Consider the following 57671-nt stretch of genomic DNA (forward strand, 5'->3'; position numbering starts at 1 on the left):
ATTTAGATAAATAATGACAGCTATTTAGAGTGATTCGTACTTAACTAAGTTTAAAGTGCGAATTATTTTAAATAGCTATTTTTATTCTATATAATTAAAAGTGGTAACTATTAAGCACTTTTTTAATCGTATAACATATATTTAGTTCGTATAAAAATTATAAATTTTCAAAAGTTACAAATCAGTTAAATTTTCATTTTATAATTTTAATAATTGATAATTTTTTTAAGAACTTATGAAACTAAAGGGGAATTTCTTGACAATTCTACTGGTTTATAAGATGTTATATGTATGTAGTGTATAAGGAGGCAAACAAGATGACTGAAGAATTCAATGAATCAATGATTAATGATATTAAAGAAGGTGACAAAGTCACTGGTGAGGTTCAACAAGTTGAAGACAAACAAGTCGTAGTTCATATTAATGGTGGCAAATTCAATGGAATCATTCCAATTAGCCAACTTTCAACTCATCATATTGAGAACCCAAGTGAGGTAGTTAAACAAGGTGATGAAATTGAAGCATATGTTACTAAAATCGAAGTTGATGAAGAAAATGACTCAGGTGCGTATATTCTTTCAAAACGTCAACTTGAAACTGAAAAATCATATGAATATTTACAAGAAAAACTTGATAATGACGAAATAATTGAGGCTAAAGTTACAGAAGTAGTTAAAGGTGGCCTGGTTGTAGATGTAGGTCAACGCGGTTTTGTACCAGCTTCACTAATTTCAACTGATTTCATTGAAGATTTCTCTGTATTCGATGGACAAACTATTCGCATTAAAGTAGAAGAATTAGATCCTGAAAATAATAGAGTCATTTTAAGCCGTAAAGCAGTAGAGCAAGCTGAAAATGATGTGAAAAAAGCTTCTTTATTAGAATCACTTAATACTGGTGATGTTATTAAAGGTAAAGTCGCTCGTCTAACTAACTTTGGTGCTTTTGTTGATATCGGTGGCGTAGATGGCTTAGTCCACGTTTCTGAATTATCTCATGAACATGTTGATTCTACAGAAGATGTAGTTTCTGTAGGTCAAGAGGTAGATGTAAAAGTTAAGTCTGTAGAAAAAGATGTTGAACGTATTTCACTTTCTATCAAAGATACGTTACCTACACCATTTGAAAGCATTAAAGGACAATTTCATGAAGATGATGTTATTGAAGGTAAAGTTGTGCGTTTAGCTAACTTCGGTGCTTTCGTTGAAATTGCTCCAGGTGTTCAAGGTTTAGTGCATATTTCAGAAATTGCTCATGAACATATTGGCACACCAGGTGAAAAACTTGAGCCAGGACAACAAGTTAATGTTAAAATTTTAGGTATAGATGAAGAAAATGAACGTATCTCACTTTCAATTAAAGCTACATTACCTAAAGAAGACGTTGTTGAGAGCGATGATGCTACAACTCAATCATACTTAAGTAATGATTCAAATGAAGACAACCCAACATTAGGTGATGTCTTTGGCGATAAATTTAAAGACTTAAAATTTTAATCTCAAGTTATCATACAAACTCATTCCCAATTAAAGTTTAAGACTTTAATTGGGAATTTTCATTTTCTCACAATTTAATGGATCATAATGGTAATTAAATTATGAAATGTAGCGAGATTTATTGTTTTAAAAACCATATTTTTGCTTAACTTGCATACTTTGTTTGAAATAAGTAGGTCATATGATAAAATTATAGAGATTTTAGAAAGAGAGGAAGTTAGCTTATGACGAAACCTATTGTAGCTATTGTAGGTAGGCCTAATGTAGGGAAATCTACAATATTTAATAGAGTAGTAGGTGAACGTGTTTCAATTGTCGAAGACACACCTGGTGTTACACGTGATAGAATTTATTCATCAGGCGAATGGTTAACACATGAATTTAATATTATTGATACTGGTGGAATAGAAATAGGAGATGCTCCATTTCAAACCCAAATAAGAGCACAAGCTGAAATCGCAATTGATGAAGCAGATGTCATTATCTTTATGGTGAATGTTCGAGAAGGTTTAACCCAAAGTGATGAAATGGTTGCACAGATGCTATATAAATCTAAAAAGCCTGTTGTATTGGCCGTTAATAAAGTAGATAACCCTGAAATGAGAAATGACATTTTTGACTTTTACTCATTAGGTTTTGGAGATCCATATCCAATATCAGGATCACACGGCTTAGGTTTAGGGGATTTATTAGATGAGGTAGTTAAACACTTTAATGATGAAACTGAAGATCCATATGATGAAGATACTATAAGACTATCGATAATCGGTCGTCCTAATGTAGGAAAATCTAGTTTAGTAAATGCAATTCTTGGTGAAGAACGCGTTATTGTATCAAACGTTGCAGGAACTACTAGAGATGCTGTTGATAGTGAATACAGTTATGATGGACAAGATTATGTTTTAATAGATACAGCAGGTATGCGTAAAAAAGGGAAAGTGTATGAATCAACTGAAAAATATTCAGTACTACGTGCACTTAAAGCAATTGAACGTTCTAATGTAGTCTTGATTGTAATCGATGCTGAGGAAGGTATAATCGAGCAAGATAAACGTGTTGCAGGATATGCTCACGAAGAAGGTAAAGCAGTTGTCATTGTAGTGAATAAATGGGACACAGTTGACAAAGATAGTAACACAATGAAGAAATTTGCTGATGATGTCAGAAATCAGTTCCAATTTTTAGATTATGCTCAAATTGCTTTTGTTTCTGCTAAGGAAGGCACTCGTTTACGCACGTTATTCCCATATATTAATGAAGCAAGCGAAAACCATAAAAAACGTGTTCAAAGTTCTACTTTAAATGAAGTTGTCACTGACGCCATATCTATGAATCCTACGCCAACAGATAAAGGCCGTCGTTTAAATGTATTCTATACTACACAAGTAGCTATCGAGCCTCCAACATTTGTTGTATTCGTTAATGATGTCGAACTAATGCATTTTTCTTACAAACGTTACCTTGAAAATCAAATCCGTCATGCATTTGGTTTTGAAGGAACACCTATTCACATCATTCCAAGAAGAAGAAACTAAGAAGGAGATAAAACTATGACTAAAATTACTGTTTTTGGTATGGGAAGTTTTGGTACTGCATTAGCTAATGTATTAGCTGAAAATGGACATACTGTTTTAATGTGGGGAAAAAATGAAGATAGTGTGAAAGAATTAAATGATCACCATCAAAATAAACGCTATCTAAAAGATGTCGTTTTAAATAGTAGTATTAAAGCAACCAGTGATATTAAAGAAGCCGTGAATTTTACTGATATATATTTAATGGCTCTACCAACTAAAGCAATGCGCGAAGTTACAAGTGAAATTGATAATTTAATTGATACTAAGAAAACTTTTATACATGTTGCAAAAGGAATAGAAAATGATACATTCAAACGTGTTTCAGAAATGATTGAAGATTCAATTTCAGAAGAACACAATGGTGGTATCGGTGTTTTATCAGGTCCTAGTCACGCAGAAGAAGTAGTGATTAAACAACCAACTACAGTCGCCGCATCATCAAAAGATGAAAAAGTTAGCAAACTGATTCAAGATTTATTTATGAATGATTATTTACGTGTATACACTAATAATGATTTAGTCGGTGTTGAACTAGGAGGAGCATTAAAAAATATCATTGCAGTTGCGAGTGGTATTGTAGCCGGCATGGGCTATGGTGATAATGCTAAAGCTGCTTTAATGACACGAGGTTTAGCTGAAATAAGCAGATTAGGTGAAAAATTAGGTGCTGATCCAATGACATTTTTAGGTCTTGGTGGTATTGGAGATCTAATTGTTACTTGTACATCAACGCATTCACGTAATTACACTTTAGGATTTAAATTAGGACAAGGCCAAACGATGGATGAAGCTTTAAATGAAATGAATATGGTAGTAGAAGGAATTTATACTACTAATTCTGTATACCATTTAGCTAAACAACAAAATGTTGATATGCCTATAACTAATGCACTTTACAAGGTTTTATTCGAAGATAATCCGGTTAAAGACAGTGTTAAAGATTTAATGGGAAGAGATAAAAAATCTGAATAAAGTGTAATATTACTCATTATCAAAAATTTTTCGCAGATTTGTACATAAAATACTGATATTTCAGTGTTTTAAGTGCATAAATTATTGCGGTAACATTAATTGTTGTGTTAAAGTCATAGCATAATGATATAAAGATATCATTATCATTCATCTGGAGGTGAACTCGTAATGAATAAAACTGATTTAATTAATGCAGTTGCAGAACAAGCTGATTTAACTAAAAAAGAAGCTGGTTCAGCTGTAGATGCTGTTTTCGAATCAATCCAACAATCACTTTCTAAAGGTGAAAAAGTTCAATTAATTGGTTTCGGAAACTTTGAGGTTCGTGAACGTGCTGCACGTAAAGGACGTAACCCTCAAACAGGTAAAGAAATTGAAATTCCTGCAAGTAAAGTTCCAGCATTTAAAGCTGGTAAAGCATTAAAAGATGCTGTTAAATAATTTACTTAAAAGCCCTATAAAGGGCTTTTTTTTATACATAAATCATTATAGAGAATTAATGCATATAATTTATTACTATATTATGAAAGTTGTTATTCCTTAATAGCTTTTCAATTCAATAAATAAAGTAATTGTAACGTTAAGTCACTATATTTTATTTTTATTCATATAATGTTAAGATGTATAGTGATAATAACGTGAGGTGTGAACATGGAAAGAACTATAAGCAAATTAAATAGACAAATTAATCAAAAGCTTAAGGGAATTCATGACTATGAAGCTATTAACATAAACTCTAGATTGGGTGAATTATTAGATTGTTATGATATTCCTGAGAATGCTAAACTTGCTTGCCTCACTATCGATACTTCAATGAAACACCTTGATGAAATTACTCAAAATCAAAAGTCAAAGAAATCTATTTTGATTGGTGATTTGCTAAGTGCTCATTTTTATACGTTGTTAGCTGAAATAAATGATCCAACTTTTCAATTAGCAATGAGTAAAGCAATCGTTAAATCTAATGAATTAAAATCATCATTACATCATCAAGTAATAGAAACTGAAGATATCTATGATGCAATTATTGAAATAGAAACAATCTTCCCTAATATAACTTTGTCTCATTTCAGTAAAGAACAAGTAACCCCTTTAAATTTGTATCAAAAATTAATTCCTGAGGTTGATGATTACTATCCACCTTACCTTAAAATGTATCAAGCCGCTGATGTACATCAGTTTTTAAAAGATATCAATCAAAGTTATATAGAGAAAAGTAGAGGTAATATTAATGACTGAAAATAATGCAAAAAAAGAACAAGTTCATACAGTCTTTCAAAATATTTCAAGTAAATATGATTGTTTAAATAACATAATTAGTTTCGAACAACACAAAGTATGGCGTAAACATGTAATGAAAGATATGCACGTTAAAGTTGGTAGTAAAGCACTTGATGTTTGTTGTGGTACCGCTGATTGGACAATAGCCTTAAGTAAAGCAGTTGGTGCTCATGGTGAGGTGACAGGTTTAGACTTTAGTGAAAACATGTTAGAAGTTGGTAAAGAAAAAACTAAACACATGAACAATATTCATTTAGTACATGGCGATGCAATGAATTTACCGTTTGAAGATAATTCATTTGATTATGTAACTATTGGTTTCGGTCTACGTAACGTACCTGATTATTTAGTTGCATTAAAAGAAATGAACAGAGTCTTAAAGCCAGGTGGAATGATTGTTTGTCTGGAAACAAGTCAACCAACAATGCCTGTGTTTAAACAAGTTTATAAATTGTACTTTAAATTTGTAATGCCAGTATTTGGTAAATTATTTGCCAAATCAAAAGAAGAATATGAATGGTTACAACAATCTACGTTCGATTTTCCAGATAAGGATAAGTTAAAACAATTGTTTGAACAAGCTGGCTTTAATAAAATTAAAATCCGTAGCTTTACAGGTGGCGTTGCTGCAATGCATCTAGGCTATAAACAAAAAAGTTCGACTAAATAAAAGGTGATTAACGTGGCAAAGTTAAACATGAATAGCGAGATAAAAAATGTAGAAAAACGCCTTCAAAAAGCTATTGAAAGCAATGATCCAATATTACGTGAAGCCTCATCACACTTGCTTTCTTCAGGAGGCAAAAGAGTTAGACCTGCATTTGTTATATTAAGTAGTCAATTCGGTCCACAAAAGAAAACAGAAGACACGTATCGCGTCGCAGTTGCATTAGAGTTAATTCATATGGCAACGCTCGTTCATGATGATGTTATAGATAAGAGTGACAAACGACGTGGACGATTAACCATAGTAAAAAAATGGGATGTTACTACTGCAATACTAACTGGAAACTTTCTACTAGCATTAGGACTGGAACATTTATCTGAAATTCGTGGCAATCGAATTCATCACATAATTTCAAATTCAATTGTAAATGTAGGACTTGGTGAGTTATTCCAATTTCAAGATCAATTTAATAGCGAACAAAGTATTACTAACTATCTGAGACGTATCAATAGAAAAACAGCATTATTAATTCAGCTAGCAACTGAAGTAGGAGCAATTACTTCAGAAGCTAATGATGAAACCATTCGAAAACTTAAAATGATAGGTCATTATATTGGTATGAGTTTCCAAATAGTAGATGATATTTTGGATTTCACTAGCACTGAAAAAAAACTTGGCAAACCAGTTGGTAGTGATTTAATGAATGGACATATAACGTTACCAGTTTTACTTGAAATGAAAAAAGATACGTCATTTAAGAAAAAAATTGCTGCACTAAATCATCAATCTGAATCTCAAGAGTTTAAACCTCTAATTGAACAGATTAGAAATTCTTATAGTATCAAAGAATCAAAAGCAATTAGTGATAAATATTTAGCTAAGGCGCTTAAGTTAATTGATGAACTTGATGAACCCAATGCTCAAAGTCTTTTTATTAAATTAATAAAGAAAATGGGATCACGTAGTGTTTAGAATGAATAAATATTGAAAGCGCTTTAACAACCTGTTACTATTGAATAGTAGCAGGTTGTTTGTTACACAAAATTACTATACATAAATAAACATTTATATTTTAAGTCTTAAATTAATCAGACTTAATTCACAGGGGGATCAATTACGATGGAAAGAACTTTCTTAATGATTAAACCAGATGCAGTACAACGTAATTTAGTGGGAGAAATTATTTCACGTATTGAAAGAAAAGGGTTAAAACTTGTCGGTGCTAAATTAATGACAGTTCCTCAATCTCTAGCTGAAGAACACTATTCTGAACATACTGACAAGCCATTCTATGGTAAATTAATTTCATTTATTACTTCAGCACCTGTTTTTGCGATGGTTGTCGAAGGTGAAGACGCTGTAGATGTATCAAGACATATTATAGGTAAAACAAATCCTTCTGAAGCTACGCCAGGTTCTATAAGAGGAGATTTAGGTTTAACAGTAGGAAGAAACGTAATTCATGGTTCTGATTCAGTTGAATCAGCACAAAGAGAGATTAATTTATGGTTCAAAGAAGAGGAATTAAGTAGCTACGAAGCACCTAGAGATACTTGGTTATACGAATAGTAAATTCAAATATTTAATAAGAGCTTACAATTCAAATTAGCTTTAGTTGATTGAAATAAGTAATTTCTCAAATTTAGCATATATCTTTTTAGTCAACATTTTAAAGGTAGGACAATGAATTCAAAATGAATTCTGTCCTACCTTCTTTTTTTAATTTGAATATATAATCACTAATCTATCGTTTGATAATTATTAAAATATTCTAATAAATTAAAAAATAACTGTAGCACACTAGTTATGTTATAAGGTTGAATGTGATATGATAACACATATCACAATTTAACGTAGTAAAGGGAAAGGAGCGTATTCTCATGAGATATTTAACATCTGGAGAATCACATGGTCCTCAATTAACAGTAATTATTGAAGGTGTGCCTGCTAATTTAGAAATTAAAGCGGAAGATATAAATAAAGAAATGTTTAAACGTCAAGGTGGCTACGGTAGAGGACGTCGTATGCAAATTGAAAAAGATGCAGTAGAGATTGTATCAGGAGTCAGAAATGGATATACACTTGGTAGTCCAATTACGATTGTTGTCACAAATGATGATTTCACACATTGGAGAAATATTATGGGAATTGAGCCTATTTCTGATGAAGAAAGAGATAATATGAAACGTACGATTACAAAACCCCGTCCTGGACACGCAGATTTAATCGGTGGTATGAAATATAATCATAGAGATTTAAGAAATGTTTTAGAACGTTCATCGGCTCGAGAGACAGCAGCACGTGTTGCAGTAGGTGCAGTATCTAAAATTCTTCTAGAACAATTAGACATTCACATTTATAGTCGTGTTGTTGAAATTGGTGGTATTAAAGATGAAGGTTTATATGATACTGAAACATTCAAACAAAATATTGATAAGAATGACGTACGTGTAATTGATGAAACGATCGCTCAAAAAATGAGAGATAAAATTGATGCTGCTAAAAAAGATGGCGATTCCATTGGTGGTGTTGTTCAAGTTATGGTTGAAAATATGCCTGTTGCAGTCGGTAGTTATGTGCAATATGATCGTAAATTAGATGGTCGTATAGCACAAGGTGTTGTAAGTATTAACGCATTTAAAGGAGTAAGCTTCGGTGAAGGATTCAAAGCTGCTGAAAAACCAGGTAGCGAAATTCAAGACGAAATTTTATATGATAATGAAATTGGATTCTATAGAGGCTCCAATCATTTAGGTGGCTTTGAAGGTGGAATGACAAATGGTATGCCGATTATTGTTAATGGTGTTATGAAGCCAATTCCTACTTTATATAAACCACTTAATTCCGTTGATATTAATACTAAAGAAGACTTTAAAGCCACGATTGAACGTTCTGACAGTTGTGCAGTACCTGCAGCAAGTGTTGTTTGTGAACATGTTGTTGCTTTTGAGATTGCTAAAGCCATTACAGAAGAGTTTCAATCCAATCATATCGATCAGCTAAAAGCCCAAATTGATGAACGAAGACGCCTTAATATTGAATTTTAATAAAATATTAGGTAAGGAACGAGGTATTTCATATGCAATTACAAACAACCTATCCAAATAATAATTATCCAATTATAGTTGAACATAATGCTTTCGAGGAGTTATCTGAATATATACAAGACTATGATAAAGTGTTTCTTATCATTGATGAGTACGTCGATTTTAACTTTAAAACTAAGTTTACACCGTTACTTGAATCAACACATATATATAAGATTATAGTTCCAGCTGGTGAGAAGATGAAGACGTTTGAACATTATCAACAAACGCTAGAACACCTTCTTGAATACAATTTAACACGTAATACTTGTTTAGTTGCGATAGGTGGCGGTGCTACTGGAGATTTCACTGGATTTCTTGCTTCATCTTTATTAAGAGGTGTTGATTTCATACAAGTACCTACAACAATACTTGCCCATGACTCTAGCGTGGGAGGTAAAGTAGGGATTAATTCCATTCACGGTAAAAATTTAGTTGGCGCATTTTATAGACCAAAAGCTGTGATATACGATTTAAATTTCTTAGCAACATTGCCTTATGACGAAATACTAAGTGGGTATGCTGAAGTTTACAAGCATGCACTATTAACAGGTCAAGTTGCAGTAGATGACATTGAAAAACACTTCTCCACAAAAGAAAAACTACAATCTTTGAATGATATAGATCAGTTTATCTTCAAAGGAATCAAAGCTAAACTAAACGTCATCATTAAAGATGAAAAAGAGCACAATAAGCGAAAGTATTTAAATTTAGGACATACATTCGGTCATGCCGTTGAGTACAAGACTAAAATACCACATGGACATGCTGTTATGATTGGAATTATTTACCAATTTATAGTTGCTAATACTTTACTCGATACACAATTCGACATCTCATATTATGCTAACTATTTAAAGAAACTTCATTATCCAGTTCAAATTGTTCAGCAATTAAACTTTGATGATATGTATCACTATATGTTAACTGATAAGAAAAATAATGGTGAAGGTATTCAAATGGTATTACTAGAAGAACTTGGAAAATCACGAGTATGTCACGTTGAAAAAACTATACTAATAAAAGCATTTAACGATTTACAACTAGTATTAAAGTAGGTGGATTACAGTATGTCAAATGAGCAAATGATAGATATAAAAGGGCCTTTAATTGGAGAAATTGAAGTGCCCGGAGACAAGTCAATGACCCATCGAGCGATTATGTTAGCGTCTTTAGCAACTGGTCAATCGACTATATATAAGCCTCTTTTGGGCGAAGATTGTTTACGCACAATAGAAATATTTAAATTATTAGGTGTTAACATACAGCTTGCTGAAGAAAAGATTATAGTTGATTCACCTGGTTATAATAAATTTAAAACACCACATCAAACACTATATACTGGAAATTCTGGTACTACAACACGATTATTAGCTGGTTTACTAAGTGGGCTCAATCTAAATTGCGTTTTGTCCGGTGATGCTTCTATAGGTAAGCGACCTATGGATAGAATAATGAAGCCACTCAGATTAATGGGGGCAAATATTACTGGCATCGATGATAATTTTACACCATTAATTATTAAACCCGCTTCAATTAATGGTATTACCTATAAAATGGAGGTAGCCAGTGCACAAGTCAAAAGTGCATTATTGTTTGCAAGTCTATTTACTAATGACAGTTCTAAAATTACTGAGTTAGATGTAAGTCGAAATCATACTGAAACAATGTTTGAACATTTTAATATTCCGATTAGCATTTCTGGTAAAGAAATTACAACTCAACCAAATGCTATCGAACATATAAAAGCTAAAGATTTTTATGTGCCTGGTGATATCTCTTCAGCAGCATTCTTTATAGTGGCAGCACTTATTACTCCTGGTAGTGATATTACAATTCATAATGTTGGCATTAATCCGACTCGTTCAGGTATTATAGATATCGTTAAACAAATGGAAGGAAATATTGAATGTTTAAATATCACAGATACATCAGAACCTACTGCATCAATCCGTGTTAAATACACACCAAACTTAAAACCTGTTCTTATTGAAGGCGATATAGTTCCAAAAGCTATTGACGAGTTACCAATTATTGCACTATTGTGTACACAAGCAAGTGGTACTAGTATTATTAAAGATGCAGAAGAATTAAAAGTGAAAGAAACTAATCGAATTGATACGACTGCAGACATGCTCGGTTTATTGGGGTTTGAATTGCAGCCCACTGATGACGGACTTATTATTCATCCTTCAGAATTTAAAAAAACAGCAACCGTAGATAGTTTAACAGATCACCGAATAGGGATGATGTTAGCTATTGCATCATTATTAAGTGATGAACCGCTGAATATCCGTCAGTTTGATGCAGTAAATGTATCGTTCCCAGGTTTCCTTCCTAAATTAATGCTTTTAGAAAATGAGGGATAAAACAGTATGGAAGATATCTATAAATTAATAGACGATATCAATCTTCAAAAATTAGATAATTTAGATTCTCGTGTAAATGATGCTTTAACTTCTAATAATGACGATGCCTTATTTATTCTTGGTGAAACCCTATATAATTTTGGTTTAACACCTCAAGGTCTAGAGGTATTTAGAACTTTATATCATAAATATCCAGATGAAAGTGAATTACTTATATATTTTATTGAAGGTCTAATGTCAGAGAATCAAACTGATGAAGCATTAGAATATTTAAGTCAAGTTGCAATATCAACAGAAAAATTAATGTTAGAGGCTGATTTATATCAGCAAATTAATATGACAGAAGTTGCCATTGATAAGTTAATTGAAGCTAGGGAATTAGAGCCAAATGATCCAATCATCCATTTCGCATTAGCTGAGATGCTATATTTTGATGGTCAATATTTGCGTGCTACACGTGAATATGAAGTCGTATTAGATACGGGTGAATATGAAGTGAATGGTATTAATTTATTTGCTCGTATGGCAGATTGTGCATTACAAAGCGGTAACTATAGTGATGCGATTAATCTATATGATGAGATTAATGAAGATGAAATGACTTCTGAAGATTTCTTCAAAAAAGCAATCGCGTATGAAAAAAATGATATCACTCATGAAGCCATTAAAATTACTAAGAACCTTCTATCGAAAGATCCGGATTTTATTCAAGGATATTTCTATTTACAATCACTTTATGAAAATGAAAAAAATTATCCTGATGCCATTGAGACCGGCAAAGAGGGGTTACGTTTAAATCAATTTTATAAAGAATTGATGGTTTCAACAGGAAGTTTAGAAATTGAACATGGTGATGCAAATGAAGGTGTTGAATTACTAAAACAAGCACTTGAAGTGGACAATGCTTATCATGAACCTTTATTAATTTTGAGTGATTTGTTCCGAAATGAAGAAGATTATGAAGCAATCATCGCATTGCTATCATATGTGGATGAAGATGATTTGGACCCTGTATTCATGTGGCATTTAGCTCATGCATTTGGCCAAGAAGAACGTGATAAAGAAGCACAACATTTCTTTGAACTAGCTTATCCAACAATGAAAACTCAAAGCGCTTTCTTAAGTGACTATTACTATTATTTAATCGAAATAGGTTATAAAGAAAAAGCGAAAACAATATTACAACAATTATTAGAAATGGACCCTAGTAATGAGACATGGCAAGAAGAAGCCAATCGTCTTGACTATTAATGTAGGTGATTCTTTTGACTCAAACACTTACACAAATGAAACAAAGTTATATTGAATATGCTTTGTTTCATTATCATTTTAAATCAAGAATTAGCGTGTGGATTTTAAATTATATTAAATCTCATACCGAGTTACTTGAACATGTACATTTTGTAAATCAAAGAATATTTAACCATAAAACGTTAGAACTTGCATTAACAAATACAGATGCACCTGCAATTAGATTAGTTAAAAATAATCACTTACTTATCAATACAAATGAGATATTCGAATACGTAACAACTCACCATAACGACTTCGATATTCTTATTCATTTTTCAGACCAACACTCGATAGATTTTAGATTCAATGATTTAATTATTCATCAATTAATGTACTCTCCTCAGTACACGGCTTATCTAAACACAATTTACAATTTATCTCTCGATTCTACAAAAGTGCATTCGCTAGTAGAGCACTTACGACATAATATAGATTTAAGCTTACAACTTAATGATCGAGAACAATTTTACCAATTAACACAGATTTTAGAAGTCTTTGAAAACCGATAAAGTCACAAAGGAATTTAATCACATGCTTACATTAAAACAGATGTGGGAGTTAACCTTATATCGCCACTCTTGCTTAATCTTTTTACTTATTTGCAACATACTCGGTACCTTATATGGATTTATTTGGTATGGTGATAAATTAGTTAAAACACCTTGGTATTTCTTGCCATTTATACCAGATAGCCCAATCGCTTCACTTTTTTTGTGTATTGTTATTATTTGTCTCATTTTTAATAAGCATATCCCATTTGTAGAGGCGCTTGCATTCGTAACCTTACTTAAATATGGACTTTGGGCAGTAATAATGAATATTCTCATGATTAATCTAGACCATAACTTAACCATAATGAATGTTTTTTTGATTATGAGTCATGGTATTATGGCGATTCAAGCTATTTATTTCTATCCTCGTTTGAAAATTAGGATTAGTGCGCTATTAGTGGCAATGATCTGGGTTTTTAACAATGACTATATGGATTATGTTTTAAATAAGTATCCTTACTATGATTTTATTGAACAGCACAAAGAGATGGTAGGCTATATTGCATTCTGGCTAAGTGTTTTTGCACTAAGTTTATATTATAATTTACTAAAAATCTTATCGGTTAAATTATTTGATTAAATACAAGATAGTCAGTAGAATATGATTAAAGGAGAGTGGAATTATTGTCTATAATGTCTTATATAATATATATTGTCATTATTATGCTCATTCCTATGTGGGCACAACACAAAGTAAAATCTAACTATGAAAAATATGCACAAGTAAGATCAACAAGTGGTAAAACTGGTCGCGAGGTAGCAGAAGAAATACTTCATGCAAATGGTATTTATGATGTTGACGTAGTAAAGGGTGAAGGTTTCTTAACAGACCACTATGATCCTAAAAAGAAAGTTGTTTGTTTATCTCCTGCAAACTTCGATAGACCTTCAGTAGCTGGTACAGCTATTGCTGCACACGAAGTTGGACATGCGATTCAACATCAACAAGGGTATGCATTTTTAAGATTTAGAAGTGCACTAGTACCACTAGCTAATTTAGGTAGTTCATTAAGTTACATGATTATCATGTTAGGTATCATCTTAACAGCTATGGGTAGTGCGTTTGGCTCAACAGCCTTATGGATTGGTGCTGGTTTAATGTCACTTGCAGTCTTATTCTCAATCGTAACTTTACCTGTTGAATTTGACGCAAGTTCAAGAGCAATGAAACAAATAACTGCATTAAACATTGTAAATGAAAAAGAATATAAACATGCTAAAAAGGTTCTTTCAGCCGCTGCAATGACTTATGTTGCTGCTACTGCGACAGCTGTTGCAGAACTAGTAAGAATTATACTAATCGCTAGAGCAAGTGATAATTAATAAAGTTAGGATTATAGGTATAAAAAACAATGATATAAAAACTACTTTAAATTTTTAGTAGTTATTTAAAACTTTGAATGTTCAAGTACCAAAGTTTTTAACTTTAGATATCCTTATAAGAGAGTAGAACAATGAATTCAAGATGAATTTTGTTCTGCTCCTTTTTTATTTTCTAAATATAGCAGTATGATTTAAAATATAGTCTGTTCTTTTTATATTCATAAAATGCATGATTTTTTAATATGATATATACTTAATAAGAGTCAATAATAAAGGAGAAAGTGATCATAATGAAATCTATGAAAGAAATGCAAAATGAAGTGGATGCGTACATTGGACAATTCAAAGCTGGTTATTTTTCTCCACTGGCAAATTTAGCACGTTTAACAGAAGAAGTTGGAGAACTTGCTAGAGAGATAAACCACTATCATGGTGAAAAGAAAAAGAAAGAAACTGAAGAAGATAATTCAATTAAAGCTGAATTAGGAGACAATTTATTTGTTTTACTTTGTATAGCTAATTCATTAGATATTGATATGACTGAAAGTTTTAATGAAACAATGGAAAAGTTCAACACTAGAGATAAAAATCGTTTTGAACGCAAATAAATATAAGCAAGAGGAGGATAGATTTTCATGAAAATAGGTATCACATGTTATCCATCTATGGGCGGTTCTGGTATTATTGCTACTGAGTTAGGAATAAAAATGGCAGAAAGAGGCCATGAAGTACATTTTATAACTTCCAATATTCCTTTTAGAATACGTAAACCTTTACCTAATATTACTTTTCATCAAGTTGAAGTAAATCAATATGCCGTCTTTCAATATCCTCCATATGATATTACTTTGAGTACTAAAATATCAGAAGTTATAAAGGAATATGATTTAGATGTATTACACATGCACTATGCAGTACCTCATGCAGTTTGTGGGATTTTAGCACGTCAAATGTCTGGAAAAGATATTAAAATAATGACCACGTTACACGGTACTGATATCACAGTGCTAGGTTACGAACACTCACTCAAAGGCGCTATTAAATTTGGTATTGAACAAAGTGATATTGTTACCAGTGTGAGTCACTCTTTAGCACATCAAACTAAATCAATCATTGAAACCGAGAAAGAAATTGTTCCTATTTATAATTTTGTGCGTGAAAATGAATTTCCAACGCGTCATGATGAAACGCTTAAAGAAGTGTATGGTATTAAACCTGATGAAAAGGTACTTATACATGTATCTAATTTTAGAAAAGTGAAGCGCATAGATACTATATTAGAGACATTTGCTAAAGTTCATAAAAACATACCTAGTAAATTAATCTTGTTAGGAGACGGTCCTGAATTATTAGACATGAGAAAGTTAGCGCGTCACTTAGGTATCGATAGTGATGTACTATTCTTAGGCAAGCAAGACCAAGTTAGTGAATTTTACCAAATGTCTGATTTAGTACTTCTATTAAGTGAAAAAGAAAGCTTTGGATTAACTTTGCTTGAGGCAATGAAAACAGGAGTAGTGCCGATAGGTTCTAATGCTGGTGGTATTAAAGAGGTTATTAAACATGATGAGACTGGTTTCATTGTGGATATAGGAGATAGCACTAGTGCAAGTGAGTATGCGTTACAACTGCTTTCAAATAAAGAAATATATAATAAAATGCAAACTGCTATGTTAAAGGATATTGATGAACGATTTGGTTCAGAATTAATAACTGATCAATATGAACACTACTATAGAAAAATGTTAAATCAAAAAGAGGATTAGTATGGGAACAGAACTATTTAATCAAGCAAAACCCATTTTAGAAAAAATTGAACAACATGGATTCGAAGCATATTTCGTTGGTGGATCGGTGAGAGATTACTTAATGAACAGACCCATTCACGACATTGATATTACTACTAGTGCTATACCAGATGAAATAGAATCAATATTTGACAAGACTATCCCAATAGGGAGAGAGCATGGCACTATAAATGTCGTGTATCAAGGAACAAATTATGAAGTAACAACCTTCAGAGCTGAAGCAGAGTATGTTGATCATCGTAGACCTAGTGAAGTCTATTTCGTGCGTGATTTAAAAGAAGATTTACAACGTCGTGACTTTACAATTAATGCAATTGCTATGGATAAAAATTTTAATATTTATGACTATTTTGACGGTGATGTAGCATTGAATCAACATATTATTAAAACTGTTGGTGATGCTAAAGAACGGTTTAAAGAGGATGCATTACGCATTTTAAGAGGCTTACGCTTTCAATCCCAATTGAATTTTACTATAGATGATGATACTTTTGAGGCGATGAAACATCATATCGCAGATGTAGAACATTTATCTATAGAACGCATTGTCGTGGAATTAAAAAAATTAATTAAAGGTCAAAATGTAAGCCAAAGCTACTCAAACCTAATAGATTTGAATTTCTTTAATTATGTACCTTTCTTTAGAAGTCTTGATATGAAGCAAACTAAAGTTAATTCACCAATAAGCTTTGAATTATGGTTAGCAATATTAATGACTGTTGAACAAACAAACACTTCACTTTCTGACTTAAATATAAGCAACAATGAGAAAACTAAAATCAATCAATATCATAAAATAATGCTAGAGATGCCTCATGTTTCATCAAAAGATCAATTAAAATTATTCGTTTATGACTATGGTATGAATACTATTTTAGATATCATTGCTATTAATTCAATACTTGAAGACAATAACATTAAAGTAGCCTCTCCATTAATATTTAATCTTCAATCAATAAAAGAAATTGATCATCATTTACCTATAAGAAGTCGTAGAGAACTAAATATTAATGGTGGAGATATACTTAGAATTACGTCTAAAAAAAGTGGCCCTTGGCTGAAAGAAGTTCTTAGACAAATAGAAATTGATGTGTTAACAAATAAAGTTCCAAATTTAAAAGATGAATTATTGAAGTGGGTGAAAGAGAATGTCAAAATATAGTCAAGATGTTATACGTATGCTATATATGCATCAATCTGAATATATTTCGGGACAATATATTGCTGATCAGCTAAATATCTCTAGAGCAGCTGTTAAAAAAGTCATTGATCAATTAAAAAAAGATGGTTGCAAAATCGAATCTATCAATCATAAAGGCCACCAATTAAATGAACTCCCAGATAGTTGGTATAATGGTATCGTATCTTATATTTTAAAAAATTCACAACTAGCTTCAGAGATAAAAGTATTTGAAAGTGTTGAATCAACTCAGATTATTGCTAAGCAAGAATTGGTGGATAATAATAAGTCTATGATTATATTAAGTGACGAACAAACAAAAGGAAGAGGTCGATTTAATCGTAATTGGGCTTCTTCAAAAGGAAAAGGCTTATGGATGTCTCTAGTATTGCGTCCAAATGTACCTTTTTCAATGATTCCAAAATTTAACTTGTTTGTTGCTTTAGGAATTAGGGATGCAATACAATCTTTCACGAATGATAAAGTAGAAATTAAATGGCCGAACGATATCTATATTGCTGATAAAAAAGTATGTGGTTTTTTAACTGAAATGATAGCAAATTACGATTCAATTGACGCTATTATTTGTGGTATAGGTATTAATTTAAACCACAGTGACAGTGATTTCTCTGATGATATTAAACAGAGAGCAACAAGCATTCGTTTACATAGTAATAATAAAATTAATCGCTACTCATTTTTAGAAAAGCTCATTTCATCAATCGAAAAACGATATTCACAATTTTTAACAAAGCCTTTTACAGAAATTCGAAATGAGTATATTGAAGCCTCAAATATATGGCAACGCCAATTGCGTTTCACTGAAAACGACAAACAATTTACAGGTGAAGCTATCGATATTGATGACGATGGTTTCTTAATAGTTAGAGACGAAAATAATGAAGTTAGACGCCTTATTAGTGCGGATATAGATATATAATGCGAATGACATGAAGATAAGGAGAGTTAGTTATGGGACACACAAGTTATGCAGTTGTAGATCTAGAGACAACTGGCAATCAACTTGATTATGATGAAATTATACAAATTGGTATTACTTTTGTAAGTAACAATAAAATATCTGGGACTTATCATTCTATGATTCGTACTGATTTGGAAATTCCTCCATTCATCCAAGCATTGACTTCTATTGAAGATACCATGTTAGAGCAAGCCCCTTATTTTCATGAAATTGCACAAGAAATTTACAAACAATTGAAAGATTGTGTGTTCGTTGCTCATAATGTTGATTTTGACTTAAATTTTATAAAAAAAGCCTTTCAAAACTGTAATATAGATTTTGAACCAAAAAAGGTGCTGGATACGTTAGAATTATTTAAAATTGCTTATCCTACAGATAAGAGTTATCAACTTAGTGAATTAGCAGAGGCACACGACATACCCTTAGACAACGCACATAGGGCTGATGAAGACGCTACTACTACTGCATTACTAATGATTAAAGCCATTCAAAAGTTCGAACAACTACCAATAGATACATTAAAACAACTCTATTATTTAAGTAAAAATTTAAAATATGACTTATTTAATGTCTTGTTTGAAATGGTACGTCAACATGAAAATTCACCTTTAGATAATCAATACGGTCAATTCGAACAAATAATTTATAAAAAGCAAATTGATTTAAAAGCGCCTAAAACAACATTTAATGGATCACTTAAAGATTTGTATAGTGAAGTTGTTAGTTCACTTAATCTAACATATCGTCCAAAACAACTATATTTATCTGAAATCATCCTAGAGCAACTCATGCACAATGATAAAGCTATGATTGAAGCACCTTTAGGTAGTGGAAAGTCATTGGCATATCTTTTGGCAGCTTTGATGTATAACATTGAAACTGGACGTCATGTCATGATTTCGACTAATACTAAACTGTTGCAAAATCAACTTTTGCTAAAAGATATTCCGAGTATCAATCAAGCACTAAACTTTAAAATTAATGCCACGCTTATAAAAAATAAATCTGAATACATTTCACTTGGCTTAATTAGTCAGATTTTGAAAGATGAAACTACCAACTATGAAGTTAATATTTTAAAAATGCAATTATTGACCTGGATTATCGAAACAGAAACTGGGGATATTCAAGATTTAAATCTTAAAGGTGGTCAGAAAATGTATTTTGACCAAAAGATTGAAACTTATGTACCAGTTAGACATGATATACATTATTACAATTACATCAAACGAAATGCACATCATATTCAAATCGGAATCACTAATCATGCACATCTCATACACTCAGACCAAGAGAATTCAATTTATCAACTTTTCGATGATTGTATAATTGATGAGGCACATCGTTTACCTGACTATGCATTAAACCAAGTCACTAATGAACTCGATTATTCAGATTTAAAATACCAACTTGGTTTAATAGGAAAAAATGAAAATGAAAAATTATTAAAAGCGATTGATAAACTAGAACAACAACGAATTTTAGAACGTTTAGATATTGCGCCGATTGATGTATTTGGCTTAAAAATGAATATATCAGAAATACATGATTTAAATGAGCGTCTATTTAATCATATATTCGAAATCATTCAAAACTCTGACGTTCATGATGATGATATACATCGATACCATTATGTATTTGAATTTGATTCAACTCAGATACTTAAAGATTTGCATTTGATTGTTGATAAGATAAATAAGACATTAGAAATTTTTAATGGTATGACGCACAAAACGATTAAGACTTTACGCAAACAACTTTTATATATTAATGATACTTATCGAAGTATAGAGCAGAGTTTAAAAGATAAACATACTGCGTACTTATCCATTAAGAATCTAACTCAAAAGTCAACTATTAAATTGATTGTTAAAGATTATGCAGTTCGTGATATTTTAACGACTCGCGTTTTAGATAAATTTAATTCATTAACATTTATTTCTGGAACATTGACGTTTAATCATAAGTTTGATGCCTTTAAAAATTGGTTTAAGGAAGATGTGCATTTTAACACGTATCAAGTTCCATCGACACTATCTAATCGCACGAATACGAACGTGTTTATTCCTAGTGATGTTAGTTCTTATAACTTCAAAAATATCGATGATTACGTAGCATCTATAGTGGATTATATTCAAGAGTATGTAACAATCACTGATTCGAAATGTTTAGTGTTATTTACAAGCTACCGTATGATGCACATGGTACAAGAGTTATTAAATGAATTACCCACTTTTGAAGACTATGTAGTACTTACACAACAACAAAATCAAAACTATAAAATTGTTCAACAATTTAATAATTTTGATAAGACAATTTTGCTTGGCACATCAACGTTTTTCGAAGGTTTTGATTATCAAGCTAAAGGTATTAAATGTGTTATGATAGCTAAACTTCCATTTATGAATAAATACAATACGAAACATTGGCTTATGGATTCTGAATTTGATTCTACCTTTAAGGACTATGTTTTACCCGACGCAGTTACTCGTTTTAGACAAGGTTTAGGTCGTTTAATTCGCAATGAAGATGATCAAGGGTTGATTGTCTCTTTTGATGATCGACTTGTAAGCAGTAACTATAAAAACTTTTTTGCTCAAACTTTAGAAAATTATAAGCAAAAAAAGGGCGACATTAAACAATTCAGCAAACTTGTTAACAAAATCCAACATAATATTGATGCCAATAAATGATTCAAACTGTTATACAATGAGATAGCGTGTTCACATGCTAGAACTTCACAATTTATTTTGTTAAAATAAATAAGTATTGATTACAAAGAATGACAATTAGGAGATTGGTTATGAAAACAACGATTAAACAAGCTAAACAACATCTTAACCAAGAAGTGACTATTGGTGCTTGGTTAACAAATAAACGTTCAAGTGGCAAGATTGCCTTTTTACAATTACGTGATGGTAGTGGCTTTATGCAAGGTGTAGTGGTTAAATCAGAGGTTTCTGAAGAAACATTCCAACTAGCTAAAGAAATTACACAAGAATCATCACTTTATGTGACTGGTGTTATAACAGAAGATAACCGTTCAGATTTAGGTTACGAAATGCAAGTGAAATCAATTGAAGTTATTCATGAAGCACATGATTATCCAATTACACCTAAAAATCACGGAACTGAATTTTTAATGGATCATAGACATTTATGGTTGCGTTCAAAAAAACAACATGCTGTTATGAAAATCAGAAATGAAATTATTAGAGCAACATACGAATTCTTTAATGAAAATGGATTCACTAAAATTGATCCTCCAATCTTAACAGCAAGTGCTCCAGAAGGAACAAGTGAATTGTTCCATACAAAGTACTTTGATGAAGATGCTTTCCTTTCTCAAAGTGGTCAATTATATATGGAAGCTGCTGCAATGGCTCATGGTCGTGTATTCTCATTTGGACCAACTTTCAGAGCTGAAAAATCTAAAACTCGACGCCATTTGATTGAATTCTGGATGATTGAACCAGAAATGGCATTTACAAATCATGTGGAAAGTTTAGAAGTCCAAGAACAGTATGTATCACATGTCGTTAAATCTGTACTTAATAATTGTCAATTAGAACTTAAAGCACTAGATCGAGATACGAGCAAACTTGAAAAGGTATCAGCACCTTTCCCAAGAATTTCTTATGATGATGCAATTAAGTTCTTAAAAGAAGAAGGTTTCGACGATATTGAGTGGGGCGAGGACTTCGGTGCACCACATGAAACTGCTATTGCAAATCATTATGATTTACCGGTATTTATTACAAATTATCCAACTAAAATTAAACCATTCTATATGCAACCAAATCCAGAGAATGAAGAAACTGTTTTATGTGCAGATTTAATTGCACCAGAAGGTTATGGTGAAATCATTGGTGGTTCTGAACGTATTAATGATTTAGAATTATTAGAACAACGTATAGATGAACATCAATTAGACGCTGAAAGTTATAACTATTATTTAGACTTACGTCGTTATGGTAGTGTGCCACATAGCGGATTTGGATTAGGGTTAGAAAGAACTGTTGCTTGGATTTCTGGTGTGGAACACGTAAGAGAAACTGCTCCATTCCCACGACTATTAAGTCGTTTATATCCATAAGTTCTAATCCCACATACCATACTAATTTACTCGTCCAGTCAGCATGTTGACTGGACGCTTTTTCAACTTTAAAGAGGAGGAATATCAATTTGAATAAAATTCAACTCAAAACACGTCCTGTCGTCGTTAGAAGAGAATTATTTGACCATTATAGTGAATTAGGACTGACAGAAAAAGATTTAATTATTTTAATTAAATTGATTTATGCCTCTGAAACATCAAATAAGCAACCATCCATCGATGAATTGAAATTAGGCTCAGATATGGAACCACGTGAAATAACTAGCATCATTCAACATTTAATTCAAAGGGATTTATTACAACTTCAAGTAAAAAAGGACGAAGAAGGTAAATTTACGGAATATATGAATTTAGATGGTTTCTATGAAAAATTGAGCAATATTTTATCTCAAGATCATTCAAAACAATTAACAAATCAAGCTCAACAAAATTTTAAAGATCTTTTCCAATATATAGAATCCTTGTTTGCTAGACCTATTTCACCATATGAGATTGAAACACTTAATCAATGGATTGACGTAGACAAGCATGACTTTACTTTAATTAGAGCAGCGTTAGATGAAGCATATAGTCATGATAAACTTAGTTTCAAGTACGTAGATCGTATATTGTTAAATTGGAAAAAGAATAATGTCACAACTACTGAAGAATCTAAGAAAATAAGAGAACAATTTAACAAGCCATCTATGACACATACGGTTAATCATATACCAAAATTTGATTGGTTAAATGGGGAGAAGTTAGATGATAAGTAAGAAGAAAGCACTAGAAATGATAGATGTCATAGCTGATATGTTTCCAAATGCAGAATGCGAGCTCAAACATGATAATGCTTTCGAATTAACAATTGCAGTCCTTTTATCAGCTCAATGTACCGATAATTTAGTAAATAAAGTTACACGTACGCTTTTTCAAAAGTATAAAACACCTCAAGACTATTTGAATGTGGATATCGAAGAACTGCAAAATGATATACGTTCGATTGGCTTATATCGTAACAAAGCGAAAAATATACAAAAGCTTTGTCAGTCACTACTCGAACAATTCAATGGTCAAATTCCTAGTACTCATAAAGAATTAGAAAGTTTAGCTGGAGTCGGTCGTAAAACAGCAAATGTAGTTATGAGTGTAGCTTTCGATGAGCCATCATTAGCAGTTGATACGCATGTTGAACGTGTTTCTAAGCGACTAGGAATTAATAGATGGAAAGATAATGTGACACAAGTAGAGGATAGATTATGTAGTATTATTCCAAAGGAAAGATGGAGTAGAAGTCATCATCAACTTATCTTCTTTGGTCGCTACCATTGTTTAGCTAGAAAGCCTAAGTGTGACATATGTCCCTTACTAGATGATTGTAGAGAAGGGCAAAAACGTATGAAAGCACAATTAAAGGAAGCCTGATTAAATGATTAATAAACAAGAATTTGAAGAAATTGAAGAGTTACTTGATGAATACGCTAAACAAAGATCATTAAATTCATCAAACGCAAAGCCAGCAATTGATAAGTACTTTGACTTAATAATTCAATTTTTTAAAGAAATTAATGAAATTGAAACTATTGATTTCAAATTGTTAGATCAATACCCAGTAGTTCCAATGAACTTTGAAGAACGCTATCGATATATGTTAGCTAGAAAATATCACTTTATGGGTTATAGTCAAATGAAGACTTTAAAAAGTGAGTTAATTAAAATGAATGCGTCTTACCAAATTAGAAGAAAACGACAAAGTTAATACTAACATTAATTAGCCAGTAAAATGAGTTATTTAATTCATTTACTGGCTATATTTATATTCAAATATTTAAGTTTGAATCAATGGGTATAAGAAAGGCAATTTCTATTTAATGTAATAGAAATTGCCTTCTTTTAATTATTTAACATTTCAAAAACACTATGAGGACTTTTTAAAATCGAAAATACTATTTAAATTAAAGATGTTTGAAAGTGTACTTCCGACAGTATTAGTACCTTGTGTTGTTGAATTATTGTTAGTAGTTCCTGAATTAGTATTGCCACTATTATTAGTGTTACTACTATTAGAATTACTTGAGTTATTTGAACTATTTGATGAACTTGAGCCACTGCTACCATTTACTTCACGATTAGTCGTGTTGTTATCTGGGTGACCACTTACTGATAAATTATCAGCGCTTGAGCCGTTAACTGAATCTGGTTTCTTAAAGTCACCATCATCACTTGAAGTAATATCAGACATAACATCCTCATATAAATATTGTGGATATTCTTGTTCTGAGTGACCTAAGAATGAGTTAACGCCACCTTCTTTAATTTCACTGAAGCCCATCCAAATAGACATTGTGTATTTAGGTGTGAAACCATTAATCCAAACGTCTTTTGCAGCGTTATCAGGTAGGTTATATTGTTGGTTAATTTCTGTACCGTAAGTACTTGTACCAGTTTTAGCACCCATAGTAACGCCTGATACGCCATGTCCATAGGCTGAACCATAGGCTTTAAATGTACCTGTAAGCATTTCAGCTAACATATAAGAAGTGTAGTCTTTCATAGCTTTATGACTTGTATGGTCAAACTCAATTGTGTCATCATCAGCTGTTACAACTTTTTGGATAGAATGTGCGTTATTGTAAGTACCACCGTTAGCAATTGCTGCGAAAGCAGATGCTAATTGAGTAGGTGAGAACTCAGAAGCACCACCACCAAGTACATCAGAAGGACCAATGTCACTTTGATAATCTAATCCAACTTTTGATGCGAATTTCTTAACTGCATTATCTCCAGCTTGTGAATTAACTAGTTGCCAAGTTTTAAGCGCTGGAATGTTGAAACTTTGTCTTAACGCATCATATGCAGTTACAGTACCATGTCCATTTCCATCATAGTTACGGAATGTACCACCATCAATAGAATAGCTTGATTCATCTTGAATTGCATGATTCGTAGCCCATTGCATGTTTTCAATAGCTGGACCATAAGCTAAGAACGGTTTCAATGATGAACCAGTTAAATGCGCATCAGTTGCAGCGTTATTGTCAACAACGTCTTTGAAGTTACGACCTCCAGAAATTGCGACTAAGCCACCAGTCTTACTATCAAGAATTGTAGAACCAACACGTTGGTCTTCATTTTTATAGTAATTACCGTTGTCTATACGATCTTGTAATGTTTTTTGAACATCTTTGTCCATATTTGTGTAAATCTTAATTCCACTTTGAAGAACATCACTCAAGTTTTTATTCTTGAATTCTTTATTGTTCATCAATTCAGATTTAACAAAGTTTACATATGAATCGTATTCTGAATCAGAGTTATCAGTGCCAATTTGACGTTCCTTAGCTGTACGATCTACTAAATTAGCTTTTAAGTTAATTTTCTTAGCAGCATTATACTCTTTATCAGAAATTCTGTTGTGATAATGCATTAAGTAGAGTACAGTGTTTTTACGATTTTCCGCTTGTTTAGGGTTGTCGTAAATATTATAAAGGTTAGGCACCTGTGGTAAACCTGCTAAATATGCTTCTTCCGCAAGATTTAAATCTTTCAAATCTTTATTGAAGTAATATTTAGCTGCAGCTTTAACGCCATAAACACCATCTGAATAATAAATTTTATTTAAGTACATTTGGAAGATTTCATCTTTACTGTACTCTTGTTCTAGACGGTAGGATAGGTAAGCTTCTTGTGCTTTACGTCCGATAGATTTCTCTTCACTTAAGAATGCTCGTTTAACTACTTGTTGTGTTAAAGTAGATGCACCTTGTGAACCAAATCCACCAGTCAAGTTTTTACCAATGGCACCAAATAAACGTTTATAGTCAATTGCACCGTGGTCATAGAATCGGTTATCTTCAGTTGCTAACACAGCATTTCTCATATTTTTAGGAACATCTTTTAACTCAACATGTTCTCTTCTTGCGCCGTTATCTAATTTTTTTACTAAGTCACCATTTCTGTCGTAAATTTCTGCCGGTTTAGGATCTTGTAATTTAGATTCGGTAAATGCAGGAGCTTTCCATGCATAATACGCAAATAATAAAATGCCTAATAGAACTAAAACGATAAAGGCAATTAATAAAAAGCCAATAATCTTGATAATCGTTCTTTTCACATTCTTATTCTTTTTTGCTTTGGACTTCCCATTTTTACCATTTTTAGGTTGAGAAGATCCTTTATTTTCCGTCATACGCGGTCCTCACTTTCATCTAATATCAACTTATCAACTGCATTGAGGTAATTTAATCTTGGTTGATACTGATAAGGAATATAGTAACTATTTTTTCTTATTTCTTCAACTGTTATTGATTTTTTTATTTCATTTTTATATCTATCCCAATATTTTTGGAATTTGGAAAATGGCAATAAATATACTTCATCAAGTAATTTAAATCTTATAATTAAAAATACAATTCCTTTTTGAAGAAATGCATTTTTCATATGTTCTACTTGATGATCATGAATATTATTCAAAGGAAAAGATGTTTTATTTTTAGTTTCCTTTGCTTCAAAATCAATATAATGGCCATTATAAACGCCATTATAATCTGTAGTTGAAGGTGTACGAAAGTAAGCCTCATTTATAACTGCTTTACTTCGCTTGGGATAATGAACATTAACGATTTGAACAGGTGTTGGCTTTTTATGAATAACCGCTTTACCATGTTTTAAATAATAATCATTAGAAAGTTCAATATCCTTTTCAAGAGTCATACCACGGCCACCATATTCTATATTACTAGAATTCGATTTACCATTTCTTCCGACCATAGTCGTATTTCCCTTAAAAGGTTTACCATTAGGGTAATTCATTTAATTCACCACACAAGTTTGAATTCATATAATAGTGGTTATGTAAAACTTACACTAATTAATACTATTAATAATCATTTACGAATAATGATTATATGTTCAAACTATGATAGATAATAATAGAAATAGACAAATAAGTATTTAATCTTATCTATGAATTTCATTATTAATCTACTTTATTTTAACGTTAATTAACTAGTAAAACAATATTTCAATGTATTTATCCTGTTTATATAGATAGCAATTTGAATGACGGTTAGATTAAATTATGATAAATTAAATTGAATATAAGGGGGGCGTCTTCGTGGATACTATGTTGATAAATGATTTAATCAATGAATTACATACTATAGAAGATCGCTATAATATTGTTAAAAATTCCGAGACGAACTATGATTTTTATGAAGTAGTTTACCCTTATTCGCAACTGATAGACACTAAGCTAGAAAATCTCATTAAATTAAAACCACAGATTATTCAATTAAGTTATATGAATGCTAATAAGTTTGATTTACTAATTAAGTCATATAAAGAATTATCAGTAGATTGTCACTTTTATAGAACAAGCAAAAAGCTTTTTAATGAGAAGTTAAAAGCTGTTAACTACGATTTAAATTATATTTATCAAACTATTGAAGGGTGTTGTTGAGCATTTGAAATCTGTGTATGTAACAGGGTATAAATCTTTTGAACTAAATATTTTCAAAGATGACGCACCTGAAGTGTATTATTTAAAAGCTTTTATCAAACATAAATTATTACAATATATTGATGAGGGGCTTGAGTGGGTACTTATTCAAGGACAACTTGGTATTGAATTATGGACTGCTGAAGTAGTTATTGATTTGCGAGTTGAGTATCCCGATTTAAAATTAGGAATTATAACACCTTTTTATGGGCATACTTCTAAGTGGAATGAACAGAATCAAATGAAGTATAATAAAATTGCTCAAGAAGCTGATTTTATGGAAAGTGTTCATCATACCGAATATGAAGGACCATATCAATTTAAACAAACAGATCAGTTTATGTTAGATCATACAGATATGACTATACTTATATATGATGAAGAGCAAGAAGGAAGCCCAAAATTCTTTAAAAGGATGTTAGTTGATTTTATAAATAAAACAAACTATACTTGTGATATTGTGGCATTTGATGAACTCACTGATTTTATAAATGATATGCAGTGGGAGCAAGATCAAAGTTTCGAATGAGGTGGAAAAAATGGCAGACGTTTCTTTAAAGCTTTCAGCAAAAGATATCTATGAAAAAGATTTCGAAAAAACTATGGCCCGTGGTTATCGTCGTGAGGAAGTAGATGCTTTTTTAGATGATATCATTACAGATTATCAAAAAATGGCTGATATGAATAATGAAGTTGTAAAATTGTCTGAAGAAAATAACAAATTAAAAAAAGAAGTTGAAGAATTAAGACTTAGAGTGGCAACATCGAGACCTTCTGACAATAAATCGTTTTCTTCAAACAACTCAAGTTCATCAAACAATAATGTTGATATTTTGAAACGAATTTCAAACTTAGAAAAAGCTGTTTTTGGAAAGTAATTTAACTTAGCATAATTAATGAATGTTATCAATTGGATATTTATTGCTAATACTAAGTATTCAATTAACAACAGATATACTATAAAAATATCTGTTATAGTATAAAAAATTATGATATAATCGCAAAAGTGATATTTTGGGTAATCGCTATAGAAATATAGAGGAAAGTCCATGCTCACACAGTCTGAGATGATTGTAGTGTTCGTGCTTGATGAAACAATAAATCAAGGCATTAATTTGACGGCAACGAAATAACCTAAGTCTTATGATATGGTTAAATTAGTTTGAAAGTGCCACAGTGACGTAGCTTTCATAGAAATATGAAGGGTGGAACGCGGTAAACCCCTCGAGTGAGCAATCCAAATTTGGTAGGAGCACTTGTTTAGCGGAATTCAACGTATAAACGAGACATCTTTATTCGGAATATAAAGATTTGTAGACAGATGGTTACCACCGACGTACCAGTACAACTAGTGTACGTTATGAGTACAACGGTACAGAACATGGCTTACAGAAATATCATGAACTAGTTTAGCTCTCCCACTGATTGGAGAGCTTTTTATTTTTTACTCATACATAATAAATTTTGTTAACATATAAATATATCTATAAAAAAGGAGAAAACGTAATGTTCCAATTATTAGCAGTTTGTCCAATGGGATTAGAAGCTGTTGTAGCTAAAGAAATCCAAGAACTCGGTTATGAAACACAGGTTGAAAATGGACGTATCTTTTTTGAAGGTGATGCTAAAGCTATTGTGCAATGCAATTTATGGTTACGCACAGCTGATCGTATTAAAATTGTTGTAGGTCGTTTCAACGCTACAACATTTGATGAACTTTTTGAAAAAACAAAATCGCTACCTTGGGAAAACATTATTGATAAAGAAGGGCAATTCCCAGTTCAAGGTAGAAGTGTTAAATCAACACTATATAGTGTACCAGACTGTCAAGCTATTACTAAAAAAGCAATTGTTGAACGTTTAAAGAAAGCTTATGAGGAAAAAGGCTGGTTAAATGAAAGTGGTGCTAAATACCCTGTTGAGGTAGCTATTCTAAAAGATAATGTATTATTGACTATCGATACCTCAGGTTCAGGTTTGAACCGTCGTGGATATCGTATTGCTCAGGGGGAAGCTCCTATTAAAGAAACGTTGGCAGCGAGTCTAGTACGACTTGCCAATTGGAAGGGAGATACGCCTTTTATAGATCCTTTCTGTGGTTCAGGTACTATTGCCATAGAAGCATGTTTAATCGCTCAAAATATTGCACCAGGGTTCAATCGAGATTTTGTTTCTGAAGAATGGAATATTATGCCTCCCAATATTTATGATGATATGCGAGATGAAGCAGATCAACAAGCAAATTACGATAAAGACATTCAAGTATTTGCATCAGATATAGATCCTGAAATGGTTGAAATTGCTAAACATAATGCTGAAGAAGTCGGTTTGGCAGATATAATCCAATTTAGTGTTAAAGATGTGAATACATTATCAATTGACACCGATGAACCAGTAGCTTTAGTTGGAAACCCTCCATATGGTGAACGAATTGGAGATAGGGAAGAAGTCGAAGAAATGTATCGTTATATTGGTAAATTAATGAATCAACATTCACATTTATCAACTTACATCTTGACTAGTAACAAGGAATTTGAATTTTTAGTTAATCGAAAAGCTACTAAAAGAAGAAAATTATTTAACGGCTATATTGAATGTACTTATTACCAATATTGGGGTAAAAAGCCAACTACTATATAATTTTTATTAAATTTGTAAATTTTTCTTAATGTATCTAATAATATTTAATTAATTTAATCAATTCATTAGCACTCTTATTATTACTGATGTAAAGTGATAGTAAGAGTGTTAAATATAGATACAAATACATAATTTTATATACATCTTAGTTAGGAGAGAAATAATATGCAAACAGTATTAATAATAGGCGCAAATGGTAAGGTCTCTATCGAGGCTACTAAAATATTTTTAGAGGATTCTAATTTTAATGTTGATTTATTTTTAAGAAATGCGCATCGAATTCCTGATTACGCATCAAATCGAGTAACAGTTTATGAAGGTGATGCAAAAAACTCAAAAGATTTAGAGCAAGCACTTGATAAAGTTGATGTTGTATTTGCTAGTCTATCTGGATCATTAGATATCGAAGCACAAGCTATTGTATATGCTATGTCTAAAAAAGATGTTAAACGATTAATCTTTGTAGCTGCCCCTGGTATTTACGATGAATTACCAGCTAAATTTAATGAATTTAATAAATCTCAATTTGGAGAGAAATTGATAAAATATCGTAAAGCTGCAGATATTATTGAAGCATCAACATTAGATTATACTATTATTCGTCCAGCATGGCTTACATTTAAAAATGAGACAGATTACGAAGTTACATCGAAGGATATTCAATTTAGAGGAACAGAAGTTTCAAGACGTAGTATTGCAAGTTTAGCTGTACGTATAGCGAAAAATCCAGAATTATATTCTAAAGAAAATATAGGTGTCAATAAACCAAACACTGATGGAGATAAACCAGCTTGGTTCAATTAACTATTCTTTATATTTGTTTCAAACTATTGTTGTGATAAAATTTAATAAATAGGTAGCGAGTCAGAAATAATAATTAAAGTTTTTACTTTAGTAAATATAATTTTTGTTGAGTAAACTTAAACAGTATATTTAATTTTAAATCTGCCTACCGGATTAAGAATAGCCTGTTACATTAAGTATGTCTCAGACTATTACTTTTTTATTTGAATGTTTGAAACAAAGGGGACTTAGCATGGCTAATAATGAACAATTAGATATTTTATATAAATTAAAAAAAGAAGTTGAAAAATCAAAAAATTCAACTTTAATACATACTATTAATCAAGTAATAAAAAAGGTATATTTAAACCAATATACCGCTTCTTTTGTTGGTCACTTTTCAGCGGGGAAATCAACATTAATTAATTTATTATTAGAACAAGATATTCTTCCAAGTTCACCAGTACCTACCACAAGTAATACTGCAATTGTATCTGTTGCAGATAAACAAGAAATTATAGCTAATTTAGAAAATCAACAATATACTAAATTAAAAACATATGACGAAGTCAAAAAAATGAATCGTTTAAATGTAGATGTAGAGTCTGTTGAAATTAATTTTCCTTCTTCAAAATTCAAAAATGGTTTTACGCTTCAAGATACACCTGGCGTAGACTCAAACGTAGCTACACATCAGTCTACAACTGAACAATTCATGTATACAAGCAACATTTTGTTCTATACAGTAGATTACAATCATGTACAATCTGCATTAAATTTTCAATTTATTAAAAGAATGAATGATGTAGGTATACCAGTCATTTTTATCATTAATCAAATCGACAAACATAATGATGATGAAATTACTTTTGAAACTTTCAAACAAAGAGTCAATAAATCAATAGAAGATTGGGATATTAAACTTACAGATATTTTCTATGTGACAAAATTCGATCATCCCGAAAATGAACTTTCACGTCTTTCTCAATATTTAGTACAGAAAGATAATTCTAGAGAACCAATTGAGGATTATGTAAATCGTACAGTTAAGTTTATTACAGAGGCTCAATTAGGATATATTCAAAATGAACTACAAGATATTCTAGAACAGCTAAATATAAATGAAGATGAATTTGAACAAGCCTATGCTAAATTTCAACAAAATCAAGCCGTTAGTGAAGAAGCTCGACTCTTAAATAATCCTGATCAATTATTAAGTTTTTTAAAACAAAAGCGAAAAGATATATTAGATAATGCATACATTATGACACATGACATGCGTGAAGATATTAGACATTATCTTGAAAGTATGAGTGATGATTTTAAAATTGGCGGCCTTTTAAATAAAAAGAAGAAAAAGCAAGAGGAACAAGAAGCACGTTTACAGAATGTTGTTTCTAAACTTCAAGACAAAGTTAATCAACAAATTCGACAACCCTTACGAGAGGACATGACATTTTTAACGCGTTTTATTAATAACTCTGAAGTTAATCATGATGTATTAAATCAACATTACGAAATAGATTCAAGTTTAATTTCCAATTTATATCAACCTCAAACGAGTATTAGTAATACTTATGTACTTACTTTTAGTGATGACGTGCTTAAAGCAATTACTAATTTTGTAGAAAAACAATCCAATCCGTTATTTAATCAAGCGATTGATCATACACAAGCGCAAGGTTTAACTGAAGAAACTAATGATGATCTACAGATATATGAACATTATATTGAATTACAAAATTTAAAAGAATCTCTAACAACTAAAAATTATCAACATTATTATATTCATATGGATGACTCTTTAGATAAATTAATAGGTAGAACTGAAGCAAACTATATTCTAGAAAGCAATGATCAAGTTTTAGAAAAAGAAGAGCAAGCGTCTGATGAAAATTTAAATGAGCGTAATACTAAAAAGGTTAACATTCAAGAAGCATTAAACATTATTGAACCTGTACCATTATTTGATAGAACAAAAATTGATATTAAAGATACGTTAGAACGATTAGAAAATAAACTTGTCAAAATTGGTGTATTTGGTACATTCAGTGCAGGAAAAAGTAGTTTAATTAATGCCTTATTAGGTGGGCAATACTTAGTCAGTTCACCAAATCCTACAACTGCAGCTACGACAGAATTATCTTACGGTGAGGATAGTCAAATCACACTTAAAACTGAAGAACAACTATTAAATGAACTTAATCAACTCATTGAATACCATAATGTTTCTTTCGAATCACTCGAAGCATTTGTCCAATCTGATGTACAACAATTAAAAAACAAATTAGAAAAGAACCAACTTGCTTTTGTAAGTGCAGTTCACAAACATTTTTCTATGTATAAAGATATGTTGGATGAAGGTGTGAAACATACGATTTCTCAAGAGGAAATAAAAAAATGGAGTGCTGAAGATGAGTTTGCTACTTTTGTTAAAACCGTGCATATCAATTTACCATTAGAATGGTTGAAAGGAAAAATAATCGTTGATTCACTAGGCTTACATTCAAACAATCAACGTCATACAAACGAAACTGAACAAATTTTAACTTCATCCGATTTAATTTTATATGTGAGTTATTTTAATCATTCATTTACAGATAATGATAAAAACTTCATCGAACATATGAAAGAGATGAATCAACTTAATGAAAATCAAGCATTCAAAATGGTTATCAATGCAGTAGACCTTGCAGAAAACAGTGATGATTTAGCTGCGGTAAAACATTACGTTAAAGATGCATTAACTCAAGTAAACTTGAAGTCAGATATCTTTGGTGTTTCAAGTAGACAAGCATTGAGCGGGAACGATGAAGGTATTAATCAGCTGCGTCATAGCATTGACCAATTTGTAGAAGTTGATTCAAATATAATTTTAGAGCAACAAATGGTTAAACAGCTTGAACAAATCAATATTTCTTTCGAAGAGATGATTCATGATTATAAAACTAACCAATCTCATATTGAACAACGTAAGCAACAATTGAAGAAATATCAAAATGAACAAAGGTTACCAAATCAATTGCTATTTACTACCGAACAACATACTAATAATGAAGTTGAAGATCAGATTTATCATTTAAATGGTAGATTAAAATTACAATTATTGGATGATGTTAAAAGTATATATAATAGTCAGATGACTCAAAATAGTGATTTTAATAATGAAAAAAAAGTTTCTTCTAAAGCATTTTTAGATCAAATACATCAACGACTATATTTAGAACAAAGTTTATTAATTGAACGAATCAAGAAATATTATAACCGTCAACTTAGCGAACAAGTCGCACCGACAATCCAAAAATTAAATCAATTACATGTATTTATTAATTCTGATTTTTCAATTATGCCTAATTTTACTGAAAAGGCATTCTTGCGTGTTGATTTAAATGACATGATTAATGCTTTACCTAAACAATTAACGAAACGTCGAATTTTGAATCCAAATACTCAACGAGAGTTACAAGAACAAATCAGTTCACATACGTTAGAGTTATTGCAAAATCAAATTAGTGAATTTAGACAGGCATTGATTCAGTATGTTGCTTCAATGAATAAAGAAGCTGAAGAGAAATTTGCGCAAATTGAGGATGCGATTCAAGATCAAATCGATGAATTATTATCATTTGATTTAGATAATACATTAATCGACCAATTACATATTGCGAATCAAAAATTAAACGCACTATTAAAATAGAAGGAAGGCACAAAATATGGAAAATCGTGTCCTATTAGTAGATGGAATGGCTTTATTATTTAGACATTTTTATGCTACAAGTTTACACAATCAATTTATGTATAATTCAAAAGGTATACCAACTAACGGAATTCAAGGTTTCGTTAGACATATCTTCACAGCAATAAATGAAATCAATCCTAGTCATGTAGCCGTATGTTGGGATATGGGACAATCCACTTTTAGAAATGATATGTATACTGACTATAAACAAAATCGTCCATCACCACCAGAAGAGCTTATTCCACAGTTTGACTACGTCAAAGAAATTTCAGACCAATTTGGCTTTATAAATGTTGGAATGACTAATTATGAAGCTGATGATGTGATAGGAACTTTGGCAAAAACATTTTCTGATAATAACGAGGTCCACATCATCACTGGAGATAAAGACTTATTACAATGCATTAATAATAATGTAGAAGTTTGGTTAATAAAGAAAGGATTTAATATTTATAATCGTTATACTTTAACTCGTTTTAATGAAGAATATCAGTTAAATCCACAACAATTAATTGATATTAAAGCGTTTATGGGTGATTCTGCAGACGGATATCCTGGTGTTAAAGGTATAGGTGAAAAAACAGCTCTTAAATTGATTCAAACTTATGGAAGTGTTGAGAATGTATTATCCAATATTGAACAATTGACTCCTGGACAACGTAAGAAAATTGAAGCAGATAAGTATAATTTAACTTTGTCAAAAAAGTTAGCCGAAATATATACTGATGTGCCACTAAATAGCATGGAAATTTATAGAGATATGGCTTATGCACATTCACTTAACCACATACTTTCAATTTGCAATGAACATGAACTTTATGTTTCTGGAAAATATATATCAACAAAATTATAATTTAGTACAAAGACTCAAGACCTATAATGTGTTTTGAGTCTCTTTTTCGACTAATTTATAACGCTCCTCAACATTTATACTTTTTTATTTTATTAAAATAAAATCTATTTCACACTCAATTAAATTAATGATACAATTAAATAGAACAACTATTGAATTGTTCATTTCATAATGATAATTGAAATTAATACCCGAGAGGAGTTGTGAAACTTTTGTCGAGTAATTTTTTATGTTCTAATGACTGACAAAAATTAAGACAATAAATACGGTAACTTAATTATCAATCCATTTGATATTGAGCTATGTGTTATCGGAATTACTTTTTTCAAAACTACTCATAACATCAACATCAAGAATATACAACATAGAATAGGAGAGAAGCGCATCAATGAATCATCGAGATAAACTACAGAAGTTCAGTATTCGAAAGTATGCAGTGGGAACTTTCTCAACATTAATCGCCACGTTAGTATTTTTAGGAACGCATACCGATCAAGCCCATGCGAATGAAAATATCAATACGACAGTTGAAAAAGCACAGCAAAATACTGAACCACAAGAATCCCGAGACAATAATAGTAATCCAAATGATGCAATAACAATTCAAAATGATCAAACTTCTGATCAAGCTGCAGAAATCAATAAGCAGTCAAAAGAAAATGACAACATAACTACAGAAAAAAATACTATAGAAACTCAAACAAGCGAAAAAGAAATTACTAATTCGACATCAACATCTATTAAAGAAAAGATGGAAGAAAAATCGCCAGTCACAAAAGATGAAAAAACAAATGAACTGAAAGAAAAATCTTCATCGATCGTAGGGACGCAATCTTCGAATCAAAGTAAACAACAAGTTGAATACTCTAGCTTAAACCCATCTAAACAAATTGATGATAAGCTAAACACAACTAAAGCATCTAAGTCGGATAATGAACAGAAGATTGAGGGCAAAAACGTTTCTAAACTGACTGTTCTTACTCAAGAAATTCAAAGTAAATTACCAGAAGTTGAAACTTTAGAACCTTCAAATCCTCACATTGAAGAAGCGAAAAAAATAATTGTAGAAAGTAATCATTTCACACAATCTAGTAATGTTTCGCAACAATCACTTTTAGATTTTATTACAAGATTAGAGCAAACACGTAATTCATTAGCAAATGTGATTACTCGTTCTCAATCAGGTAAACGCGATCCAAGAAACGGTCAACAAATGGAAAAAGGTACGAATTTTAGATTTACTACATTGAATGGCCGTTGGAATGCTGGAAAAAACGTCATTGTATATCAAAGTAACTATGCTTCATTACCTGATGGAAGAGCGCTTGGTACTGGTCAACAAAAAAACGGTGTAGAAAGTATAACTTCTAGAAAGACCGTCATGCGTGCTTATTATAAACATGAAGGTAATTCAAAATACTTAGTTTATGATGTATTCTTTAATAATGACGGCGTTAATTTTATATCACCTGGATCACAACAACGTTTAGGTATGGCTTTGCTGTTACCATATAAAGTAATGAAATTGAATTCAGATGATTCGTTCGCTAGCGATTCAGTTAGAAATCTATCTTATGCAGCTTACGAAAAAAGAAGTGGTAGAAATAGTCTATTAAGTGAATCACCTAGCGATTTTATTATCGATCCAGATAATAGTACGCAAATGATTGATATGCTAAGAAGTAATCAGCGTGATTTTGGTCATACAACATTTTATCTTAGTTTCGGTGTTCGTCCAGGTAGAAGTTTTAATTCTGATGCGAACGAATATTTCCACTCAAATAGAAATAATCCTGATTTGAGAAAAGCAGTCGAAGATCAACGAGGCATTTTCAGTGGATGGAACTATGGTATTGGTATTCAAGTAGATCCTAACCATCCTGAAGGTGCAAATCGTGCGTATCATATGCACCTTGAAGTTAAATTAAGAGATAATGTAACTACTGCCGAGCTAGAAAATGCTTGGTCATATGCCAATACAGCTGCTATGGGTGGTGTAAGTAAATCTGCTTATACAGTTTTATCAGGTCGTATATTACCTGAAGATAGTACACTGCCATCTATCGAGAATCAACCACCAGTGAAACCAACAATTAACTCTGATTTAGTAGGTAAAGCAACAACGACAACAGTTATTGATGTATCTACAGATCCAAATACTAAAGTCGAAATATTTGATAAAAATGGTAACAAAATTGGTACAGGTACAACTGGTTCTAATGGACATGCTTACATTACGCCAACTCGTCCTATACCTGAAGGTAACGTCACTGCTAAAGCTTATAATCACAGTGATGAAACAAAAGTTTCAACATCTGATCCTAAATTTGCAACTGACACAATTCCACCTACTACACCTGTAATTAACACACGATTAGTTTACAAAGCTGGTACATTAACACCAATTGATGTTTCTACTGATCCAAATACACATGTTGCATTAATAGATAAAAATGGACGTATTTTTGGAGCAGGTACAACGGATGCTAGTGGTCATGTGATTATTACGCCAGATCGAGTTATTCCTGAGGGAAATGTGACTGCGAAAGCTACAGATAATGCTTTACATCCGAATAGTTCTGTTTCGATTCCTGTTCAAGCGACAACGCTGATACCTGTAATGAAACCAGTCATTAATACAGATGTTGCAGGTAAAGCTTTCTCTACACCAGTTATCGACATTACATCTACACCAAATACACGAGTAGAACTATTAGATAAAAATAATAATGTCATCGGTCGTGGAATTACTGGTTCTAATGGGCATGTTAATATCACCCCAGATCATTATCTTTTCGAAGGTAATATCACTGCGAAAGCATATGATCAAACTGATGCAACTAATAATGCAACATCTGATCCAAGACATGTTACTGATACAACACCACCTAGAAAACCAGTAATTAATACTAATTTAGTTAATAAAGTAGGTACAAGAACGCCTATTGATGTTTCTACAGATGTATTGACTAGAGTAGAAATTTTTGACGAAAATGGTAAAAGTTATGGTGTAGTTCTTACTGGAATGGACGGTCACGGTATAATTACGCCAAGAGAGCCACTACCTTTAAGAAAAATCTATGCACGTGCTACAGATGGTGCAGAGACACCTAACTCAATCGATTCAGATCATGTACCTGTTACGGATACAATTCCACCTACAGTTCCAACTGTAGATACAGATTTAACAGGTAAAGCGACGACTTTAACTCCAATTACCGTTACAACTGATCCAAATACGAGAGTAGATTTAATCGATAAAAATGGTCATATTATAGGTACTGGCACAACTGACGGAAATGGTCATGTAATCATTACTCCTACAACTCCTATTGTTGAAGGTAATGTGATTGCCAAAGCTTATGATCCTGCTAACAACGTTTCAACGTCTGCACCTAGAAAAGCGACGGATACTACGCCACCAACTAAACCTAGAGTTACTTCACCTCTAGGAGGAAAAGCAGGTACGACTGATCCTGTTACAGTTACAACTGATCCGAATACGAATGTTCAATTATTAGATAAAAATGGGCAAATCATAGGTACCGGAACAACAGATAGTTCAGGTCGAGTGTCAATTACACCTACAAGACCTATTCCGGAAGGTAATGTTACGGCTAAAGCAATTGATAATGCGGAACATCCGAATAGTTCTACATCTGATCCTGTGAAAGCAACGGATACTACGCCTCCAACTAAACCTAGAGTTTCAACACCACTAGGTGGAAAGGCGACAACTTCAACACCAATTGAAGTTATTACGGATTCGAATACAAGCGTGCAACTTTTAGACAAAGATGGTCGTGTGATTGGTTCGGGTACGACTGGTGCTAATGGACGTGTTACAATCACGCCAACTCGTCCTATTCCTGAAGGTAATGTCACTGCCAAGGCGACTGATAATGCAGAACATCCGAATAGTTCTACATCTCAACCGAAAAAAGCGACTGACTTAACACCGCCGGTGAAACCTTCAGTTGTTGGAACTCTAGATGGAAAAGCGGGAACAAAAGATCCTGTTGAAGTAGTGACCGATCCAAATACGAAAGTGGAGTTACTGGATAAAGATGGTAATGTTATCGGTTCGGGTACGACTGATAACACGGGTCATGCGACAATTACACCAACGGTGCCTATTCCTGAAGGTAACGTCACTGTGAAAGCCACTGATAATGCGGAACATCCAAATAGTTCTACGTCTGATCCGGTTAAAGCAACTGATACTACGCCACCAACGGTTCCAACACTTGATACTGACTTAGTTGGCAAAGCTGGTACTCAAACACCGATTACAGTGACAACGGATCCAAATACTCATGTTGATTTACTTGATAAAGATGGTAATATCATTGGTTCAGGCACGACGGATAGTAATGGTCATGTCACAATTACACCGACAAGACCTATTCCTGAAGGTAACGTCACTGCCAAGGCGACGGATAATGCGGAACATCCGAATAGTTCTACATCTCAACCGAAAAAAGCAACTGACTTAACACCGCCGGTGAAACCTTCAGTTGTTGGAACTCTGGATGGAAAAGCGGGAACAAAAGATCCTGTTGAAGTAGTGACAGATCCAAATACTCATGTTGATTTACTTGATAAAGACGGCAATATTATTGGTTCGGGTACGACAGATGATACAGGTCATGTCACAATTACACCGATAAAACCTATTCCTGAAGGTAATGTCACTGCCAAGGCAACTGATAATGCTGAACATCCAAATAGTTCTACGTCTGATCCGGTTAAAGCAACTGATACTACGCCACCAACGGTTCCAACACTTGATACAGATTTAGGTGGTAAAGCTGGTACTCAAACACCGATTACAGTGACAACTGATCCGAATACTCATGTTGATTTACTTGATAAAGATGGCAATATCATTGGTTCAGGTACAACAGATAATACAGGTCACGTCACAATCACACCGACAAAACCTATTCCTGAAGGTAATGTCACTGCCAAGGCGACGGATAATGCAGAACATCCGAATAGTTCTACATCTCAACCGAAAAAAGCAACTGACTTAACACCGCCGGTGAAACCTTCAGTTGTTGGAACTCTGGATGGAAAAGCGGGAACAAAAGTTCCTGTTGAAGTAGTGACAGATCCAAATACTCATGTTGATTTACTTGATAAAGACGGCAATATTATTGGTTCGGGTACGACAGATGATACAGGTCATGTCACAATTACACCGATAAAACCTATTCCTGAAGGTAATGTCACTGCCAAGGCAACTGATAATGCTGAACATCCAAATAGTTCTACGTCTGATCCTGTTAAAGCAACTGATACTACGCCACCAACGGTTCCAACACTTGATACTGATTTAGTTGGTAAAGCTGGTACTCAAACACCGATTACAGTGACAACTGATCCGAATACTCATGTTGATTTACTTGATAAAGATGGCAATATCATTGGTTCAGGTACAACAGATAATACAGGTCACGTCACAATTACACCGACAAAACCTATTCCTGAAGGTAATGTCACTGCCAAGGCAACTGATAATGCTGAACACCCGAATAGTTCTGTATCTAAGCCAGTAAAAGCTACTAAACCTATTGTAAAATCAGGTAAAAAAGCTAAACACTATAAAACAAAAATATCTAAGAACCACAATTCAAAAGAGTATAGAAACCATAATTCAAATAAACCTAAAAATACAATACGTGGTGAAAAGAAAAATATAACTAATATAGGCGGTATTTCTAAAAATAAAGTAAAAGATTTACCAAATACTGGTATAAAAGAAACATCAAATAATTCTTTACCTTATTTAGTTACACTACTAGGTAGCTTTGTTTTACTAATTGGTAGAAGAAAAGATAACAACAGAAATAAGTAATTCTAATATAACTGCTAATTAGAAAATCCACTGAGATCTTAAATGATTTCAGTGGATTTTTGATTTCAAAAATTCATATTTTAATATTAATTTAACATTAAAGTATCTATTGAAATTATAATCATATCAATATAATTTGACGAAATATTTCAGAGACATCTATTAAAAACTTTACCCCGTTTATCAATAAATTAAAATGAGACGACTATTTTTAAATATCACAACATTTATTATTAAATGAATGATATAATAATATTATATAAATTAAATTTGATTTCTATATCTAGTATGATATTAAATTAATAGTTATGTGAAATGCGTTAAATTAAAATGTCATAAACAATAACTTTTATTAATTTTTACTAAAATAGTAAAGGAGAATATCGCACCATGAATCAACATAATCAATTACAAAAATTTAGCATTCGTAAATATGCAATCGGTACCTTTTCAACATTAGTAGCGACATTCGTATTTTTAGGGGTAAACAACGATGCACAAGCTAGCGAACATTTAAATCCCACTCAACAACTTACGAATAACAATCAAGAAAGTACAATTAACGAAAGTACAAATACGTCAATTCAACATTTAGCCAATAATCACACAGGTCAAGTACAATCAAATCAAGTCAATAACACTAATAATGAAGTTAAATTAAATAAACAAACTAATAATGATTCAAGTGTATCAAATCATCCACAAAACATTCACACTAGAAAAAAAAGAGCTTCTAATTCAGATGAAACTGATTTCACTAGAGTAGTTACAGGAACAGTCGAAGATTCTTCTAATCCTGCAACAAACCCTTCATCACCAACTACAAATGATCAGCAAGCACCGCTTATTAAACCAACTTTTGTTACAAGTGTGGGCTATGCAGCTAATACGAAAAGGCCAATTGAAATATTGACTTCACCTAATACTGAAGTAGCACTATTGGATAAAGATGGTGCAACAATGGGTACTGGTAGAACAAATGAAACGGGTCATGTCACTATTACTCCACAGCAGTGGATTCCCAAAGGTAATGTTTCAGCAAGAGCCACTCGTGGTAGGGAAAGTGTTACATCAGATCCTGTGGAAGCGTTGAATACAGACCCTCAACATAGACCATTTGTAATCGAAGTTACAACTGATCCTTTTACAAGAATTGAATTAAGGGATAAATACAATAAACCTTTAGGGGCTTCAAGAACAAATGATAAAGGTCATGCTTACATTGTACCAACTAGACCTATTCCAGAAGGTAATGTAACAGCTGTAGCTACTGACGATAGTGGAAATTCATCTACTTCAGATCCTAAGAAAGCTACCGACACTACACCGCCTGATAAACCAATTATTCATACAAATTTAGTAGATAAAGTAGGTACAGTAACACCAATTGAAATTACTACTGACCCTGCTACTAAAGTTGAATTATTTGATAAAGATAATAATTTATTAGGTAGTGGAATGACTGATCATACTGGACATATTACAATTACTCCAAATAGACCATTGGTTGAAGGACCATTAACGGCAAAAGCAACAGATGATGCTGAAACACCAAATAGCAGTTACTCAGACCCAGTAAATGTAACAGATTTAACACCACCAACATCACCTAATCTAGAAACTGACCTAACTAGTAAAGCTGGTACTCAAACACCGATTACAGTTACAACAGATCCTGACACAGTTGTTGAATTGTTTGATAAAGATGGTAATAGTCTGGGATCAGGAACAACTGATTCTACTGGACACGTAACAATTAAACCTAATCGTCCGATTCCGGAAGGTGATGTAACCGCTAAAGCAACTGATAACGCAGAACATCCAAATAGTTCTACTTCTAAGCCAAAAAAAGCAACGGACACAACGCCACCAATCATTCCAATTTTCAATACAGAGATAGGTGGCAAAGCTGGTACTCAAACGCCAATCACTGTTACGACTGATCCTAACACAACTGTTGAATTGTTTGATAAAGATGGTAATAGTTTAGGTTCTGGTGAAACAAATGGTTCTGGACAAGTGACAATCATACCGAATAAAGCAATTCCTGAAGGCAATATAACTGCTAAGGCGACTGACCATGCAGAACACCCTAATAGTTCTATCTCTGAACCAGTAAAAGCGACTGATACAACACCACCTACAAAACCATCTGTTGTGGGTAACTTGGATGGTAAAGCTGGTAGTACTGATCCTGTAGAAGTAACTACTGATCCAAATACTAAAGTTGAACTTTTAGATAAAGATGGTAATGTGATTGGTTCTGGCATGACTGATAGTACTGGACGTGCGTTTATTACACCAACTAAACCTATTCCTGAAGGTAATGTTTCAGTTAGAGCAACAGATAATGCGGAAGTACCTAATAGTTCAATTTCTGATCCAGTAAAAGCGACTGATACGACGCCACCAAATATACCAACATTTAATACGGATGTTTCTGATAAAGGTGGAACTCTAACACCAATTTCAATTACGACTGACCCCAATACTCATGTTGATATTATTGATAAGGATGGTAATATCATTGGTTCTGGCACTACAGACGGTCAAGGTCACGTAACAATAACGCCAAATGTTCCAATCCCTGAAGGAAATATTTACGCAAAAGCGACTGACAATGCAGCACAACCAAATAGTACGACTTCACAACCTTTTAACGTTATCGATATAACACCGCCAATAAAACCAACAGTTCCTGGCGGATTAACAGGTAAAGCCAATACACAGGATCCTATTGAAGTTGTAACAGATCCAAATACGCATATAGAAATATTTGATAAAGATGGACAACTCATTGGTACAGGTGACACGGACCAAAATGGTCATGCTTTTATTACACCTACAAAACCAATTCCTGAAGGTAATGTAACGATTAAAGCTACAGATCATGCTGAACATCCAAATAGCTCAACATCCGATCCAATCGAAGCTACAGACACAACGCCACCTTCAGTACCTAAAGTGAATACAGGTCTTAACGGAAAAGCAAATACTTATACACCGGTTTCAGTATCAACTGACCCTAACACTAAAGTGGAATTGTTAGACAAAGATTTCCATGTTATTGGCTCTGGCGTTACTGATGAAAAAGGTAATGCGATAATTACACCAACAAAGCCAATTCCTGAAGGCAATGTTTATGTGAAAGCAACTGACAATGCAGCACAACCAAATAGTTCGGTTTCTAAACCTGTTAAAGCAACTGATACAACACCACCACCTAAACCAGTAGTAAAAGGTAGTATGAATGGTAAAGCAGGTACTAAAGATCCAATTGAAATTATCACTGAACCGTACATTAAAGTAGAAATACTTGATAAAGATGGACATGTCATTGGCTCTGGAAAAACTGATAAAAACGGTCATGTAATAATTAAATCAAACAAACCATATCCTGAAGGTACAATTATTATTAAAGCTACAGATCATGCTCAGCCACCGAACAGTTCATTCTCAGATCCAATTAAAGTAACTGATACAACGGCACCAACTGAACCAAAAATTCATACAACACTGATTCATAAAGCAAATACTAAGACGCCAGTGAAAGTTACAACCGATCCTTATACACTTGTTGAATTATTGGACAAACATGGACATGTCATTGGTAAAGCTACGACTGATGGTAACGGAAATGCTACTATAAAACCAACAACACCAATACCAGAAGGTGACGTAACAGTAAGAGCTACTGATAATGCTCAACATCCTAATAGTTCTTTATCTAAACCAGTTAAAGCAACATTAGCTCATAATGATAAAGCACATAAAGATGGTCGTAATACTCATAATCCAAATCAAAAAGATTCAAAACACAATAGTGGAAATACAGATGATCAAGGTGATAATTTGAGAGGCTATAATCAAAATGATAGCAATCAAAATACTGTAGGCTCTTTACCTAACACTGGTTACAACAATAGTGAATCATCAACTGCATTCTTAATGACTTCACTATTGAGTGGGATCGCATTATTATCAAGAAGATTTAAAAAAGAAGAGAAGTAATGGCTTTTTTAAACGACTAAAAAACACCCCTCTATTTAATTTCAAATTAAATAGAGGGGTGTTATGTATTTAACTAATGTTAATTTTTCTTTTTAGTTAGTTTAAACAATGCTTGTTGCGCCATTTGATTTGCTTCTTTATTTTGTTCTCTAGGTACCCATTTTACAAACACCAATTCAAAACTTTTTTCGAGTATTTCCAAATTCTCATAATATGGTTTAAATCGTGCGTTTTTTACAAATCCTTGATTAACACTATCTTCAATTAATTTTGAATCAGTATATAATAAAGCATTAACAACATTAAGTTCACGAGCATGTTCAAGTGCATGAATAAGGGCAGCCCATTCCGCACTGTGATTATCTAGTTCGCCTAAGTCGTGCGTATATACATACTTTTCATCATTCTCTTTGATAACTATTCCGCATGCACTTCGCCCAGGATTACCTCTAGTAGCTGCATCAAAGTAAATTTTTGCCATATGAATTTAACACCTTTTAATTTTAATAATTTCACTATTCTTATCGTATTACAAAATAAGAAAATAGGGAATGGCATAGATTTCATTAAGAAATCATTTCCATTCCCATAATATTCTTTAATATCCCTTATCTAGTTTATGAATTTGACCTTTACGATACATAGACTTAGCTATATAACCGAATGGTACATTAAATATAGTAGAAATAAGTTTTAATAAATAAGTTGTAATGAATATTTCGAATACAACCATGTTTGGTAAAGTTCCTGCAAACGCAATTGTGACAAACAGTGCTGTGTCAATAATTGAACTTAACATGGTACTACCATAAGCACGAATGATAAATGTTTTATCTGAGCTAAATACTTTTTTAATTGCAGAGAAAATAAATACATCAACGTGTTGTCCAATAATATACGCAATAATTGAACCTAATGCAATTCTTGGTACTAAATCAAATATTGTTGATAAAGATTTTTGAGCCATATCCTCAGGTGCAGGTATAAAATGTAGTGACATTTGCATAACAATAATCATAACCAATGTAGAAGAAAATCCTAACCATACAGCTCTTTTCGCAACTTTGCGACCATAAATGTCATTAAGTATATCTGTAGCTAAATAAATAGACGCAAACATGACATTACCCAAAGTAGCAGAAATACCAAAAATATGAACTGTTTTGATTACTTGAATATTAGCAATAATTGTACCAATTGTTACCCAAGCAATTAAGCCTTGTTTGCCAAAACAATGAAACATTACAACCATTAATATAAATGTAACAAGAAATGTTGCTACACCGAAAATTTCATTATACATAAATATCCTCCTAAATTTTGATGATGCGGGTGTTTAGAAACCGCAAAAACAACTTAATTATTTTATAGTAATTACTACATAAATGCAATACGACTTACCATTTTCATCAACACTTATTATTTATTAAATCGATTATTTCAAAATAAATACAAATTAAGTTATACTTATTCCATGCTTATATTAAGACAATACTGTACTTAAGGAGTGACTGTTATACTTACACATTCCGAACAAAAAGCAATTAATAAAATTGATGAGTTAATGAATACTTATTGTGAAAAATGTTTACTAAAAACACATATCAGAAAAACAGAAGGTAAGACACAAGCACACCATTTTTGTATATCTGAGTGTTCAATAGGTAAACAAATCAAACAATTAGGTAATGAACTACAATAGGAGGTAAGGACTATGCAAATTGTTTCAATTGAAGAAACACCAAATCATAACACTATGAAAATTAACCTAAGTGAAAAAAGAGAAGATAATAAATCTAATACATTTACTTCTGCTCAAGAAGGACAACCTGATTTTATAAATAAACTGTTCGATATTGATGGTGTAAAATCAATATTCTATGTTATGGATTTTATTTCTGTCGATAAAGAAGATAATGCAGATTGGAATAGTATTCTTCCTCAAATTCAATCTACTTTTGAATAAATATTTACAAGGGGACATGCACTTATGGAAATATTAAGAGTAGAGCCGACACCAAGCCCTAATACTATGAAAATCGTATTATCTAACAAAAGAGAAGACAATAAATCTAATACATTCACATACGTAGAAGAACAACAACCACAATTTATTAATGATTTATTAACAATTGACGGTGTCAAATCTATATTTTATGTGATGGACTTCTTAGCTATTGACAAAGAGCCTAAATCCGATTGGGAAGTGGTCTTACCTCAAATCACTTCAACTTTAAATAATGAGTCATTTTTAGATTCATCAAAAAAGCCCGATGAACACTATGGAGAGATTAAAGCTGAAGCACTTATGTTTAAAGGTATTCCATATCAAATTAAACTCACTACGACTTCAGATGAAAGTCGTAAACAGTTGCCGGACTATTTTGTTGAGAGTATGTTAAAAGCTCAAAAAGATGGAGACAATGTTGTGTTTTTACGTAAATGGCAAGATTTAGGAGTTAGATACGGTGATTTAGAAGAAGTTATGAATGAAGTGTACGAAGAAATCATTGCTTTATATCCATCTGAAAAGTTAGCATCTCTAGTTCAAACTGCATTAGAAACTGATATTGTTATTCCACAGCAACAATATCATCATGTAACTTTAAATGAATATAAAGAGGCAACTGATTGGAAAGATAAATTAAGAATGTTAAAAGAATTTCCAACACCTACACTTCAAGATATTGACCTATTAGATGAAGCTTTACAAGAAGATAAAGCACCCTTAAGACGACAAGCCATAGTATTAATAGGCATGATTGAAGATAAAGAAATTCTTCCATACTTATATAAAGGCTTGCATGATAAGAGTCCAGCTGTTAGACGCACTGCTGGAGATTGCTTAAGTGATTTAGGTTATAAAGAGGCTCTGCCTGAAATGGAAAAAGCCTTAAATGATTCACAGAAAATTGTACGTTGGAGAGCTGCTATGTTTCTATTTGATGAAGGCGGACCAGAACAATTATCTAGTCTAAAGTCACACGCTAATGATCCTGCTTATGAGGTCAAACTTCAAATTGAGATGGCAATTTCTAGAATCGAAAATGGTGATGAGGCTTTAGGTTCTGTATGGAAACAAATAGCTAATCGAAATAAATAATTATGTTAAAGTAAAACTAAATTAGGAGTGAAAATTATGAATCCTTATGAACAATATATGCAAGAATTAGCACAACAAATGAGAGCTGAACTCACTGAAAATGGTTTTGAAAGTTTAGAAACAAGTGAAGATGTATCAAATTATATGAAAAATGTTAACGAAGAAGATACAACATTTGTAGTAATTAATTCTACATGTGGTTGTGCTGCTGGCTTAGCCAGACCTGCAGCTGTTGCCGTAGCAGAGCAAAATGACAAAAAACCAACAAATAAAATCACTGTATTTGCTGGACAAGATAAAGAAGCAACTCAAACGATGCGAGAGTACATCCAACAAGTTCCATCAAGTCCATCATACGCTTTATTTAAAGGAACAGAATTAAAACATTTTATCCCTAGAGAACATATCGAAGGTCGTGACATTCAAGATATCTGTATGGATATTAAAGATGCATTTGACGAAAACTGCTAAGCAGTATAATTTTAAATAATTTGAGTCATCCATATTAAAGTATTCACTCAGAGTTAATACTATCATCCTAAATTGATGGTATAAACTTGAATTGAGTAAATGAGGATCCACTTTTCAATCCCAAATATAAAATTAAAAACTAATTTTATATTTGGGATTTTTTTATTTTAATTTTATAAATACGCATTATCTAGTATAATATTCAGTAATATAAATAATTCTAGGAGATGAGCAAAATGTTAAATTCCTTTGATTCAGCCTATCATGCTCTATGCGAAGAAATATTAGAAATTGGTAATCAACGGGATGATCGTACTCATACCGGTACTATTTCTAAATTTGGTCATCAGTTACGATTTGATTTATCTAAGGGTTTCCCATTACTTACAACAAAAAAAGTATCTTTCAAACTTATCGCTACAGAATTATTATGGTTTATTAAAGGCGATACAAATATACAATACTTACTAAAATATAATAATAATATTTGGAATGAATGGGCCTTCGAGAAATATGTGCAATCTAATGATTATCATGGTCCTGATATGACCAATTTTGGTCATAGAGCACTACAAGACGATGAATTTAATGAACTGTATAAAGAAGAAATGTCTAAATTCAAACAACACATTTTAAATGATGACTCATTTGCAAAAAAATACGGAGATTTAGGTAATGTATATGGTAAACAATGGAGAGATTGGGTAGATAAAGAAGGTAACCACTTTGATCAACTTAAAACAGTTATTGAACAAATTAAAAGTAGTCCAAATTCTCGCCGACATATTGTCTCAGCATGGAATCCAACAGAAATAGATAGCATGGCTTTGCCACCATGTCATACTATGTTCCAATTTTATGTTCAAGATGGCAAATTAAGTTGTCAATTGTATCAACGAAGTGCAGATATTTTCTTAGGTGTACCATTTAATATTGCTAGCTATGCATTATTAACTCATTTAATAGCAAAAGAGTGTAATCTTGAAGTTGGAGAATTTGTGCACACTTTTGGTGACGCACATATTTACTCTAATCATATTGAAGCAATAAAAACACAATTGTCTAGAAACAGTTTTGATCCGCCAACTTTAAAAATTAATTCAAATGCATCCATTTTCGATATCAATTACGAAGATTTAGAATTAATTGGATATAACTCACACCCAGCAATTAAGGCACCTATTGCTGTATAATAGGCTGAAATTTTGCGATTATTAATATAAACAATTTTTTCATACGGAGGGGAAGGGAAATATGACTTTATCAATTTTAGTAGCACATGATGAACAACGCGTTATTGGATATAATAATGATTTACCATGGAATTTACCTAATGATTTGAAACACGTAAAAAAATTATCAACTGGAAACACACTAGTGATGGGGCGAAGAACATTTGAGTCAATTGGTAAGCCGCTTCCTAATAGAAGAAATGTAGTGTTAACGAGTGACACAACGTTTAACGTTGATGGTGTAGATGTGATTCATTCTATAGATGATATTTACAAATTAGAAGGTCATATTTTCATCTTTGGTGGTCAGTCATTATTTGAAGAAATGATTGATAAAGTAGATGATATGTACATTACTGTTGTTGATGGTAAACACCAGGGCGATACATTTTTCCCACCTTATACTTTTGAAGAATGGGAAGTAGAGTCATCGGTAGACGGAGAGTTAGATGAGAAAAATACAATTCCACATACGTTTTTACATTTAGTACGTAAACATTAAATTAAATTGATAAACCGGAGGCACTTATGACTAAACAAATTATCGTGACTGATTCTACATCAGATTTATCACATGAATATCTAAAACAACATAATATACACGTAGTACCTTTAAGCTTAACGATTGACGGAAAATCGTTTGTTGATCAAATAGATATTACATCTGAGGCTTATATTCAACGAATTGAGGAAGATGCCGACGTAAAAACAAGCCAACCACCAATCGGGAAATTTATTGAACTATACGAAGAACTTGGTAAAGAGGATGTTGAAATCTTTAGTATCCATATGTCATCAGGTCTAAGTGGTACATACCAAACTGCTTTGCAAGCCAGTGATATGGTTGACACTAAAGTAACCGTAATTGATTCCAAATCTATTTCATTTGGACTCGGCTATCAAATCCAACGACTTGTTGAATTAATTAATACGAATCTTTCGTCTAATCAAATCGTAGACAAACTCAAAGAATTACAAAAGAACATTAAACTCTTTGTTGTAATCGGACAATTAAATCAATTAATTAAAGGTGGACGCATAAGTAAGACAAAAGGTTTTATTGGTAATATAATGAAAATAAAACCCGTCGGCACTTTAGAAGATGGATATTTAGAAATCGTACATAATGCACGTACACAAAATTCTAGTATACAATATCTAAAAAAAGAAATTTCAGAATTTATCGATAAACATAAAATTAAATCGATTGGTGTTGCTCACGCAAACGTTCTTGACTTTGTTGACAAGCTCAAGTTGCAATTTGATGAGGCATTCGGCCAACAGAAATATGATGTTAATGTAACGACACCAGTTATTTCAACTCATACTGGTCAAGGAGCAATCGGCTTGGTTGTTGTTCGTGAATCAAATTAATCTCATTGCTTACTTCCTATTGTTCTTTTAATAAAATTCATCATTGTGAGTAGATTACTTTAAATAATAGTATTTATATCGTAAATTTAAATAATGACAGAGGAGGTAATAATATGGCATATGCAACTTTAGCTGGAGGATGTTTCTGGTGTATGGTTAAGCCTTTTACATCATATCCCGGTATTGAAGAGGTAGTATCTGGATATAGTGGAGGTCATGTTGAAAATCCAACGTATGAACAAGTTTGTACTAATCAAACTGGACATAGGGAAGCTGTTCAAATTCAGTTCAACTCAGACATTACGTCCTTTGAAAATATCTTAGATGTATATTTTAAAACTTTTGACCCTACAGACGGCGGTGGTCAATTCTTCGATAGAGGAGAAAGCTATGAACCGGCTATCTTTTATCATGATGAAGAGCAAAAGAAAGCAGCTGAACTCAAAATACAACAATTAAATGAAGAAGGTATTTTTAAAAAACCTGTTATAACGCCGATTCTTCCATACAAAAACTTTTATCCTGCGGAAGACTATCATCAAGATTATTACAAGAAAAACCCTGCTCATTATGAGCAATATCAACGTGGATCAGGAAGAAAATCATTTATCGAAACACATTGGGGGTCTCAAAATGATTAAAAAAGATAAAAATGAATTAAATGAAATGGAATATTTAGTTACTCAAGAAAATGGTACTGAACCTCCATTTCAAAATGAATATTGGAATCATTTTGATAAGGGTATTTATGTAGATAAAATTTCAGGCAAGCCATTGTTTACTTCTGAGGAAAAGTTTGAATCTAATTGTGGTTGGCCAAGTTTCTCTAAATCAATTGATGATAATGAAATCATTGAACTCGTAGATAAAACATTTGGTATGATTAGAACAGAGGTTAGATCGGAAGATGCAAACAGTCATTTAGGTCATGTATTCAACGATGGTCCGAAAGAAAGCGGTGGACTACGTTATTGTATTAATTCTGCAGCGATTCAATTTATCCCTTATGATAAGTTAGAAGAACTTGGATATGGAGATTTAATTCCGCATTTTGAAAAATAGGAGTGACTAATTATGTTTAAAAAATTATTTGGTAAAGGTAAAGAAGTTAATAGAGAAATTGAAATCTATGCACCATTAACTGGCGAATATATTAATATTGAGGATATTCCAGATCCAGTATTTGCACAAAAAATGATGGGCGAAGGCTTTGGTATTAACCCAACTGAAGGAGAAGTTGTTTCTCCAATTGAAGGTAAAGTTGACAATGTATTTCCAACTAAACACGCAATAGGACTTAAAGCAGATAATGGTTTAGAAATATTAGTTCATATAGGTTTAGACACTGTTCAACTAGATGGTCAAGGTTTCGAAATCTTAGTAAGTAGTGGCGACACTGTTCAAGTTGGTGATCCATTACTTAAATTTGATCTAGAATATATTAGAAATAATGCGAAAGATGTTATTTCACCAATTATTATTACAAATTCAGATCAAACTGAATCAATCCACGTCAATGATGTTAAAGCAGTCATCAAAGGTGAAACTAAAGTTGTTGATGTGACAATGAGCTAATGAAAGAACATTCATTCTATCAATTTGCTCTAACGGTTAGAGGCCGTAAAGATAGCAAGGGAGACTTAGCTGAAGAAATATTTAATGATCTGTCTTTTCCAAAACATGAAAAAGATTTCAATCAATTGTCTGACTATATTGAAATGCAAAGCGACATATCAGTATCCATGTCAGTGTTTGATGATTTATATGAAGAGTATACAGAATGGTTAAAATTCTAACTTACTCAGTAATGTGGTAAGCACATGTATCATATTAAAATTGCATTAAAAATTTCATAACAGCTGGCTAAATGAGAAGTATATCAAGCCTTTCTCAATTCTAGTCATCTTTTAGGGGGTGGAACGAATTCATTATGGATTCTGTCCCACTCCTTTTGTGCTTTTTATTCAACTTATTTCTTAAAAGTTGCGTTTGTGTCTAAATAACGACATACTTATATTATCTTTTTAGATGAAATTATAAATACATAAGATGTTATATGAGGAAGTGGTTTTATGAGTCATCATTCTGAGGAAAAACAAAGTAGTATAGACTCCAAACATAAAAATGAAACATCTTCTAATAAAAGAATTAATTTTAAAACTTGGCAATTTATAGTACTTTTATTAGGAATTATCATTATTACAGCTGGTATTACAGTTGCTGCTACAATTGGTATCAGTCACAAAATAAGCGGATTAACTAAAGATGAACGTCAAGAAATTAAAAAAATTGAATATGCTTATAAGACACTTAATAATGATTACTATAAAAAACAAAATGCTAGTAAATTATCTGAGGCTGCTATAGATGGCATGGTTAAAGAACTTAAAGATCCTTATTCTGAATACATGACTAAAGATGAAACGAAAAGCTTTAATGAAGATGTTTCAGGCGACTTTGTAGGTATTGGTGCAGAAATGCAAAAAAAAGATAAACAAATAATGATTACAAGTCCAATGAAAGATTCTCCTGCTGAAAAAGCCGGTATCCAACCAAAAGATGTTGTTACTAAAGTGGATGGAAAATCCGTAGTAGGCAAACCTTTAGATCAAGTAGTAAAATTAGTACGTGGTAAAGAGGGAACAACGGTCAAACTAACAATAAAACGTGGTTCTCAAGAAAAAGAAATTAAAATTAAACGTGGTAAAATCCATGTAAAAAGCGTGGAATATAAGAAGAAAGACAACATTGGAGTATTTACTATAAACAAATTCCAAGATAATACTGCAGGCGAACTTAAATCTGCTATTATTAAAGCTCATAAAGACGGTGTTCGTAATATAGTATTAGATTTAAGAAATAATCCTGGTGGTCTACTTGATGAAGCCATAAAAATGGCTAATATCTTTATAGATAAAGATCAGACTGTTGTAAAACTTGAAAAAGGCGATGACACAGAATCAATCAAAACGTCAAATGACGCTTCTAAAGAAGCTAAAGACATGAAAGTTAGTATCTTAGTAAATGAAGGTTCTGCCAGTGCATCAGAAGTATTTACTGGTGCAATGAGAGACCACAAAAAAGCTAAAGTTTACGGTTCAAAAACTTTTGGTAAGGGAATAGTACAGACAACTCGTGAATTTAAAGATGGCTCATTATTGAAATATACACAAATGAAATGGTTAACACCTGATGGTCATTATATTCATGGGAAAGGTATACAAACTGATACAATAATAGCTTCACCTAAATATCAATCTATCAGTGTCATTCCAACTGATAAATCTTATTCTGTTGGTGACAATACAAAATACGTGAAATCTATCAAAATCGGTTTAGATGCATTAGGCTACGACGTTAACAATGATTCTAAACAATTTGATACACAGTTGGAATCAGCTATTAAAAAATTCCAATCAGAACATGAATTATCAGTAAATGGTAAATTCGATAAAAAAACTAATGAGAAATTTACACAGTTATTAGTTGAAAAAGCTAATAAAGAAGATAAAGTTTTAGATGAATTAATTAATAAACTAAAATAAAGAGGTGTGTCATAAACAATGATAAGACTAGGTAATATGCAAGATATTTCACAAATAGAAACTTTAGTTGAAGAAGCCAAAAAATTAATGAAAGAATTTAATAATAATCAATGGGATGATAAATATCCAGTTACAGAACACTTTGAAGAAGACATCAATACCGAAACACTATATGTGTTGGAAGAAAATAACACAATTTATGGCTTTATCGTGGTCGACCAACAACAATCAGAATGGTATGATGAGTTAGAATGGCCAATCGATCGTGAAGGCGCCTATGTCATTCATAGACTTGCTGGATCACAACAGTATAAAGGAGCAGCTACAGAGTTATTTGATTTCTCAGTTAAGTTAGCTGAAGAACATAATATCCATGTTCTATTAACTGATACTTTTGCTCTAAATAAGCCAGCACAAGAATTATTTGAAAAATTTGGTTTCATAAAAGTCGGTGAAGCAGAAATTGACTATCATCCATTTGATAGAGGCGCACCATTCTACGCATATTATAAAAACATTTAAGAATAGAGGTTAATTACTATGTCTAAAATAGCATTTACCGGTGGCGGTACTGTTGGACATGTATCGGTCAATTTAAGTTTAATTCCAACAGCTACTGATAAAGGGCACGACGCATTTTATATTGGTTCTAAAACAGGTATAGAACGTGAAATGATTGAATCACAATTACCTAACATTAAATATTATCCAATATCTAGCGGTAAATTACGTCGATATCTATCAGTTGATAATGCGAAAGACGTATTTAAAGTTTTAAAAGGTGTTATTGATGCACGCAAAGTATTAAAAAGAGAGAAACCAGACCTATTATTTTCTAAGGGAGGATTTGTTTCAGTTCCCGTAGTAATAGCTGCACGCTCACTAAACATTCCAACAATTATACATGAATCGGATTTAACACCAGGCTTAGCTAATAAAATTTCACTGAAATTTGCTAAAAAGATCTATACAACATTTGAAGATACATTAAAATATTTACCAAAAGATAAAGCAGACTTCGTTGGCGCTACCATTCGACAAGACTTAAAAGAAGGTAATCAATCACGTGGATACCAGTTAACAGGTTTCGACGCCTCAAAAAAAGTATTACTCGTCATGGGTGGTAGCTTAGGTAGTAAAAAGCTTAATCAAGCTATACGTGAAAATTTAGAAGCATTACTTCAAGACTATCAAATTATTCATTTAACAGGTCATGGACTAGTTGATTCTAGTATTGATGCTAAAGGCTATGTTCAGTATGAATTTGTTAAAGAAGAGTTAACAGATTTATTAGCTATTACAGATACTGTAGTTAGCCGTGCAGGATCTAACGCTATTTATGAATTTTTAACATTGCGTATTCCTATGTTATTAATACCTTTAGGACTTGACCAATCACGTGGTGATCAAATTGATAATGCTGAGAATTTTGAATCTAAAGGGTATGGTAGAACAATCCCTGAAGATCAACTTACACAGGTTAAATTATTAGAACAACTTAAAGAAATTGAAAATGATCGAGAGTCAATCATTAAACAAATGGAGACTTACACAGAAAGTTTTACAAAAGAAGATCTATTTAATAAAATTTTAAAGGACGCTCTATAAACTCAGGAGGTGCAAACAATGAATCGTACGAAACGTATTACTTTGCTAATCGTTTTTACCTTAATATTTGGTATCATTGCATCTTTCCATGAGTCTAGACTGGGTAAATGGATTGATACTGAAGTATATGAATTTATTTATTCATCTGAAAGTTTCATCACTACTTCTATCCTTTTGGGTGCCACTAAGCTAGGAGAAGTATGGGCAATGGTCTGTCTATCTTTGATGTTTGTCGCATATCTAATGTTAAAACGCTTTAAAATCGAAGCAC

At 32.2% G+C, this 57671-nt stretch carries 53 protein-coding genes and 1 other RNA gene (2 of these 54 only partly in view); 50 read left to right on the top strand and 4 right to left on the bottom strand.

The window, feature by feature from the left end:
* The 25 genes from cmk to SBL16_RS04900 form a co-directional block, all read left to right on the top strand.
* Nucleotides 1-6, top strand: the 3' end of a protein-coding gene (cmk, locus tag SBL16_RS04780; protein WP_107611561.1) for a (d)CMP kinase. It extends 651 nt beyond the left edge of the window; only the last 6 of its 657 coding nucleotides appear in the window; the start codon falls outside the window, past its left edge; it ends in the stop codon at nucleotides 4-6.
* Between the two features lie 311 nt (nucleotides 7-317).
* Complete coding sequence (gene rpsA / locus SBL16_RS04785; RefSeq protein WP_317952972.1) at nucleotides 318-1496, top strand: 30S ribosomal protein S1; 1179 nt, start codon at nucleotides 318-320, stop codon at nucleotides 1494-1496.
* A 224-nt stretch (nucleotides 1497-1720) separates the two neighbouring features.
* A complete protein-coding gene (gene der / locus SBL16_RS04790; RefSeq protein WP_107611559.1) occupies nucleotides 1721-3031 on the top strand; it encodes a ribosome biogenesis GTPase Der in 1311 nt (436 codons plus the stop codon).
* Nucleotides 3032-3046: 15 nt separating this feature from the next.
* Nucleotides 3047-4045 carry an NAD(P)H-dependent glycerol-3-phosphate dehydrogenase gene (locus tag SBL16_RS04795; protein WP_059747522.1) on the top strand — a complete coding sequence of 333 codons (999 nt, stop codon included), beginning with the start codon at nucleotides 3047-3049 and terminating at the stop codon, nucleotides 4043-4045.
* Nucleotides 4046-4213: 168 nt separating this feature from the next.
* The gene (locus SBL16_RS04800) at nucleotides 4214-4486 is read left to right on the top strand and encodes an HU family DNA-binding protein (RefSeq protein ID WP_011275733.1); all 273 of its coding nucleotides are present in this window, start codon (nucleotides 4214-4216) and stop codon (nucleotides 4484-4486) included.
* A 210-nt stretch (nucleotides 4487-4696) separates the two neighbouring features.
* Nucleotides 4697-5284: a heptaprenyl diphosphate synthase component 1 gene (locus tag SBL16_RS04805; RefSeq protein ID WP_107611558.1), complete on the top strand. Its 588-nt coding sequence runs from the start codon at nucleotides 4697-4699 to the stop codon at nucleotides 5282-5284.
* A complete protein-coding gene (locus tag SBL16_RS04810) occupies nucleotides 5277-5996 on the top strand; it encodes a demethylmenaquinone methyltransferase (RefSeq protein ID WP_107611557.1) in 720 nt (239 codons plus the stop codon). The genes SBL16_RS04805 and SBL16_RS04810 overlap by 8 nt, the downstream gene beginning before the upstream one ends.
* Nucleotides 5997-6008: 12 nt before the next feature.
* Nucleotides 6009-6965, top strand: a complete 957-nt coding sequence (locus tag SBL16_RS04815) for a polyprenyl synthetase family protein (protein WP_107611556.1) — start codon at nucleotides 6009-6011, stop codon at nucleotides 6963-6965.
* Between the two features lie 147 nt (nucleotides 6966-7112).
* A complete protein-coding gene (gene ndk / locus SBL16_RS04820) occupies nucleotides 7113-7562 on the top strand; it encodes a nucleoside-diphosphate kinase (protein ID WP_037537054.1) in 450 nt (149 codons plus the stop codon).
* A gap of 311 nt (nucleotides 7563-7873) precedes the next feature.
* A complete protein-coding gene (gene aroC / locus SBL16_RS04825; RefSeq protein WP_317952981.1) occupies nucleotides 7874-9040 on the top strand; it encodes a chorismate synthase in 1167 nt (388 codons plus the stop codon).
* Between the two features lie 32 nt (nucleotides 9041-9072).
* The gene (aroB, locus tag SBL16_RS04830) at nucleotides 9073-10137 is read left to right on the top strand and encodes a 3-dehydroquinate synthase (protein ID WP_107611555.1); all 1065 of its coding nucleotides are present in this window, start codon (nucleotides 9073-9075) and stop codon (nucleotides 10135-10137) included.
* A 12-nt stretch (nucleotides 10138-10149) separates the two neighbouring features.
* Nucleotides 10150-11448: a 3-phosphoshikimate 1-carboxyvinyltransferase gene (aroA, locus tag SBL16_RS04835; RefSeq protein WP_107611554.1), complete on the top strand. Its 1299-nt coding sequence runs from the start codon at nucleotides 10150-10152 to the stop codon at nucleotides 11446-11448.
* Between the two features lie 6 nt (nucleotides 11449-11454).
* Entirely contained in the window at nucleotides 11455-12699 is a 1245-nt protein-coding gene (locus tag SBL16_RS04840) for a tetratricopeptide repeat protein (protein WP_053017254.1), read from the top strand.
* A 35-nt stretch (nucleotides 12700-12734) separates the two neighbouring features.
* Nucleotides 12735-13250, top strand: a complete 516-nt coding sequence (locus SBL16_RS04845; protein ID WP_080365620.1) for a YpiB family protein — start codon at nucleotides 12735-12737, stop codon at nucleotides 13248-13250.
* A gap of 22 nt (nucleotides 13251-13272) precedes the next feature.
* Nucleotides 13273-13872, top strand: coding sequence for a DUF1405 domain-containing protein (locus tag SBL16_RS04850; protein WP_107611552.1), 600 nt, complete (start codon nucleotides 13273-13275; stop codon nucleotides 13870-13872).
* Between the two features lie 44 nt (nucleotides 13873-13916).
* On the top strand, nucleotides 13917-14615 hold the full coding sequence (locus SBL16_RS04855; RefSeq protein WP_029376682.1) for a zinc metallopeptidase: 699 nt from the start codon (nucleotides 13917-13919) through the stop codon (nucleotides 14613-14615).
* 290 nt (nucleotides 14616-14905) lie between these two features.
* Nucleotides 14906-15223, top strand: a complete 318-nt coding sequence (locus SBL16_RS04860; protein ID WP_107611551.1) for a nucleotide pyrophosphohydrolase — start codon at nucleotides 14906-14908, stop codon at nucleotides 15221-15223.
* Between the two features lie 27 nt (nucleotides 15224-15250).
* Complete coding sequence (bshA, locus tag SBL16_RS04865; RefSeq protein WP_107611550.1) at nucleotides 15251-16381, top strand: N-acetyl-alpha-D-glucosaminyl L-malate synthase BshA; 1131 nt, start codon at nucleotides 15251-15253, stop codon at nucleotides 16379-16381.
* Between the two features lies 1 nt (nucleotide 16382).
* Nucleotides 16383-17585: a CCA tRNA nucleotidyltransferase gene (locus tag SBL16_RS04870; RefSeq protein WP_317952992.1), complete on the top strand. Its 1203-nt coding sequence runs from the start codon at nucleotides 16383-16385 to the stop codon at nucleotides 17583-17585.
* Nucleotides 17572-18543: a biotin--[acetyl-CoA-carboxylase] ligase gene (locus tag SBL16_RS04875; protein ID WP_107611548.1), complete on the top strand. Its 972-nt coding sequence runs from the start codon at nucleotides 17572-17574 to the stop codon at nucleotides 18541-18543. Before SBL16_RS04870 ends, SBL16_RS04875 begins: the two co-directional genes overlap by 14 nt.
* Nucleotides 18544-18575: 32 nt before the next feature.
* Nucleotides 18576-21278: a helicase C-terminal domain-containing protein gene (locus SBL16_RS04880; RefSeq protein WP_107611547.1), complete on the top strand. Its 2703-nt coding sequence runs from the start codon at nucleotides 18576-18578 to the stop codon at nucleotides 21276-21278.
* A gap of 110 nt (nucleotides 21279-21388) precedes the next feature.
* Nucleotides 21389-22681: an asparagine--tRNA ligase gene (gene asnS, locus SBL16_RS04885; protein WP_107611546.1), complete on the top strand. Its 1293-nt coding sequence runs from the start codon at nucleotides 21389-21391 to the stop codon at nucleotides 22679-22681.
* Between the two features lie 89 nt (nucleotides 22682-22770).
* A complete protein-coding gene (locus tag SBL16_RS04890; protein ID WP_107611545.1) occupies nucleotides 22771-23457 on the top strand; it encodes a DnaD domain-containing protein in 687 nt (228 codons plus the stop codon).
* Nucleotides 23447-24106 (top strand): endonuclease III, encoded by a 660-nt coding sequence (gene nth / locus SBL16_RS04895; RefSeq protein ID WP_037537067.1) that lies wholly within the window; start codon nucleotides 23447-23449, stop codon nucleotides 24104-24106. The genes SBL16_RS04890 and nth overlap by 11 nt, the downstream gene beginning before the upstream one ends.
* A 4-nt stretch (nucleotides 24107-24110) precedes the next feature.
* Entirely contained in the window at nucleotides 24111-24440 is a 330-nt protein-coding gene (locus tag SBL16_RS04900; protein ID WP_107611544.1) for a YpoC family protein, read from the top strand.
* 159 nt (nucleotides 24441-24599) lie between these two features.
* Here SBL16_RS04900 and SBL16_RS04905 read toward each other — a convergent pair whose 3' ends face one another.
* Nucleotides 24600-26870 carry a transglycosylase domain-containing protein gene (locus tag SBL16_RS04905; RefSeq protein WP_107612149.1) on the bottom strand — a complete coding sequence of 757 codons (2271 nt, stop codon included), beginning with the start codon at nucleotides 26868-26870 and terminating at the stop codon, nucleotides 24600-24602.
* Nucleotides 26867-27493, bottom strand: coding sequence for a Holliday junction resolvase RecU (recU, locus tag SBL16_RS04910; protein WP_037537070.1), 627 nt, complete (start codon nucleotides 27491-27493; stop codon nucleotides 26867-26869). Before recU ends, SBL16_RS04905 begins: the two co-directional genes overlap by 4 nt.
* Before the next feature lie 313 nt (nucleotides 27494-27806).
* Here recU and SBL16_RS04915 point away from each other — a divergent pair, with 313 nt between their 5' ends.
* The 10 genes from SBL16_RS04915 to SBL16_RS04960 all read left to right on the top strand — a co-directional run bounded on the left by SBL16_RS04915 (nucleotide 27807) and on the right by SBL16_RS04960 (nucleotide 46067).
* Nucleotides 27807-28142, top strand: a complete 336-nt coding sequence (locus SBL16_RS04915; protein ID WP_202112011.1) for a DUF1798 family protein — start codon at nucleotides 27807-27809, stop codon at nucleotides 28140-28142.
* 4 nt (nucleotides 28143-28146) lie between these two features.
* Complete coding sequence (locus SBL16_RS04920; RefSeq protein ID WP_037537072.1) at nucleotides 28147-28710, top strand: DUF1273 domain-containing protein; 564 nt, start codon at nucleotides 28147-28149, stop codon at nucleotides 28708-28710.
* 10 nt (nucleotides 28711-28720) lie between these two features.
* Nucleotides 28721-29059 carry a cell division regulator GpsB gene (gene gpsB, locus SBL16_RS04925; protein WP_011275761.1) on the top strand — a complete coding sequence of 113 codons (339 nt, stop codon included), beginning with the start codon at nucleotides 28721-28723 and terminating at the stop codon, nucleotides 29057-29059.
* Between the two features lie 132 nt (nucleotides 29060-29191).
* An RNA gene (rnpB, locus tag SBL16_RS04930) (RNase P RNA component class B) lies at nucleotides 29192-29575 on the top strand.
* A 112-nt stretch (nucleotides 29576-29687) separates the two neighbouring features.
* Nucleotides 29688-30821, top strand: coding sequence for a class I SAM-dependent RNA methyltransferase (locus SBL16_RS04935; protein WP_107612148.1), 1134 nt, complete (start codon nucleotides 29688-29690; stop codon nucleotides 30819-30821).
* Between the two features lie 165 nt (nucleotides 30822-30986).
* Nucleotides 30987-31625: an SDR family oxidoreductase gene (locus tag SBL16_RS04940; protein WP_107612147.1), complete on the top strand. Its 639-nt coding sequence runs from the start codon at nucleotides 30987-30989 to the stop codon at nucleotides 31623-31625.
* A 232-nt stretch (nucleotides 31626-31857) separates the two neighbouring features.
* On the top strand, nucleotides 31858-35301 hold the full coding sequence (locus SBL16_RS04945) for a dynamin family protein (RefSeq protein WP_142813133.1): 3444 nt from the start codon (nucleotides 31858-31860) through the stop codon (nucleotides 35299-35301).
* A 16-nt stretch (nucleotides 35302-35317) separates the two neighbouring features.
* On the top strand, nucleotides 35318-36196 hold the full coding sequence (locus SBL16_RS04950) for a 5'-3' exonuclease (RefSeq protein WP_037537076.1): 879 nt from the start codon (nucleotides 35318-35320) through the stop codon (nucleotides 36194-36196).
* Between the two features lie 388 nt (nucleotides 36197-36584).
* Entirely contained in the window at nucleotides 36585-42056 is a 5472-nt protein-coding gene (locus tag SBL16_RS04955) for a YSIRK-type signal peptide-containing protein (protein WP_317953008.1), read from the top strand.
* Nucleotides 42057-42446: 390 nt separating this feature from the next.
* Nucleotides 42447-46067 carry a YSIRK-type signal peptide-containing protein gene (locus SBL16_RS04960; RefSeq protein ID WP_119472209.1) on the top strand — a complete coding sequence of 1207 codons (3621 nt, stop codon included), beginning with the start codon at nucleotides 42447-42449 and terminating at the stop codon, nucleotides 46065-46067.
* Between the two features lie 79 nt (nucleotides 46068-46146).
* Here SBL16_RS04960 and SBL16_RS04965 read toward each other — a convergent pair whose 3' ends face one another.
* Nucleotides 46147-46548 carry a ribonuclease HI family protein gene (locus tag SBL16_RS04965; protein ID WP_037537078.1) on the bottom strand — a complete coding sequence of 134 codons (402 nt, stop codon included), beginning with the start codon at nucleotides 46546-46548 and terminating at the stop codon, nucleotides 46147-46149.
* A 117-nt stretch (nucleotides 46549-46665) separates the two neighbouring features.
* The gene (locus tag SBL16_RS04970) at nucleotides 46666-47370 is read right to left on the bottom strand and encodes a queuosine precursor transporter (RefSeq protein WP_107612143.1); all 705 of its coding nucleotides are present in this window, start codon (nucleotides 47368-47370) and stop codon (nucleotides 46666-46668) included.
* 204 nt (nucleotides 47371-47574) lie between these two features.
* Between SBL16_RS04970 and SBL16_RS04975 the strand changes: the two genes are divergently transcribed.
* The 15 genes from SBL16_RS04975 to SBL16_RS05045 form a co-directional block, all read left to right on the top strand.
* Nucleotides 47575-47769, top strand: coding sequence for a zinc-finger domain-containing protein (locus SBL16_RS04975; protein ID WP_107612142.1), 195 nt, complete (start codon nucleotides 47575-47577; stop codon nucleotides 47767-47769).
* Between the two features lie 12 nt (nucleotides 47770-47781).
* Entirely contained in the window at nucleotides 47782-48033 is a 252-nt protein-coding gene (locus SBL16_RS04980; RefSeq protein ID WP_107612141.1) for a NifU N-terminal domain-containing protein, read from the top strand.
* Between the two features lie 24 nt (nucleotides 48034-48057).
* Nucleotides 48058-49170: a conserved virulence factor C family protein gene (locus tag SBL16_RS04985; RefSeq protein WP_107612140.1), complete on the top strand. Its 1113-nt coding sequence runs from the start codon at nucleotides 48058-48060 to the stop codon at nucleotides 49168-49170.
* Nucleotides 49171-49206: 36 nt separating this feature from the next.
* Nucleotides 49207-49641: a bacilliredoxin BrxA gene (gene brxA, locus SBL16_RS04990; RefSeq protein ID WP_011275773.1), complete on the top strand. Its 435-nt coding sequence runs from the start codon at nucleotides 49207-49209 to the stop codon at nucleotides 49639-49641.
* Between the two features lie 236 nt (nucleotides 49642-49877).
* Nucleotides 49878-50834 carry a thymidylate synthase gene (locus SBL16_RS04995; protein ID WP_107612139.1) on the top strand — a complete coding sequence of 319 codons (957 nt, stop codon included), beginning with the start codon at nucleotides 49878-49880 and terminating at the stop codon, nucleotides 50832-50834.
* Nucleotides 50835-50895: 61 nt separating this feature from the next.
* Nucleotides 50896-51375 carry a dihydrofolate reductase gene (locus SBL16_RS05000; RefSeq protein WP_107612138.1) on the top strand — a complete coding sequence of 160 codons (480 nt, stop codon included), beginning with the start codon at nucleotides 50896-50898 and terminating at the stop codon, nucleotides 51373-51375.
* A 26-nt stretch (nucleotides 51376-51401) separates the two neighbouring features.
* Entirely contained in the window at nucleotides 51402-52247 is an 846-nt protein-coding gene (fakB2, locus tag SBL16_RS05005) for a fatty acid kinase binding subunit FakB2 (RefSeq protein ID WP_037537084.1), read from the top strand.
* Nucleotides 52248-52360: 113 nt separating this feature from the next.
* Nucleotides 52361-52888 carry a peptide-methionine (S)-S-oxide reductase MsrA gene (gene msrA, locus SBL16_RS05010; RefSeq protein ID WP_011275777.1) on the top strand — a complete coding sequence of 176 codons (528 nt, stop codon included), beginning with the start codon at nucleotides 52361-52363 and terminating at the stop codon, nucleotides 52886-52888.
* Nucleotides 52881-53309: a peptide-methionine (R)-S-oxide reductase MsrB gene (msrB, locus tag SBL16_RS05015; RefSeq protein ID WP_037537085.1), complete on the top strand. Its 429-nt coding sequence runs from the start codon at nucleotides 52881-52883 to the stop codon at nucleotides 53307-53309. The genes msrA and msrB overlap by 8 nt, the downstream gene beginning before the upstream one ends.
* Nucleotides 53310-53321: 12 nt before the next feature.
* Nucleotides 53322-53822, top strand: a complete 501-nt coding sequence (locus SBL16_RS05020; protein WP_107613748.1) for a PTS glucose transporter subunit IIA — start codon at nucleotides 53322-53324, stop codon at nucleotides 53820-53822.
* Nucleotides 53822-54043: a YozE family protein gene (locus SBL16_RS05025; protein WP_053017655.1), complete on the top strand. Its 222-nt coding sequence runs from the start codon at nucleotides 53822-53824 to the stop codon at nucleotides 54041-54043. The genes SBL16_RS05020 and SBL16_RS05025 overlap by 1 nt, the downstream gene beginning before the upstream one ends.
* A 276-nt stretch (nucleotides 54044-54319) precedes the next feature.
* Complete coding sequence (locus tag SBL16_RS05030; protein WP_107612136.1) at nucleotides 54320-55792, top strand: S41 family peptidase; 1473 nt, start codon at nucleotides 54320-54322, stop codon at nucleotides 55790-55792.
* 18 nt (nucleotides 55793-55810) lie between these two features.
* Nucleotides 55811-56314: a GNAT family N-acetyltransferase gene (locus SBL16_RS05035; RefSeq protein ID WP_107612135.1), complete on the top strand. Its 504-nt coding sequence runs from the start codon at nucleotides 55811-55813 to the stop codon at nucleotides 56312-56314.
* A gap of 18 nt (nucleotides 56315-56332) precedes the next feature.
* Nucleotides 56333-57400, top strand: coding sequence for an undecaprenyldiphospho-muramoylpentapeptide beta-N-acetylglucosaminyltransferase (locus SBL16_RS05040; protein ID WP_053018315.1), 1068 nt, complete (start codon nucleotides 56333-56335; stop codon nucleotides 57398-57400).
* Nucleotides 57401-57418: 18 nt separating this feature from the next.
* A protein-coding gene (locus tag SBL16_RS05045; RefSeq protein WP_107612134.1) for a phosphatase PAP2 family protein crosses the window boundary here: on the top strand, nucleotides 57419-57671 show its beginning. 371 nt of this gene lie beyond the right edge of the window; only the first 253 of its 624 coding nucleotides appear in the window; the start codon lies at nucleotides 57419-57421; the stop codon falls past the right edge of the window.

Origin of the sequence: Staphylococcus sp. NWU MK-U1 (assembly GCF_033283505.1) — a bacterium.
GTDB classification, from domain to species: Bacteria; Bacillota; Bacilli; order Staphylococcales; family Staphylococcaceae; genus Staphylococcus; species Staphylococcus haemolyticus.

Coding starts and splice junctions, on each gene's coding strand:
- rpsA (WP_317952972.1), top strand. CDS start 318: ATGACTGAAGAATTCAATGAATCAATGATTAATGATATTAAAGAAGGT.
- der (WP_107611559.1), top strand. CDS start 1,721: ATGACGAAACCTATTGTAGCTATTGTAGGTAGGCCTAATGTAGGGAAA.
- SBL16_RS04795 (WP_059747522.1), top strand. CDS start 3,047: ATGACTAAAATTACTGTTTTTGGTATGGGAAGTTTTGGTACTGCATTA.
- SBL16_RS04800 (WP_011275733.1), top strand. CDS start 4,214: ATGAATAAAACTGATTTAATTAATGCAGTTGCAGAACAAGCTGATTTA.
- SBL16_RS04805 (WP_107611558.1), top strand. CDS start 4,697: ATGGAAAGAACTATAAGCAAATTAAATAGACAAATTAATCAAAAGCTT.
- SBL16_RS04810 (WP_107611557.1), top strand. CDS start 5,277: ATGACTGAAAATAATGCAAAAAAAGAACAAGTTCATACAGTCTTTCAA.
- ndk (WP_037537054.1), top strand. CDS start 7,113: ATGGAAAGAACTTTCTTAATGATTAAACCAGATGCAGTACAACGTAAT.
- aroC (WP_317952981.1), top strand. CDS start 7,874: ATGAGATATTTAACATCTGGAGAATCACATGGTCCTCAATTAACAGTA.
- aroB (WP_107611555.1), top strand. CDS start 9,073: ATGCAATTACAAACAACCTATCCAAATAATAATTATCCAATTATAGTT.
- aroA (WP_107611554.1), top strand. CDS start 10,150: ATGTCAAATGAGCAAATGATAGATATAAAAGGGCCTTTAATTGGAGAA.
- SBL16_RS04840 (WP_053017254.1), top strand. CDS start 11,455: ATGGAAGATATCTATAAATTAATAGACGATATCAATCTTCAAAAATTA.
- SBL16_RS04845 (WP_080365620.1), top strand. CDS start 12,735: ATGAAACAAAGTTATATTGAATATGCTTTGTTTCATTATCATTTTAAA.
- SBL16_RS04850 (WP_107611552.1), top strand. CDS start 13,273: ATGCTTACATTAAAACAGATGTGGGAGTTAACCTTATATCGCCACTCT.
- SBL16_RS04860 (WP_107611551.1), top strand. CDS start 14,906: ATGAAATCTATGAAAGAAATGCAAAATGAAGTGGATGCGTACATTGGA.
- bshA (WP_107611550.1), top strand. CDS start 15,251: ATGAAAATAGGTATCACATGTTATCCATCTATGGGCGGTTCTGGTATT.
- SBL16_RS04870 (WP_317952992.1), top strand. CDS start 16,383: ATGGGAACAGAACTATTTAATCAAGCAAAACCCATTTTAGAAAAAATT.
- SBL16_RS04875 (WP_107611548.1), top strand. CDS start 17,572: ATGTCAAAATATAGTCAAGATGTTATACGTATGCTATATATGCATCAA.
- SBL16_RS04880 (WP_107611547.1), top strand. CDS start 18,576: ATGGGACACACAAGTTATGCAGTTGTAGATCTAGAGACAACTGGCAAT.
- asnS (WP_107611546.1), top strand. CDS start 21,389: ATGAAAACAACGATTAAACAAGCTAAACAACATCTTAACCAAGAAGTG.
- nth (WP_037537067.1), top strand. CDS start 23,447: ATGATAAGTAAGAAGAAAGCACTAGAAATGATAGATGTCATAGCTGAT.
- SBL16_RS04900 (WP_107611544.1), top strand. CDS start 24,111: ATGATTAATAAACAAGAATTTGAAGAAATTGAAGAGTTACTTGATGAA.
- SBL16_RS04905 (WP_107612149.1), bottom strand. CDS start 26,870: ATGACGGAAAATAAAGGATCTTCTCAACCTAAAAATGGTAAAAATGGG.
- recU (WP_037537070.1), bottom strand. CDS start 27,493: ATGAATTACCCTAATGGTAAACCTTTTAAGGGAAATACGACTATGGTC.
- SBL16_RS04915 (WP_202112011.1), top strand. CDS start 27,807: ATGTTGATAAATGATTTAATCAATGAATTACATACTATAGAAGATCGC.
- gpsB (WP_011275761.1), top strand. CDS start 28,721: ATGGCAGACGTTTCTTTAAAGCTTTCAGCAAAAGATATCTATGAAAAA.
- SBL16_RS04935 (WP_107612148.1), top strand. CDS start 29,688: ATGTTCCAATTATTAGCAGTTTGTCCAATGGGATTAGAAGCTGTTGTA.
- SBL16_RS04940 (WP_107612147.1), top strand. CDS start 30,987: ATGCAAACAGTATTAATAATAGGCGCAAATGGTAAGGTCTCTATCGAG.
- SBL16_RS04945 (WP_142813133.1), top strand. CDS start 31,858: ATGGCTAATAATGAACAATTAGATATTTTATATAAATTAAAAAAAGAA.
- SBL16_RS04950 (WP_037537076.1), top strand. CDS start 35,318: ATGGAAAATCGTGTCCTATTAGTAGATGGAATGGCTTTATTATTTAGA.
- SBL16_RS04955 (WP_317953008.1), top strand. CDS start 36,585: ATGAATCATCGAGATAAACTACAGAAGTTCAGTATTCGAAAGTATGCA.
- SBL16_RS04960 (WP_119472209.1), top strand. CDS start 42,447: ATGAATCAACATAATCAATTACAAAAATTTAGCATTCGTAAATATGCA.
- SBL16_RS04965 (WP_037537078.1), bottom strand. CDS start 46,548: ATGGCAAAAATTTACTTTGATGCAGCTACTAGAGGTAATCCTGGGCGA.
- SBL16_RS04970 (WP_107612143.1), bottom strand. CDS start 47,370: ATGTATAATGAAATTTTCGGTGTAGCAACATTTCTTGTTACATTTATA.
- SBL16_RS04980 (WP_107612141.1), top strand. CDS start 47,782: ATGCAAATTGTTTCAATTGAAGAAACACCAAATCATAACACTATGAAA.
- SBL16_RS04985 (WP_107612140.1), top strand. CDS start 48,058: ATGGAAATATTAAGAGTAGAGCCGACACCAAGCCCTAATACTATGAAA.
- brxA (WP_011275773.1), top strand. CDS start 49,207: ATGAATCCTTATGAACAATATATGCAAGAATTAGCACAACAAATGAGA.
- SBL16_RS04995 (WP_107612139.1), top strand. CDS start 49,878: ATGTTAAATTCCTTTGATTCAGCCTATCATGCTCTATGCGAAGAAATA.
- SBL16_RS05000 (WP_107612138.1), top strand. CDS start 50,896: ATGACTTTATCAATTTTAGTAGCACATGATGAACAACGCGTTATTGGA.
- fakB2 (WP_037537084.1), top strand. CDS start 51,402: ATGACTAAACAAATTATCGTGACTGATTCTACATCAGATTTATCACAT.
- msrA (WP_011275777.1), top strand. CDS start 52,361: ATGGCATATGCAACTTTAGCTGGAGGATGTTTCTGGTGTATGGTTAAG.
- msrB (WP_037537085.1), top strand. CDS start 52,881: ATGATTAAAAAAGATAAAAATGAATTAAATGAAATGGAATATTTAGTT.
- SBL16_RS05020 (WP_107613748.1), top strand. CDS start 53,322: ATGTTTAAAAAATTATTTGGTAAAGGTAAAGAAGTTAATAGAGAAATT.
- SBL16_RS05025 (WP_053017655.1), top strand. CDS start 53,822: ATGAAAGAACATTCATTCTATCAATTTGCTCTAACGGTTAGAGGCCGT.
- SBL16_RS05030 (WP_107612136.1), top strand. CDS start 54,320: ATGAGTCATCATTCTGAGGAAAAACAAAGTAGTATAGACTCCAAACAT.
- SBL16_RS05035 (WP_107612135.1), top strand. CDS start 55,811: ATGATAAGACTAGGTAATATGCAAGATATTTCACAAATAGAAACTTTA.
- SBL16_RS05040 (WP_053018315.1), top strand. CDS start 56,333: ATGTCTAAAATAGCATTTACCGGTGGCGGTACTGTTGGACATGTATCG.